The organism is Ginsengibacter hankyongi (assembly GCF_008710285.1).
Lineage (GTDB): Bacteria > Bacteroidota > Bacteroidia > Chitinophagales > Chitinophagaceae > Ginsengibacter > Ginsengibacter hankyongi.
In genome coordinates, this window is the sequence record NZ_VYQF01000008.1 from 115,343 (window position 1) to 172,666 (window position 57,324).

Annotated in this window: 53 protein-coding genes (1 of these 53 running past the window's edge); 49 read left to right on the plus strand and 4 right to left on the minus strand. The window is 39.4% G+C overall.

Going from position 1 to position 57,324, the window contains the following annotated elements:
• From FW778_RS19200 to FW778_RS19215, 4 genes are all read left to right on the plus strand, one after another.
• On the plus strand, positions 1-292 hold the final stretch of the coding sequence (locus FW778_RS19200; RefSeq protein ID WP_150416477.1) for a tetratricopeptide repeat protein. It extends 422 nt beyond the left edge of the window; the window shows 292 of its 714 coding nt (coding positions 423-714); the start codon falls outside the window, past its left edge; its stop codon occupies positions 290-292.
• A 16-nt stretch (positions 293-308) separates the two neighbouring features.
• Positions 309-797, plus strand: coding sequence for a 6,7-dimethyl-8-ribityllumazine synthase (ribH, locus tag FW778_RS19205; protein ID WP_150416478.1), 489 nt, complete (start codon positions 309-311; stop codon positions 795-797).
• Between the two features lie 76 nt (positions 798-873).
• Positions 874-1,596, plus strand: a complete 723-nt coding sequence (locus FW778_RS19210; RefSeq protein WP_150416479.1) for a (Fe-S)-binding protein — start codon at positions 874-876, stop codon at positions 1,594-1,596.
• A gap of 42 nt (positions 1,597-1,638) precedes the next feature.
• Positions 1,639-2,931 (plus strand): tetratricopeptide repeat protein, encoded by a 1,293-nt coding sequence (locus tag FW778_RS19215; protein WP_150416480.1) that lies wholly within the window; start codon positions 1,639-1,641, stop codon positions 2,929-2,931.
• Here FW778_RS19215 and FW778_RS19220 read toward each other — a convergent pair.
• The 3 genes from FW778_RS19220 to FW778_RS23620 all read right to left on the minus strand — a co-directional run bounded on the left by FW778_RS19220 (position 2,920) and on the right by FW778_RS23620 (position 5,118).
• Positions 2,920-3,606 carry a HupE/UreJ family protein gene (locus FW778_RS19220; protein ID WP_202552357.1) on the minus strand — a complete coding sequence of 229 codons (687 nt, stop codon included), beginning with the start codon at positions 3,604-3,606 and terminating at the stop codon, positions 2,920-2,922. The two genes, FW778_RS19215 and FW778_RS19220, sit on opposite strands and share 12 nt — an antisense overlap.
• 280 nt (positions 3,607-3,886) lie before the next feature.
• The gene (locus tag FW778_RS23615; RefSeq protein ID WP_150416481.1) at positions 3,887-4,417 is read right to left on the minus strand and encodes a DUF4331 family protein; all 531 of its coding nucleotides are present in this window, start codon (positions 4,415-4,417) and stop codon (positions 3,887-3,889) included.
• Positions 4,418-4,455: 38 nt separating this feature from the next.
• Entirely contained in the window at positions 4,456-5,118 is a 663-nt protein-coding gene (locus tag FW778_RS23620; protein WP_150416482.1) for a DUF4331 family protein, read from the minus strand.
• A 243-nt stretch (positions 5,119-5,361) separates the two neighbouring features.
• Here FW778_RS23620 and FW778_RS19235 point away from each other — a divergent pair, with 243 nt between their 5' ends.
• Positions 5,362-5,769: an EVE domain-containing protein gene (locus FW778_RS19235; RefSeq protein ID WP_150416483.1), complete on the plus strand. Its 408-nt coding sequence runs from the start codon at positions 5,362-5,364 to the stop codon at positions 5,767-5,769.
• Between the two features lie 40 nt (positions 5,770-5,809).
• On the plus strand, positions 5,810-6,493 hold the full coding sequence (locus FW778_RS19240; RefSeq protein WP_150416484.1) for an SIR2 family NAD-dependent protein deacylase: 684 nt from the start codon (positions 5,810-5,812) through the stop codon (positions 6,491-6,493).
• 267 nt (positions 6,494-6,760) lie between these two features.
• Here the strand turns inward: FW778_RS19240 and FW778_RS23625 are convergent, their stop codons facing one another.
• Entirely contained in the window at positions 6,761-6,889 is a 129-nt protein-coding gene (locus FW778_RS23625) for a hypothetical protein (protein ID WP_262714421.1), read from the minus strand.
• A 43-nt stretch (positions 6,890-6,932) separates the two neighbouring features.
• On the opposite strand from FW778_RS23625, the gene FW778_RS19245 reads away from it, so the two are divergent.
• From FW778_RS19245 to FW778_RS19455, 43 genes are all read left to right on the plus strand, one after another.
• Positions 6,933-7,412 (plus strand): response regulator, encoded by a 480-nt coding sequence (locus FW778_RS19245; RefSeq protein ID WP_150416485.1) that lies wholly within the window; start codon positions 6,933-6,935, stop codon positions 7,410-7,412.
• 128 nt (positions 7,413-7,540) lie between these two features.
• Positions 7,541-9,658, plus strand: coding sequence for a TonB-dependent receptor plug domain-containing protein (locus FW778_RS19250; RefSeq protein WP_150416486.1), 2,118 nt, complete (start codon positions 7,541-7,543; stop codon positions 9,656-9,658).
• Positions 9,659-9,696: 38 nt separating this feature from the next.
• The gene (locus FW778_RS19255) at positions 9,697-10,212 is read left to right on the plus strand and encodes a YfiR family protein (RefSeq protein WP_150416487.1); all 516 of its coding nucleotides are present in this window, start codon (positions 9,697-9,699) and stop codon (positions 10,210-10,212) included.
• 81 nt (positions 10,213-10,293) lie between these two features.
• Positions 10,294-11,628, plus strand: coding sequence for an ATP-binding protein (locus FW778_RS19260; protein WP_150416488.1), 1,335 nt, complete (start codon positions 10,294-10,296; stop codon positions 11,626-11,628).
• A gap of 349 nt (positions 11,629-11,977) precedes the next feature.
• Entirely contained in the window at positions 11,978-15,673 is a 3,696-nt protein-coding gene (locus tag FW778_RS19265; RefSeq protein WP_150416489.1) for a beta strand repeat-containing protein, read from the plus strand.
• Positions 15,674-16,196: 523 nt separating this feature from the next.
• On the plus strand, positions 16,197-17,006 hold the full coding sequence (locus tag FW778_RS19270; protein WP_150416490.1) for a polysaccharide biosynthesis/export family protein: 810 nt from the start codon (positions 16,197-16,199) through the stop codon (positions 17,004-17,006).
• 20 nt (positions 17,007-17,026) lie between these two features.
• Positions 17,027-19,423: a GumC family protein gene (locus tag FW778_RS19275; protein ID WP_150416491.1), complete on the plus strand. Its 2,397-nt coding sequence runs from the start codon at positions 17,027-17,029 to the stop codon at positions 19,421-19,423.
• A 140-nt stretch (positions 19,424-19,563) separates the two neighbouring features.
• Positions 19,564-20,085 carry a transcription termination/antitermination protein NusG gene (gene nusG / locus FW778_RS19280; protein ID WP_150416492.1) on the plus strand — a complete coding sequence of 174 codons (522 nt, stop codon included), beginning with the start codon at positions 19,564-19,566 and terminating at the stop codon, positions 20,083-20,085.
• 115 nt (positions 20,086-20,200) lie between these two features.
• The gene (locus FW778_RS19285) at positions 20,201-21,313 is read left to right on the plus strand and encodes a glycosyltransferase family 4 protein (RefSeq protein WP_150416493.1); all 1,113 of its coding nucleotides are present in this window, start codon (positions 20,201-20,203) and stop codon (positions 21,311-21,313) included.
• A 133-nt stretch (positions 21,314-21,446) separates the two neighbouring features.
• Positions 21,447-23,237: an asparagine synthase (glutamine-hydrolyzing) gene (gene asnB, locus FW778_RS19290; protein WP_202552358.1), complete on the plus strand. Its 1,791-nt coding sequence runs from the start codon at positions 21,447-21,449 to the stop codon at positions 23,235-23,237.
• Between the two features lie 121 nt (positions 23,238-23,358).
• Positions 23,359-24,567, plus strand: coding sequence for a glycosyltransferase family 4 protein (locus FW778_RS19295; RefSeq protein ID WP_150416495.1), 1,209 nt, complete (start codon positions 23,359-23,361; stop codon positions 24,565-24,567).
• Between the two features lie 9 nt (positions 24,568-24,576).
• Positions 24,577-24,885: a DUF6922 domain-containing protein gene (locus FW778_RS19300; protein ID WP_150416496.1), complete on the plus strand. Its 309-nt coding sequence runs from the start codon at positions 24,577-24,579 to the stop codon at positions 24,883-24,885.
• Positions 24,840-25,460, plus strand: coding sequence for a nucleotidyl transferase AbiEii/AbiGii toxin family protein (locus FW778_RS19305; RefSeq protein WP_150416497.1), 621 nt, complete (start codon positions 24,840-24,842; stop codon positions 25,458-25,460). The genes FW778_RS19300 and FW778_RS19305 overlap by 46 nt, the downstream gene beginning before the upstream one ends.
• Before the next feature lie 278 nt (positions 25,461-25,738).
• Positions 25,739-26,452, plus strand: a complete 714-nt coding sequence (locus FW778_RS19310) for a hypothetical protein (protein WP_150416498.1) — start codon at positions 25,739-25,741, stop codon at positions 26,450-26,452.
• A gap of 91 nt (positions 26,453-26,543) precedes the next feature.
• The gene (locus tag FW778_RS19315) at positions 26,544-26,792 is read left to right on the plus strand and encodes a hypothetical protein (protein ID WP_150416499.1); all 249 of its coding nucleotides are present in this window, start codon (positions 26,544-26,546) and stop codon (positions 26,790-26,792) included.
• Positions 26,783-27,160 (plus strand): PIN domain-containing protein, encoded by a 378-nt coding sequence (locus FW778_RS19320; protein WP_150416500.1) that lies wholly within the window; start codon positions 26,783-26,785, stop codon positions 27,158-27,160. Before FW778_RS19315 ends, FW778_RS19320 begins: the two co-directional genes overlap by 10 nt.
• An 86-nt stretch (positions 27,161-27,246) precedes the next feature.
• Positions 27,247-28,011: a PIG-L deacetylase family protein gene (locus FW778_RS19325; RefSeq protein WP_150416501.1), complete on the plus strand. Its 765-nt coding sequence runs from the start codon at positions 27,247-27,249 to the stop codon at positions 28,009-28,011.
• A gap of 93 nt (positions 28,012-28,104) precedes the next feature.
• On the plus strand, positions 28,105-28,959 hold the full coding sequence (locus FW778_RS19330) for an ABC transporter permease (RefSeq protein WP_150416502.1): 855 nt from the start codon (positions 28,105-28,107) through the stop codon (positions 28,957-28,959).
• 55 nt (positions 28,960-29,014) lie between these two features.
• On the plus strand, positions 29,015-30,298 hold the full coding sequence (locus FW778_RS19335) for an ABC transporter ATP-binding protein (RefSeq protein WP_150416503.1): 1,284 nt from the start codon (positions 29,015-29,017) through the stop codon (positions 30,296-30,298).
• 10 nt (positions 30,299-30,308) lie between these two features.
• Positions 30,309-31,064 carry a class I SAM-dependent methyltransferase gene (locus tag FW778_RS19340; RefSeq protein WP_202552359.1) on the plus strand — a complete coding sequence of 252 codons (756 nt, stop codon included), beginning with the start codon at positions 30,309-30,311 and terminating at the stop codon, positions 31,062-31,064.
• Positions 31,065-31,088: 24 nt separating this feature from the next.
• Positions 31,089-32,198 carry a glycosyltransferase family protein gene (locus FW778_RS19345; RefSeq protein ID WP_150416505.1) on the plus strand — a complete coding sequence of 370 codons (1,110 nt, stop codon included), beginning with the start codon at positions 31,089-31,091 and terminating at the stop codon, positions 32,196-32,198.
• The gene (locus FW778_RS19350) at positions 32,195-33,064 is read left to right on the plus strand and encodes a TIGR04325 family methyltransferase (protein WP_150416506.1); all 870 of its coding nucleotides are present in this window, start codon (positions 32,195-32,197) and stop codon (positions 33,062-33,064) included. The genes FW778_RS19345 and FW778_RS19350 overlap by 4 nt, the downstream gene beginning before the upstream one ends.
• Before the next feature lie 4 nt (positions 33,065-33,068).
• Positions 33,069-33,911, plus strand: coding sequence for a class I SAM-dependent methyltransferase (locus FW778_RS19355; protein ID WP_150416507.1), 843 nt, complete (start codon positions 33,069-33,071; stop codon positions 33,909-33,911).
• Positions 33,912-33,915: 4 nt separating this feature from the next.
• Complete coding sequence (locus tag FW778_RS19360; protein ID WP_150416508.1) at positions 33,916-34,947, plus strand: hypothetical protein; 1,032 nt, start codon at positions 33,916-33,918, stop codon at positions 34,945-34,947.
• 53 nt (positions 34,948-35,000) lie between these two features.
• Complete coding sequence (locus tag FW778_RS19365; protein ID WP_202552360.1) at positions 35,001-35,795, plus strand: glycosyltransferase family 2 protein; 795 nt, start codon at positions 35,001-35,003, stop codon at positions 35,793-35,795.
• An 81-nt stretch (positions 35,796-35,876) separates the two neighbouring features.
• Positions 35,877-37,508, plus strand: a complete 1,632-nt coding sequence (locus FW778_RS19370) for a methyltransferase domain-containing protein (RefSeq protein ID WP_150416509.1) — start codon at positions 35,877-35,879, stop codon at positions 37,506-37,508.
• Between the two features lie 28 nt (positions 37,509-37,536).
• Positions 37,537-38,670 carry a glycosyltransferase family 4 protein gene (locus tag FW778_RS19375; protein WP_150416510.1) on the plus strand — a complete coding sequence of 378 codons (1,134 nt, stop codon included), beginning with the start codon at positions 37,537-37,539 and terminating at the stop codon, positions 38,668-38,670.
• 98 nt (positions 38,671-38,768) lie between these two features.
• Positions 38,769-38,945 (plus strand): glycosyltransferase family A protein, encoded by a 177-nt coding sequence (locus FW778_RS23795; RefSeq protein ID WP_150416537.1) that lies wholly within the window; start codon positions 38,769-38,771, stop codon positions 38,943-38,945.
• A 242-nt stretch (positions 38,946-39,187) separates the two neighbouring features.
• On the plus strand, positions 39,188-40,048 hold the full coding sequence (locus FW778_RS19385) for an FkbM family methyltransferase (protein ID WP_202552362.1): 861 nt from the start codon (positions 39,188-39,190) through the stop codon (positions 40,046-40,048).
• Entirely contained in the window at positions 40,045-40,878 is an 834-nt protein-coding gene (locus FW778_RS19390) for an O-fucosyltransferase family protein (RefSeq protein WP_150416512.1), read from the plus strand. Before FW778_RS19385 ends, FW778_RS19390 begins: the two co-directional genes overlap by 4 nt.
• A gap of 105 nt (positions 40,879-40,983) precedes the next feature.
• Positions 40,984-42,090: a glycosyltransferase WbsX family protein gene (locus FW778_RS19395; protein WP_150416513.1), complete on the plus strand. Its 1,107-nt coding sequence runs from the start codon at positions 40,984-40,986 to the stop codon at positions 42,088-42,090.
• A 66-nt stretch (positions 42,091-42,156) separates the two neighbouring features.
• Entirely contained in the window at positions 42,157-43,212 is a 1,056-nt protein-coding gene (locus tag FW778_RS19400; protein WP_150416514.1) for a glycosyltransferase family 2 protein, read from the plus strand.
• Between the two features lie 76 nt (positions 43,213-43,288).
• The gene (locus FW778_RS19405; RefSeq protein WP_150416515.1) at positions 43,289-44,122 is read left to right on the plus strand and encodes a glycosyltransferase family 2 protein; all 834 of its coding nucleotides are present in this window, start codon (positions 43,289-43,291) and stop codon (positions 44,120-44,122) included.
• Between the two features lies 1 nt (position 44,123).
• A complete protein-coding gene (locus FW778_RS19410) occupies positions 44,124-45,056 on the plus strand; it encodes a glycosyltransferase family 2 protein (protein WP_150416516.1) in 933 nt (310 codons plus the stop codon).
• A gap of 35 nt (positions 45,057-45,091) precedes the next feature.
• A complete protein-coding gene (locus FW778_RS19415) occupies positions 45,092-45,856 on the plus strand; it encodes an FkbM family methyltransferase (protein WP_150416517.1) in 765 nt (254 codons plus the stop codon).
• 44 nt (positions 45,857-45,900) lie between these two features.
• Positions 45,901-46,935 (plus strand): hypothetical protein, encoded by a 1,035-nt coding sequence (locus tag FW778_RS19420; RefSeq protein ID WP_150416518.1) that lies wholly within the window; start codon positions 45,901-45,903, stop codon positions 46,933-46,935.
• Complete coding sequence (locus FW778_RS19425; RefSeq protein WP_150416519.1) at positions 46,932-48,173, plus strand: glycosyltransferase family 4 protein; 1,242 nt, start codon at positions 46,932-46,934, stop codon at positions 48,171-48,173. The genes FW778_RS19420 and FW778_RS19425 overlap by 4 nt, the downstream gene beginning before the upstream one ends.
• Before the next feature lie 64 nt (positions 48,174-48,237).
• Complete coding sequence (locus FW778_RS19430) at positions 48,238-49,215, plus strand: hypothetical protein (protein ID WP_150416520.1); 978 nt, start codon at positions 48,238-48,240, stop codon at positions 49,213-49,215.
• A 48-nt stretch (positions 49,216-49,263) separates the two neighbouring features.
• Positions 49,264-50,184, plus strand: coding sequence for a glycosyltransferase family 2 protein (locus FW778_RS19435; protein ID WP_150416521.1), 921 nt, complete (start codon positions 49,264-49,266; stop codon positions 50,182-50,184).
• Between the two features lie 48 nt (positions 50,185-50,232).
• Positions 50,233-51,456 (plus strand): glycosyltransferase, encoded by a 1,224-nt coding sequence (locus FW778_RS19440; RefSeq protein WP_150416522.1) that lies wholly within the window; start codon positions 50,233-50,235, stop codon positions 51,454-51,456.
• A 26-nt stretch (positions 51,457-51,482) separates the two neighbouring features.
• Entirely contained in the window at positions 51,483-52,310 is an 828-nt protein-coding gene (locus FW778_RS19445) for a hypothetical protein (RefSeq protein WP_150416523.1), read from the plus strand.
• The gene (locus FW778_RS19450) at positions 52,307-53,473 is read left to right on the plus strand and encodes a glycosyltransferase family 4 protein (RefSeq protein ID WP_150416524.1); all 1,167 of its coding nucleotides are present in this window, start codon (positions 52,307-52,309) and stop codon (positions 53,471-53,473) included. Before FW778_RS19445 ends, FW778_RS19450 begins: the two co-directional genes overlap by 4 nt.
• A gap of 1,445 nt (positions 53,474-54,918) precedes the next feature.
• The gene (locus tag FW778_RS19455; RefSeq protein WP_150416525.1) at positions 54,919-55,944 is read left to right on the plus strand and encodes a CgeB family protein; all 1,026 of its coding nucleotides are present in this window, start codon (positions 54,919-54,921) and stop codon (positions 55,942-55,944) included.
• Positions 55,945-57,324: the final 1,380 nt, after the last annotated feature.

A 57,324-nucleotide genomic window follows, 5' to 3' on the forward strand; every position in this document is an offset into this window, starting at 1 on the left:
TGGTGCCACCCAAATAAAAAGCAGGGCTTATGGAATGATTGGTGATGCAAGCGCTGAGCTTAATAAAAATGATGATGCGCTTGATTATTATAAAAAGGCAGCTAATGTGGATGATAAAGATGAATATACTTCTTCAGAATATTTGTTCAGGGCGGCGCTCTTTGCGCAATCAATCGGTAAAACAAAAGATGCTATTGATCTTTTTAAAAAGATAAAAGAAGAATATCCTTTATCAGAGAAGGCAGCAGATGTTGACCGCTATTTAGCAAAACTGGGAGAATTTTCAGAATAATTTTATTGCAAACCTGATGGGATCAGTAAACGAAAATCTATATAATTTTAATGCAGGCATTCTTTCAAAGGATGCCTGTATTGTTATTGTGCATACTGAGTGGAATGCTGAAATAGTGAATAAGCTGCTTGAGGGTTGTAAAAAGATCCTTAAGCAATATGGTATGAATAATTATAAGATTATTACCGTTCCCGGTGCATTTGAAATTCCATTTGCGGTAAAGAATTTTTGGGATACCTATCAGAATAAGTTTGAAAAACCGCAGGCATTTATTGCATTGGGTTGCGTACTGCGTGGTGACACACCACATTTTGAGTATGTATGCAAAGCCGTGACGGATGGAGTGTTGCACCTTAATTTAATATTGCCCGTACCTACAATTTTTGGCGTGCTTACGGTAGATAACCAGCAACAGGCAGACGAACGTACTGGTGGGGTACATGGCAATAAAGGAGAAGAAGCCGCATTATCAGCATTGAAGATGATGGCACTTAAATATTCATAGTTCATTTTTCGTGTTGGCTTACCTGTTAGCAACAGCCATTATATAATTGAACACCCTTAATGAAGAAATTTTATAAATGAAAGTACAATTATTCATACCCTGTTTTGTTGACCAGTTATATCCTCAAACGGCCTTTAATATGGTGAAGGTGCTGGAGAAAGCCTGTTGCGATGTTGAATACAATACCAACCAAACCTGTTGCGGCCAGCCTGCTTATAATGCGGGTTTTTGGGAAGATGCAAAAAAGGTAGCTACCAAATTTTTAAAAGATTTTGAGGGAACGGATTATATCGTGGCACCATCCGCATCGTGCGTAGGTTTTGTAAGAAATTACTATAATACACTGTTTGAAAATTCTTCTTTGCATAACAATGTAAAAGATGTTTCTAAGAGAATATTTGAGTTCACTGAGTTTCTTACTAACATTTTGCGCATCGAAAACTTTGGCGCAACATTAAATGCCAAAGCTACCTATCACGATAGTTGCGCAGGCCTGCGTGAATGTAAAATAAAAGAAGGCCCGAGAAAATTGCTCGATAAAGTAAGAGGGCTTGAACTGATTGAAATGGCTGACAACGAAACCTGCTGCGGTTTTGGAGGTTCGTTCGCTGTTAAGTTTGAAGCCATATCAATTGCAATGGCCGATCAAAAAGTAAATAATGCCCTGAATACAGGCGCCGAATATATCATCTCTACAGACCTGAGCTGCCTTATGCATCTTGATGGATACATCACCAAAAAAGAATTGCCAATAAAAACAATGCACATTGCCGACGTGTTGGCGAGTGGATGGGAATAAAGAACCACGGTAGCATAAAATTCGTACATAATTAAAAATTTTATGTTGAAAAATCTCTTCCCCCTTATGGCGATTATTGCTATCCTTTCTTCATGCAATCATGATAAGAAAATAATTGTTGAATCTGCTTATATTGATAGCTTAATTAATAATTACACAGAACCAGCTGTAGCTGCGAATGCGGCAGACATCAAATTCTGGGGCAGCAGGATAGATACTGCCCATCCCGGCTTTACCAACGAATTGAAATACTCGTCTATGCTGGCGGCAAGATTTGCATTGAAAGGGGATATTCATGATTTGAAGTCTTCTGACAGTATTTTAAAGGCTATCGCCAAAACGTTTAATTATAAAGAAACTGCTCCTTATACTGCTTTGGTACCTCGTTCCATTTCGCAACATAAATTTAACGAGGCGGATACCTTTTTAACCAAAGCCAAACAAATAGGAATAAAGCCATATGATGATGGCGCTTATTCTTTTGATGTAAATTTTGAATTGGGAAGGTACCTGCCAGCGACGCAATATTTAAATAAAATAAAATCGAATACGGATTACGGTTATGAATTCAGGTTATCGAAACTGGAACACTACAAGGGCAATCTCGATTCTGCTATAAAGGCTATGCTGAATGCTTCATTGCTCGCAGGTAACAATCCCACGTTAATTGCTGCTGCTTTATCAAATGCCGCTGATTTATATGTTCACGAAGGAAAACTGGATGAAGCATATCAGTTATATAAAAAATCTGTTGCTGCTTACTCAAGCGATTTGCATAGCATCATGGGTATTGGATGGATTGCATTGGTTCATGACAGAAATGATTCTCTTGCAAGAAAAATATTTCTTTTTGTATCCACTAAAACACAGGCGCCCGATCCGATTTTAAAACTTTCTCAGGCTGCTGAATTAAATAATGATTCTGCAGCTGTGAAAAAATATGCACAACAATTTGCTGACATTACTGGTAATCCGCTCTATGGGACTATGTATAACAAATACCTGGTTGAATTGTACACCGGTATATTAAATGATCCTGCAAAAGCAGAAGCAGTTGCACAAAGTGAAATTGCTAACAGGCAAACGCCACAAACTTATGCATGGTATGTTTGGTGTTTGTATTTCAATAATAAGAAAGACGAGGCTTATAAACTATATGAAGCACATGTTTCCGGCAAACCTCTTGAGGGTATTGAATTGTATTGGATGGGTAAATTTATGAAGGGATTGGGCAAAGGATATAATGCTCATGAATTTTTTAAAGCCGCAGCTAAAAACAAATATGATCTCAGTCCTTCAATGATGAAAGACCTGCAAGATAATTTAGAAGAATAATCTTTGAATAGTCCAGAAGGCGGCAACCATTGCAATAATTACCGATAAGGGAATAACAATTCCTTTGCGGTACCAGGGTTTATTTCCAAACCATTTTCCAAATAATAAATAAGCTGAAATAATAACGGTCATTTGTCCGAGTTCCACACCCAGGTTAAACATTAAGATAGAAGTCAGGTAAGATTTTGCAGGCAGCCCTAACTGTCCTAAAGCGCTCGCAAAGCCCATTCCATGTACAAGTCCGAATAAAAACACAATCCCGATTCTTGATTTTTTTAATTTAGGTGAAAAGATATTTTCAAGGGCTACATACATAATGGAGAGTGCAATCACAGGTTCCACGATGCTGGCCGGTGGTTTAATTATATGGTACATGGAAAGTCCTAACGTTACAGAGTGTGCAACCGTAAACGCAGTTGCCTGCCATAATACCGGCTTTAATTTCGGGCTTAATAAATAGAGGCTTAATACAAATAAAATATGGTCAAGGCCCAAAGGAAGTATGTGGGTATATCCTAATTGCAGGTAAAGGAAAGCCGCATCTTTGCCGGACATTTTTTCAAGTTCGCCAACTACAGTATGAGCAAATAATGTGTTGCTGATAACCAAACTTAAAATGAAGATGCCAATAATTTTTCTATAATGGCCTCTGCTATATGAATTCGTGTCTTTCATTATCTTTTATTCAAAGCGGAAAATTTATTTATCCTGTTACTATTGATCATAAGTACTATTTATTAATCTGCATTTATGCTTCCCTGTTAGTCCTGCTCCGTTTATCAATTTGGCAGTATTGCCTTTTAATATCACTATTTTTTTGTCTTCCTTCTGTAGATACGTTATTATTAAAAACCCAGTTTTAGCTTTTATCATACAGCAGTCAAAATTTGTTGTATTGAGTTTATAAAAAAACCGGGAATTTCTTCCCGGTCTTTTTTATAAATGGATGAATTTATTAATGAGGAGTTGCTAAATAGGGAAATGTAGTTGAAAATGCCACATCATTTGCGTTAACATGATCACTTGTTAATCCCGGGTTACCCGTACCTGTAGGCCCTCCGAAGATCAATAACAATTCAACATCAATTACATCATCATTTAGCGCACGGCCGGTTAAAACATTGGTGCCATCGAAAAATGTTGTTTTGCCGGTCGTTGATACATTTAGCACATCGGTGGCCAGTAACGTGGTAAAAGCTTTTGCATCAAGAGTTAATGCATTAGTGGTATACGCTGAGTTTAATGCTAACAACCTTGCCTGGAATTTTGATTGAAAGGCGGCTCCCATCGCGGAGGGTACTGTAACATTGAATGCTTCTTTATCTGTGGCGTTTGCATTAAATACGGTATTGATAGCGGGCCTGGCCATTTGATCCTGTTGCTCATAATATACGGTAGGACCATTTCCTGGATTTTTATCTTTACACGCTGTGAAAATCATGCTGCCGGTAATAAGGAGCGTTAATAATTTTATTGTTGTTTTCATTGTAATAATATTTTTATTGTAATTAATAAGTTAACAGGTTATACTTTTTTCTTTGTTTCAAGCCAAACATTTATTTTTCCTGATCCGCCTAGGGCTACTTTTGGAACTTCTACAACTACGCTCATGACGTTAGTACCTGCAAAAGCATCTACACCTGGGTTCCTGAAGCCTTCTGCCGTTCCGGCTAAAATTGCATGAAATTGATCCAGGTCAAAAAAGAAAGGATCATCCCTGGGGCCTGCAAAAACAGAAATCCCGTTTTTAGTGGCTACTATTGGAGCTGAAGCACCATAAGGAGTTACTTTTACAGATGCCGTTGCGGTTCCTTCAATCTTACTGCGGGTACCGGTTACTGAAGGCGCTATTGGCCCGTAAACCTTCATCATATTTGATGCAGCATCATACTTGCATTGAATAACCAGATCTTCAATATTGTCATTGTTGTTGTCAATATTAAATTCAATAAGCGTGTTCTCGTCAAATTTTGCTGCGCCGGTAGTTGCAGGGGTTAAGAGGCCTTGTGTGTTTGCTACAAAAACCATGTTGTCAGTATTCGCACCCTGGAATACATACAAATCTGTAATGTCTGTAGTCTGGTTGGTTACTGATGGTGCATCAATATGGTCGGCTGCATAAATGATGCCTCCGGTAACCAGTGCAATGGCAGCGATAGCCGCGAAAAGAATTTTTTTACGTTTCATTTTTTTATATTTTTTAGATTAATAATCAGTTCGGCGAATTAAACTTTCAGGAAGATTAATAAACTGAACAAATAATTTGATGCCACATACAGTTACGAGAAAGAGATAATTATGGTTTTATTAAGAAAAAAAATATTAATCAATGAGAATAATGTGATAAATAATAATTGCGCTTAAAATTTTAAGTGGTTACATTTTCTCATAATCGTTTTATCTTTCCCGAAATATTTAAAAAATTATTTTATGAATTATTGGCTCGTCAAATCCGAACCCTCCGTTTATAGCTGGGAGCAACTGGTAAAAGATAAAAAGACAACGTGGGACGGCGTAAGAAATTATGCAGCAAGGATCCACCTGCGTGCAATGAAGAAGGGAGATGAAGTTTTATATTATCACAGCAACGAAGGAATGGAAATCGTTGGCATTGCAAAGGTTGATAAAGAAGCATACCAGGATCCCACAACAAAAGATGAATGGGTTGCTGTTGATTTGAAGCCTTTTAAAAAATTGAAAAAACCCGTAAGCCTTATAACGGTAAAGAATGATAAACGTCTAACGGACATGGCGCTCGTTCGGCTTGGCAGATTATCTGTTCAGCCTGTTGCAGAAAAAGAATGGAAGATTATTATGGAGATGGCAGGAGAGAAATGAATTTTAATCTGATTTTTCATTATTGATAATAATTATTTTAATGAAAAAAAATCTTGTGGTACTAACGGGCGCAGGCATAAGCGCAGAAAGTGGTTTAAAGACTTTCCGCGATAGTGATGGGCTTTGGATGGGCTACAACGTGTATGAAGTGGCAACACCTGAAGGCTATAAAAAGAATCCTAAACTCGTTCTTGATTTTTATAACATGAGAAGGAGAGAAGTGGCCGCGGCGCAGCCCAATGCAGCACATAAAGGAATTGCTGATTTACAAAATCATTACAACGTAACCGTTATTACACAAAATATAGATGACCTGCATGAACGGGCAGGATCAAAAAATGTGTTGCATTTGCATGGAGAGATTTTTAAAATGCGCGGAGAAAAAGACCGCAACACATTGTATGAAATTACCAGAGATATTAATGTGGGCGACCTGGCTCCTGATCAAACACAATTTCGCCCGCACGTGGTATGGTTTAATGAGCCGGTGCCCATGATCGAAAAAGCGAGCATTATAATGTCAGAAGCAGATATTTTTATTTTAGCAGGTACATCGTTGCAGGTATACCCAGCCGCCGGCTTAATAGATTACCTGCCCGCAGACGTTCCTAAATATATTATAGATATTCATCCGCCATACCTACAGCCCCATCACAATTTTTATGTAATTAAAAAGTCGGCTACCGAAGGAATTGCTGAACTGTTGAATATTTTAACCAGTTAAAAGCGTTTGAATATCTTATTACTTTCGATAATTGAAGTGATATGATCTGTTAGTTATATATTTATATTCTTACGATAGTATTCAATTTCTTCCCCGTAAAAAAATACCCATGTTGCAAAATCATGAGAAAAATTAATAAACCGGTTTCCATCTTTGCAGGAACAAAAATTATATCACCCTGTTGGCACGTTATCGTTTCTTCATTTCTTGAATTCAGCAATTCCCGATGCAATGATATAGAGTTCATCTTTCTTGTGAGGTTGTTGTTCATCCTTGTTTTGGTGCAAAGTATTTAACCGTCATGGTCCCGTCTTTCATTACTTCATTAAAGAATTTCTTCTCTTTATTTAAGAGTGTAGAAGCTTCGTCTATGCTTATATGATAGTCATGCTTCATTTGATGATATAAAATATGGGCCTTTTATTTAAAGGCAAATTTTATGCGTCATTTTTGCCGGCATACACAAAAGCTACTGTGTAATGGGATGGCTGAATGGGGACCTGTTTTCTTTGGTGTGATTGTTGTGGATGAAATTCCTTTTATTATCCTATTTCCTATTCAAATGAGTAAAATTCTCGTAGTTGACGACGACACTGATATACTAACTGTAGTTGAAATCGTACTAAGTATGAATAACTATAGTGTGAAAGCAATTTCCAGGTGGGAAGACATTCCCCATAGTATTGAAAGTTTTTCCCCCGATTTGATTTTGCTCGATGTGGCGCTGGGGGGCGCCGATGGACGTGAAATATGCAGGCAATTAAAAAATTCAGGTGAGACGCAGCACATCCCCGTTATCTTGTTCTCAGCTCATTACGACCTGGTGAACAATATTAAAGGCTGCATGGCAAATGGTTTGGTTACCAAACCGTTTGAAACTTCGTATTTATTAGAAACGATCAGGAAAAATATAGCCTGACGGTGTAAAGACCACCTTTTTCAACGGGCTGAATGTTGAGGTGCCTTTATAGGATCACGTGAACAAGTGGGCCATGCGAAAGGCATGATGCCCGATTATCAAACTATCAGGCAATAAAAAAGTTCTGTATGAGAATAAGCACTTTTCTTGTATTTGTTTTTTTAACTTCTGCTTCTGTTGTAACGGCGCAGCAGGATTCCGTGAACAATGTCACCCAGCTCGCCAATCTTTCCCTCGAAGAGTTAATGAATATTAAAGTGGTCACCGCTTCCGGCTATTTGCAAACAACTTCTGAAGCGCCTTCAACCATTACGGTAATTACTGCAAAGCAAATTGCCGAAAGAGGATACGAGCAGTTGGAAGATGCGCTTCGCGATATTCCCGGAATTGACATGATTCACATTAACGGTTATGCCCCCACACTCATTTACTTCAGGGGAATGTATGGAGCGGAAAACCTCCGGGCATTGTTAATGATCGACGGTGTGGTTGAAAACAACATCCTTGGAACCAATGATATGGCCGGTCCCGCTTATAGCCTTCACAATGTGGATCATATTGAGATTATCTGGGGGCCCGCATCTGCATTGTATGGGGCCAATGCTTTGGGTGGCGTTATTAACGTCATTACCAAAAAGGGAGCCGACATCAATGGATTGCATGCGGAACAGGGATTTGGCAGCTTTAATACTACCTTCGAAAAGGTAAGCCTTGGGGTAAGGAAGTCAAATTTAGAGTTCGCTGTCGCCGGCACATTATATAGCAGCGATGGCCCGAAATTCAGCAACAGGGACTCTCAATATTCAAATTCGTATGTTGACAAGGCAAATTCATTTAATGGAACGGTAAGTTATTATGCAAAAAAATCAAAAACTACCATGGGGTTTAGGTCTTACAACACACCTATGGGTTATGGAACGTTTTTTAACAGCGCCACGGTTATATTTGGCCTTCCGGCACCGGGCTACGATAACAACGGCAGAGTAGGGTTCGTCTCAAGAAACATCAGGGGAGAAAAAGGAGGACTGGCCAACTATTATTTACGGACCTACTATTTAGAAAATGAATGGAAGCCTAATAACAAATTCAGCTTGCTTAGCCGGGTTGTTTATCGAGAAACGGGTACGGCTGATGACTCTTATGTGTATATTACCTTTGATGGAAGAAAGCTTATCCGTGGTATTTTTTCAAGTTATTCCAATCGCATTCAGGGAGAGTTAAAGGCAAATTACGCTCCTGCTCAAAATCAAAATTTTTCTGCCGGTATTCAGTATTATAGCGACAATGTGGAACGGGGGCAGAGAAAATCAACATTAAACCTTACCACGCCCTATCTGCTTGATGGCAGAGATACGTTATATAACCTGAATGCCACTTTTTTGCCGAGGGTATATGACATACGAAATAATTTCGGCACTTATCTGCAATATGTATTAAATACCCGCCTGTTTGGTAAAACCAACTTCACGCTGGGCACGCGTTATGATTATAACAGCTATTTTGGAAGTGCATTTAATCCGAGAGCGGTTATTGTAAACCAGCCCAATGAGAAGCTGACCTTTAAATTACAGTTTGGTACTGCCTTCCGGGCGCCCACTGAAAACGAAATACAGCAGGCACCGCCTACGCTCGACCTTAAAACGGAAAAGATAAAAACCTTCGAGGTAAATGCTATTTACTCGCCATCAAAAGCGGTAAGAGTTCAGTTAAACTTTTTCCGTAATGTACTTAGCGATGTAATTGTCATCGGCAATCTTTCCGGGCTGAACCCAAACAAGAATCCGGGTGCGGAAAAAATTAACGGAATAGAATTCACTTCTGACATGATGATTACAAAAAATATTTCGGCCTTTACCAATTTTACTTACCAGGATGCCACCGGCCGGAATTTTGTAACCCATTTTTCGGGTGAATTACCGGGAGTTGCGAAATTTAAAGGAAATGCGGGCCTGGCCATCCATATACAACCACTGCTCACGATAAGCCTGGTAGAAAACTGGGTAGGCCAGAGGCGGGTACCCACGACGGATCCGTATGGCCCCGTTCCGGGTCATTTTCTTACCAACTGTGTTATCAGCACGGGAAAGTTATTTAATAAAGGCATAAGTGCCAGTTTAAATGTTCGTAATATTTTTAATGCCAAATGGCTGGATCCAGGCTTCCGCACCGCTGATGGGCTTTTATTTTCAACGGTAATGGAACAGCCAGGTGTTAATGGTTTATTTAAGATCGGGATAGATTTATAAGGTTTTCAACCCAAAAAAGCAATCGAATCGGAAGCTGTATGTTTAAAAAAATTGTATATCTCATCACCCTCTGTTCTGCTTACAGCCTTTGTGGTGTGGCGCAGCGCGGAGAAGAAGATTACAAACTGAAGGCAGCTTTCATTTATAATTTTACCAAATACATCGATTGGGGAAACGCGAATTCCGGCGCCTTCAGCATTGGCGTTATTGGAAACTCGCCCGTCTATAATTCACTACAGGAAATAGCAAAAACAAAAACGGTGAATAACAAAAGAATCGTAGTGTTTCATTTCGACGATCCTGACGATATAATCCCCTGCCATATCCTGTTTATTTCCGCCAATAACAGCTTTTCGCTGTCTTCTGTTTTAGCAAGGGTTAGCAAGGGAACGCTTACTATTAGTGAGGAGCCCGGTTTTGCCGACTTTGGAACCGCTTTTAACTTCTTTGTAGATAATCATAAACTTAAATTTGAGGCCAATATAAATACGCTTAATGAAGAAGGGATGAAAGCAAGTTCCCAGTTATTAAAACTTGCAACCATTGTAAAATAATAAAATGAAAACAGGCGTTACTCTACCACTAAACCATTGGTGAACTTACGGAACATATCGATAAAAAATAAGCTCATTCTCATGCAGGTATTTACCAGCGTGATTGTTTTGGGTCTCTGCTTTGCTGCCTTCGTCCTCTCGCATATCCGCGATTACAAAGAGCGAAAAGTGGCAAGCCTGTCGGGCATCGCCCAGGTTATCGCTACCAACAGTGTTTCAACTCTTCAGTTCCAGGACAATGAGGCTGCAAATGATATTCTTTACGACCTTAAAAAGATCTCTCCTGAAATTATCAATGCCGCGATACTTGATCAGGAGGGAAGAGTTTTCGCATCCTATGTAAAAGCCGGGGCAGATTCTTTTCAATTTTCGCCGCCCAAGTCTGCATCCCAAACGAATGAGTTCAGGAACCGGGAATTGCTCATATTTAACCCCATAACCTACAATAATGAAATGTTGGGTACAGTTTGCCTGCACGCAAGTTTAAGTGAGATGGATGCCTTCGAAAGCTTCCAGTACAGACTTTCTTTTATGCTCCTTATAGTGGGAGTGGCCCTTTCTTTTTTAATTGCGTTTGTGGTACAACGTTATATTTCGAAGCGGATTTTAAACCTGGTGGGTGTCATGAAGGAGGTGAGTGAAACCGGTAATTATAAAATGCAGGTACAGGATGATTATAAGGATGAGATCAATACCCTTACCCGGGTTTTCAACGAAATGATGGACCAGATCAACATCAGCCTCCAGAAAAAGGACGAATTTATAGGTATCGCCAGCCACGAATTAAAAACACCGCTTACGAGTATTAAGGCCTACCTGCAGGTGCTTGATTCCATCGAACAAACTGAACCCAATAGGCAGTACGTAAAAAAAACTTTGGATAATGTAAACCGGCTGCAGCAACTGATATACGATCTCCTCGATGTATCAAAAATTCAAAGTGGCCAGATGCATTTGAATGTCACCAAATTTAACGTGGACGATTTAATTGATGATACAATTGCTTCTTTCCGGTTTGTTGCACGGGATCATACGATCATACGCTCCGGGGAAAAAATCAACCAGCTTATAACTGCCGACCGGCAACGCCTGGAGCAAGTGTTGGTAAACCTGCTGTCTAATGCAACGAAGTATTCGCCTAACGGGAAGAAAATTATTATTTATACCGGAAAAAGGGGCGGTCAATTGATTATTTCCGTGAGGGATTTTGGAATTGGCATACCGAAAGAAGAGCAGGGTAAAGTTTTCGAGCGCTTCTACCGGGCAAAGAAAAATTCGATTCTTATTTCCGGCTTTGGGTTAGGCCTTTATATCTGCAAGGATATTATTAAAAGGCACAAAGGTAAAATATGGATAGAAGGAGAGGACAAAGGAACTTCTTTTTATGTTTCATTGCCTTTGGACAAAGAAGGCTAACCTTTATTATAACTGGTACGGGTACCCGCAATTTTAACGGGTACCGGTTACACGAAAAATGATAAATAATTTTTCCGGTCACATTTCCTATAGTTAAATTTCCTTCCCGATAAAAGTTTGCCTGCTGTTTATATCAAATAAAAAAATATATATAATAACCCTTTGCACTTTTTATAATTTTTTTATAAATTGGCATAGACAATTCTCCTCTAATAGAATTTTTTTAATAGCCACCCAGCTATTTTCATACCCCTGTGAATTATAAGCGCATGCAGCTTGCTTCCGGCATATTCTATTGCCGGAGATGAATGATGTATGCCCTGGCGTAACAACTTTTAAATTAAATTATATGAAGGAAAATTTCACCTTAAAGTTAAAGTGCTTATTATTCTTATTGAATTCTGCCATTGCTTTCGATGGTTTTAACCAGTCCGCTGGTGATTTTCAAACCAAAAACGCAACCGGTAACTGGAGCGACTATACTGCATGGAACAGGCACAACGGCACGTCCTGGGTTCCGGCAACAATAGGCCAGGTTCCCGGCACTACCAATAGTGTATTTGTTCAGGCAGGCCACACGATCGCGGTTGATAATGCCAACGCTGTCTGTAAAGACCTGGACGTAAATGGCGATAATTCGAGTAAAATTGCTTTTTCCGTTTCAACCGCCATCCTGAATGTAAAAGGAAACATGTTACTGGCTTCTGTTACTCATAACTGCTTTGGCATATGGTCTGCCGGTGCCAAAATTGTTTTTTCCGGGAGTACGGGTCAATCATTTACTAACCTATCCGCCTATTCGGCTTTTCTTAATACGGAAGTGAACAAATCTGCGGGCACATTAAGCCTTGCGGGTAATGCCCTGTCAATTGATGGCACCTTAACATTAACTTCGGGCAACTTAAGCATTGGAGCAAACGGGACACTTATCATCAACGGTCCGCTGCTGAGCACATCGGGAACAATATCAGGAACTACAACCAGTGATATAAGTATTACCGGAACAACAGGCAGTTCAGTTGTATTACCGGTATCCGCCAATATCAGTTTGAGAAATATAACAGTATCGGGTACACGCACACTTATTATGGATGGGTCGCATAATATCAACCTCAATGGGACCTTCACCATTGCAAATGGAGCAACGTACGATAACGGGGGAGAAAGCCAGGTTACCAACTCCGGGGGAACTGTTGTAGTTAGCGGCAAATTCCTAAACAGGGATAAAGATAATTTTTGCGGAACCAACGGCGCCCTTTCTTCAAGCTTCAATCCAATACTTAATGCCGGGTGTACTATAGAATTTGCCCGGGTCGGTGACCAGTCCTTTACGGTGAGGAGTGATTTCAAAAATATCACCTTTTCAGGAAGTGGTACAAAAACGCCTTCCAGTTCTTTCACCCCTTCGGGAGCCTTATACATTACCGGGGATGCGATTGTTGACGCTTCCGGTCATAATATCGGTGATGGCACCGCAATCACTGATTTTAAGATGGACGGCGGCCGCCTAATATTAGGCACCGGGGGAACGCAACCCGGGATGGATGGGTCTTACAACCTAACGGGTGGCATAATCGAATTTAGTGGCCCGAGTGGCCAGACGATCCGTCCAAAATCTTATCAAAATATTGAAGTAACCGGGGCCGGGGTGGGCAATTCTAATGGCAATATCACACTGAATGCGAATGGCACCTTTACCGTTAAAAACAGTGGCGTTTTCCTGATAAATGACAACAATATTACCGGCGTTGGCGGAACGCAAACCGTTACAGTGGAAAGTGGCGGTATTTTCCGGTGCGGGAATAACCAGGGCTTCAATGGTTATACAGCAACGCTTTATGATAATTCTTCTGTTGGTTCCTCCATCTCAAAGATCAATTTAAAAACCGGCAGCACCGTTGAATACATGAAGGCAGGAGACCAGCCCATAACAAACGCTAACGGGCTTACATACAGCAATCTTATTATAGCCGGCACAGGGATTAAGAAGGCCACCGGAACCCTTACTATCAAGGGTAATTTAACCAAAGCCGGAACCAGCATATTTGACCATAATAACGGAACAGTGTTGCTTAACGGAACCAATCAAACATTTGCCGGCCTTACTTACAATAATCTTATACTAACGGGCGGCACCAAGTCCGCTTCAGGTAGTAGCACCATTATTGACAGTATTAAAATAATTGACGGCACCAATCTTTCTATAAGCACCAATGATGTAATTACGCTCCATTCTGATGCTATCAAAACGGCAAGGGTAGGACAAATCGGTACCGGAACAATTACCTACACCGGTGCTGCGAAATTTATGGTGGAACGTTATATCCCCGCAAGGAGAGCGTGGCGGTTTTTGTCAGTTCCAACCATCTCTTCCACGCAAACAATAAAACAGGCCTGGCAGGAAGGGGCCACCTCCTCTTCATCCGATCCTAAAACGGGGTATGGCATCCAAATTACCAGCGACAGGGCTTCCTGGGCTGCCGATGGTTTCGATGCATTATCTTTTTCTCCTTCAGTGAAAACATACAACCCGGTTACCGATACCTATTCAGGAATAACCTCAACGAACAGCCCGTTTGACCCCGCGAAAGGAGGCTTTATGACCTTTATAAGAGGGGACAGAAGCGCTACTACACTCGGGTCAGCAGTTACCGGCACCACCTTACGAACAGCCGGTGCACTTTTTACCGGTGACCAGCCACCCGTTAACTTAATTCCCGGGCAGTTTATTCCCGTTAACAATCCTTACGCCTCTGCGCTTGACCTGCGTAATATCTCACGTTCCAACAGTATATCTTATTATGTTTGGGACCCTAAACGTGGCGGCGGCTATGGCTTTGGAGGCTTCACCACTTTATCGTGGGACGGCTCGGGCGATTACGACGCCGTGCCTGCCAATACGGGAAGCTACGGAGCCACCAATAATTATATTGCCAGCGGGCAGGCATTTTTTGTATCCGGAACCAGCGGATCTATTCGAATAACCGAAAATGCAAAAACTGCCGCCACACTTCCAGCCATTCCGTTTACCCCAGTGGGTGTTCCTTTACAAAAATTGCGTGCTAATCTCCATAGTATAAATGCAAATGGCACTTTCCTTGCAGATGGAGTACTCATTAGCTTTGGTAATAACTACAGCAATGCCGTAGATGGAATGGATGCAAGAAAAATAATGAATGCTTCCGAAAACCTTTCAATCAAAAGAGAAAACATACACCTGGTAGTAGAGAGAAGGAATCCATTGCTGGCAGGGGATACTATTTTCTTCCATCTTACCGGCCTCCGTCAACAACCATACTATTTTGAATTTATTCCTGCTCAATTGAGCCCAAAGGGCCTGGATGCCTACCTCGAAGACTGCTACCTTGCAAAACGTACCCTTTTAAACTTAAATGATACAGCCCGCATAAATTTCGCAGTAGATAATAATCCAGCCTCTGCGGCGCCTGGCCGTTTCCGCATTGTTTTTGATGCGGCAGGGGCAGCCCTCCCTGTTACCTTTACTAACGTGAAAGCCTACCCTGAAAATGACAACATCGCCGTGGAATGGAAGGTGGCAAATGAAACAGGTATTATAAATTATGAAGTAGAAAGATCACCCGGTGGAACTATGTTTATACCTGCCGCTGTTATTACGGCACAGCACACCGCGGTGAGCAATTACAAATGGACAGATGAACAGCCGGTAACCGGGTATAATTATTACCGTATAAAAAGCACGGGCAGCGCGGGGGAAGTGCAATACAGCAAAACCATAAAGGCATGGGCAGGCAATAGCAACAATGGGATCACTGTATATTCCAATCCTTCAAATAATGGCATCATCCACCTTCAGTTCAATAGCCAGCCCGCAGGAAGGTACCAGCTTGGCGTGGTGGATAACGCAGGGCAGGTCATTCAATCCGCCATAGTTCAGCGCACAAACAGCAGCGGTAGTATTGAGACAATTCAATTGGAAAAATCGATTGCAAGCGGCCGTTACCTGCTGCACATCATCCGGCCCGACAACACGGAAGTGAATATTGCTATAATTTATGAACCATGAGTATCGGAACCATGATCAAAGGATTTTCCTGATTGCCCTGATTGAAATGCACAACCTACAAAGCGGTAATTCTATAATCCTTTAATCATGCAAATCAAGGTTCAGACAATTCTGAACCATGATTAAAGGATTTTCCTGATTTATCATGATTGAAATGCACATCTTACGAAGGTGGTAATCCTATAATCATTTAATCATGCAAATCATGGTTCAGACAAATCGTGAACCATGATGAAAGGATTTCTCTGATGGCCATGATTGAAATCCACATCTTACGAAGCCGCTAATCCTTTAATCCTTTAATCATGCAAATCAGGGTTCAGACTACTAATCCTTCAATCATGTAAATCATGATTCAGACAATGTAAATTTCAACCCCTCTTTGCAACAGATAATTGAATCTGAAAATAAAGCAGGCAAGGAAAACAGCCCTCTTATAGAAAGTATTTATTGAATATTTTCGGCTAAATTTGTTTCTGCCAAATAAAAGTGCCGGCAATTCGTTATTGCCAATGTATCCATTATGCAAAATTCAAAGAAAACTTTTTCCCACAGGAAGAAATATATCGTGCTGTCAACAGAAAATTCATTATCCATTCCCAAAGGACGGCTCATAGAATGGCTGCTTTCTTTACTTATTTTATTTTCTGTTACCTCCTGCAGTAGTACCATCAAGAACCGGATCTATTTTAACGATCTGCAAAAAGATACCACTCTCCGCAATATCGTCACCGAGAATTATGACCTTAAGATACAGAAGAATGACTTGCTTGGCATAACTGTGGCAAGTCTTAGCCCGGATGTTGCTTATTACAATGCTCCTCAAAATTCTGAAGCCGGGACAAATGGCTTCCTCGTAGATGAAAAGGGGGATATTAATTTTGTAAAATTAGGTACCTTACATGTGGAAGGATTAACGAGAAAACAGTTAAAAGATACATTGGAAACCCAACTCATCCCCTGGCTAAAGGATGCCGTAGTTTCTGTGGGGTTTTTAAACCGGCACGTTACCATGCTTGGTGCTGTAAAATCCCAGATTATTTCGTTGCCGGGTAATATGACTATACTGGACGCGATCGCCTCCTCCGGTGATATCGGAGCAGGAGGAAAGATAGATAACGTTCTGGTTATAAGGGATACCGCTGGAACAAAAGAATTCAAAAGATTGAGCCTGAAAGATCATTCAATATTCTATTCTCCTTATTATTACCTTCAGCCAAATGATATCGTATATGTTGAGCCCGTTAAAATTAAAACCCAGCTAACAATTCCGCAGGTAATTTCATATATCACCACGGGAATATCCCTTATTATTTTGTTATCACGGTTGTAATTCAAAAGTGTTATTGACTAATGGAAGAAGAAGAATTTTTTAAGGAACGAGGCAGTACTAATATCTTTAAACAGGTAATTTATAAATATTTACCTTTCTGGCCATTATTTGTCATAACCACTTCAGTTGCCCTTGCCGTTGCTTTTATTGATCTTCGCTCCCAGATACCCATTTATGTGGCATCAGCCAGGGTTTTGCTCAAAGACCCCCAGAAAGGTGGCGGAGATTCCAAGGTGCTGGATGCATTGAATATTTTTAGTGAAAAGAAAATTGTGGACAACGAAATCGTCGTCTTGAGATCTGCCGATGTAATGCAGGAAGTAGTAAAGCAACTTGACTTATATGCAACTGTATTTAATAAAGGGAATGTCCGTACAGAAGAGTTATACAAAGAAAATTCTCCTGTCTGGTTCACTGCTGCTAATAGGGAAAATTTTAACCTGTGGGGTACCTATTTTTTTTCAGTTAACTGGGCAAAACGGCTGGTTCTGATTGATAACCGTTCAGTCCCGTTTAACGATACGTTGATCCTGAATAATGTGCCGGTTATCATAAGGCCGAACAATGATTATAACCAACATCTTCAGGGTAAAAATTACTTCGTGCGGTTTTCTGCTCCGGGCGCTGTTGCGGGCGGATTAATAGGTGGCCTGAAAATTTCGCCGTATTCTTATTCGTCCACCATTTTAAATGTTACGCTTGAAAATGCTGTTCCTCAAAAGGCAATGGATGTGCTTACCAAATTATTCGAGATTTATAATTACGATGCAATAGACGACAAGAACCAGATCGCCGATAAAACCATGCATTTTATTGACGACCGCCTTGCATTTGTGACCGCCCAACTGGACAGCGTCGAAAAAAATATTGCCACCTATAAATCAAGGAATTCGATTGTTGACCTGGGTTCACAGGCTACCAATTATCTCAGTAATGTAAAAAGTCTTGATGATCAGAATTCAGCAATCGAATTAAAACTGGCCGCTTTGGATAATCTTAATGATTATGTAAAGGCAAAGGGAAAAAAGACCGGTACAGTACCTTCGCTGTTGTTATTATCTGATCCTACCCTTTCAGATCTCTTAAGTAAACTATACGGCGCAGAAACAAAAGCGGCATCCCTGCAAAATATTACCGGTGAAAAAAATGATGCACTACTGTTGGCAAATACGGAAGTGACGCAGATTAAGAATGATATTCTTGAAAATATGGCCAATATAAGAACGAACCTGGAAATGATGAAAAAGCAGGTTAGTGACAAGTTAGCCGAAAATAACAGCTTACTGAAGGCAGTTCCCGAAAAGGAAAGAGCGTTCCTGGATATCAGCCGCCAGCAATCCATAAAAAATGATATCTATACTTTCCTGCTGCAAAAACGGGAAGAAACAGCGATCTCTTCGGCGTCCACATCGGCGGACCTGCGGGTAGTTGAGGCCCCCGGCTCTTACGGCCCCATCAGGCCTGTGGCCAATAATTTTTATATGGCCGGTCTTGTTATCGGGCTGTTGGCAGGCGCATTCCTGGTGCTGCTTAAAGAAATGTTCAGTCGAAACGTGTTGTTCCGGTCAGAAATCGAAGATAAAATTAAAGTGCCCATTATGGGGGAACTGCTGCAAGTAAAAGATAAGGATCCTATCGTGATTCTCGATGGAAAACGTACCGTCATCGCGGAACAGTTCCGTTCGGTAAGAACCAACCTGAACTTCATGGGGCTTAATGAACAACACAATACCCTGATGATTACTTCGAGCATTTCCGGTGAAGGCAAAAGCTTTGTGGCCATTAATCTTGCAATAAGCCTCACCCTTACCGGTAAAAAGGTTGCCATAATGGAGATGGACCTCCGAAAACCAAAATTAAGCAGGGTTTTGAATGTAAAGAGAACGCCCGGCATCTCCAGTTACCTGGTAAATAAAGCGCCCCTTGACGAGATCGTTAAAACAACGGAAATACCCGGTTTGTTTGTTGTGTCTGCCGGCCCCATACCGCCCAATCCAACAGAGCTTATACAAAGCGAAAAATTCAGGGAGTTAATGACTGAATTGAAGAAAAGGTTTGACTTTGTCATCATGGACACGGCACCGGTTTCCCCGGTTACTGATGCACAGTTGCTGCAGGAATTTGCCGACATTAATTTATTTGTAATAAGGCATGGCATTACTCCCCGTAACTTTCTCTCGATGATCGATGCGCTGCATAAGCAAAAGAAATATAAAAATATGTGTATTGTCTTTAATGGCTTAAAACCACGGGGGTTCCAGATTTACGGGTACGGGTTTGGCGGTTACGGCAATGGCTATGGTTACGGGTATGGCTATGGTTATGGTTATGGTGGCGAATATGGAGGAGGCTATTACCTGGAAGAGAGAATAGGTATCCGCTCAATATTCAAAGCATTTTTTAAAAGAAATAAATAGTTACCTGTATAAAAAAGCGATTTTTACTTCGGCTACCAGGAATGTAACTGAGGAATAGCGAAGCTTTGCCAAGAAGGGTACGGGTTTTGCAGGGGCACATGAACAATTACATACAATCGTTGGTTAAAGAGATGATTCAAATGGAACAAGTTAAAAAAGCTATAGACGAAACCTATGCGTGGTACGCGGTATATACCAAGCCAAGATGGGAGAAAAAGGTGGCGGAACACCTGCAGGAAAAAGGAATTGAACATTATTGCCCGCTTAACAAAGTTACCCGCCAGTGGAGCGACCGGAAGAAAGTGGTCCTGGAACCTATATTTAAAGGATATGTTTTTGTAAAGCCCCGCATTGAAAATAAATGGGAGCTTAGAAAGATTCCCGGCATTTTAAACTTTGTATTCTGGCTGGGCCGCCCTGCACAAATCAAGGAAGAAGAGATACTCACTATTAAAAAGTTTTTAAACGAATTCAGCAATGTGGAAGTAGAAAAAAAGACGCTTGTGCCAAACACGCCCGTGCGCATTACACAAGGCATATTGATGAATTACGAGGGCATGGTTATAGAAGTATTTGGCAACCGGGCCGTGGTTAAAATAGACAGCCTCGATATCCAGCTCAGCGCCCATTTCGATAAAAAGAACCTGGAATTGATTGGCTAACCAATTAACGGTTTTCCCTGAGCCCTTCGTAGAGCAATGGGTGCGGCGATCACCCGGCCTGATGAAATCAAATGAGGCTCCTGCCATTTAATACGTACCCAACACAACCACTTACTTGAAAATCCTCTTCCTTGCCGAAAAAACCTTCTCCGCTTCCGGCGGCATAGAAAAGGTTTGCCGTATAGCCGGGAGAACCATGTACGAATATGCCATAGCATCCCGCGGCCAGTTCAATATGTACGCCCGCAAAGATCCACCAGGCATCAACACACAGCCTTACCTGCCGTCAACGGTGTACAGGGGCTTTAAGAGTTCAGGGTTGTCTTTCATTTCGAAAGGTGTACGGGACGGTATGAAAAGCAATGTGGTGGTGCTATGCAGCATCCGCATGCTATTGCCCGGTTATCTTATTAAATTATTGTCGCCCAACACGAAACTGCTACTTTTTACGCATGGAATAGAAGCCTGGGAAACGCTGTCATCCTATAAGCAAAAAATGCTCAGGCAAATGGATAACATTCTTGTGGTAAGCAATTACACGAAAGAAAGAATAAGTGAATTATTGGATATACCCGCTGAAAAATTTGCAGTGCTCAACCATTGCTTTGATCCGTTTCTGCCTGAATTTACCAACAGCAAAAGACGAAACGATTTCAGGAGCAGTTATGGCCTGGCCGAAAATGATATAGTGCTCATGACCATCAGCCGCCTTTCTTTAAAGGAGAAAATGAAGGGATATGAAAAAGTGATGGTGGCCATCAAGAAGCTGCATAATACCTATCCACATTTGAAATATGTATTTGTAGGCAAATATGACGATGATGAAAAAAAACAGTTGGACAGGCTTGTGTATGCCCTCGGGATTGAATATGATGTAACCTTTACCGGCTTCGTGCCCGACAGTGTTATAGGGGATTATTACAATATGGCGGACGCATTTATTGTGCCGGGTGAAAAGGAAGGTTTCGGCATCTCCCTCATTGAGGCCTTATATTATAACAAGCCCGTGATTGCCGAACGCAGCAATGACGTTACGGTGAGCCCGGAGAGCACCAGCCTGGGCATACAGGTTGATTTTCAAAGCCAGGAAGAGGTGACCAATGCCATCCAAAAAGTAATTGGCAATATAAAAGCATTTATGCCAGACCGTAAGCTGGTGCTGGAAAAGTTCAGCTACCCTGTTTACAAAAATACCCTCGGGCAATTACTCGACCGTTGTATAACGTAAATGGATACGCGAAAAAATGCTACCATGTTCTTGGCGGTGTACCGTCAAAGTCAATTCAGCGCGAATGCGGTGACTAACTCGTAAATAAACGGTCTTTGAATTATCAATTATCCATTATCAATTTTCAATTATTTTGTGTCGCATCGCCGGAATAGCTAACAAATCACTGTCGTTACCATCTTTGGAAGCAATGGTAACGCAGATGTGTAACCTCCAGCAACATGGGGGGCCCGATGATGCCGGCGTCTATAGCTGTCCGGAAAGCAACCTCGTACTTGGGCACCGCCGCCTCGCATTGCTCGATCTTTCACCGGCCGGTCACCAGCCAATGGTATACGGGGACCGCTATATCATTTCTTTCAACGGCGAAATCTATAATTTTCCGGAGCTTAAAAAAGAATTGATGCAGGCAGGAATGATCTTTCACACCCAGTGCGATACAGAAGTGATACTGGCAGCATTTGCCAGGTGGAACACCCAGGGCTTCGCACGCCTCAAGGGGATGTTTGCCTTCGCGTTGTACGATACCATTGAAAAAGACCTTTACCTGGTTCGCGACCCTTCAGGTATTAAACCATTGTATTATTCAGTGAGTGATACTTCCATAGAATTTGCATCCGAAATGAGGGCATTTGCTGCGTCAGGCAATAAAAGTGAAAACCAGCACTGGCCGGTATTCCAACTCGCTTACGGCCACGTGCCGGAGCCGGTAACTACTTTGCTGGGGGTAAAACCTCTGCACAAGGGATGTTTTTATAAATACAACCTTTCTACCGGTGTTTCCAGCTACCAGTCGTTTACGCATTATAGTTATAGCAATAGTATCACCGATGTTTCAGCCGCAAGGCTTGCTATCAAAAATGCACTGCATAATGCCGTTGGCAGGCATTTATTGTCTGATGCACCTATCGGTGTTTTCTTAAGCGGGGGAATCGATTCAGGTATTATAACAACCCTTGCGTCTGGTTTCCAGCACCGGCATTTAAAAACTTTGTCCCTCTATTTTAAAGAAGAACAGTTTTCCGAAAAAAAATACCAGGACAGCATCATTGACCAAATACATTGTAAGCATTACCAGCATTTACTAACAGAAACGGAATTCAATGCATGTTTCCCGGCAATATTACAGGACATGGATATGCCCAGTTGCGATGGCATCAACACCTGGTTTATCAGTAAATATGCAAAGCAGCAGGGATTAAAAGCAGTTCTTTCAGGCATAGGCGGCGATGAATTGTTCGGCGGCTATCCTTCTTTCAACAGAATATCGATCGCAGGCCGTCTTCAGCGCATACCCTCACGTGTATTACTTCAGGCTAAACAAAACGCCGATAAAAGAATGAACCGCCTCACGTACCTGTCGCTTGAAGGTATAAAAGGGAAATACCTTTTTTTACGGGGCCAGTATATTCCACGCCAAATAGCCCGGCAATTGGGTGCCACAGAGAAACAGGTATGGTCGATATTGGAGGAACATCCTGCACTTCCATCCTTATCCCGGTTGCTGCCCAAGAACCAGGCAAGCTGGATGGAGCTGAACATGTACATGCAGAACCAGTTATTGCGGGATGCAGATGTAATGAGCATGGCGCATGGGGTGGAAATAAGGGTGCCTTTCCTGGACGAGGAGGTAATTAAAACCGCCTTGTCGGTTACCCCCGCAGTAAAATATAGTGGGCGTATCCCCAAGCAATTGCTGATAGACGCCTTTAAAAACAAATTGCCTGAAGTGGTCTGGAACCGGCAAAAGATGGGGTTCAGCCTTCCCTTCACCCAATGGCTGCATAAAAGTGCCTTTGTAAAAGATACCATGGAAAGCGGCAATGCCGCCGCCCGTAACAATTATAAAGACTTCAAAGAAGGAAAGCTCCACTGGATTCACTTAATGTCATTGATCATCCTGCAAACGCGGGGAGTAAGTTAGTCAATCGTCAATCGTCAATGGTCAATGGTCGCCGGCCCATTATCAATTCGCCATTCACTGTTATCAATTCACGATTCACGATTCACGATTCACCATTCACGATTCACCATTCACCATTAACTTGAAAATCCTCTTCCTCACCCTGCGCACTTTCTCCGCCACCGGCGGTATTGAAAAAGTGTGCCGCATCATGGGGAAAGCATTATACGAGGAAAGCCTGGAGAACAATGGTTTGGTAAAGATTTGCAGCATGTACGACAAACAGGAGGATGCCTTCGATAACCCTTATTTCCCGGCTGAAAACTTCAGGGGATTTGGCATCAATAAACTGAGGTTCATAAAGGAAACGGTACACTCAGGGTTTAAATACGACCAGGTAATATTGAGCCACATTAACCTGCTGCCCGTTGGATGGCTCATTAAAAAGCTGTCACCCGGTACTACAATAATCCTGCTGGCGCACGGAATAGAAATCTGGTACCCGCTTAATCCCTACAAAAAAAGAATGCTGCGTACATGCGACAAGGTTATAGCGGTTAGTAACTACACCAGGGAGCAGATCAGTACGGTCCATGGCATTCCGCGCAGCAAAATTGCAGTGCTTAATAATTGCCTGGATCCTTTTTTACCACTGCCCTCCGGGCGTAAAAAAGATAAGGAACTGTTGCGTAAATATGGCTTCAGCGAATCGGATACCATCCTGATGTCATTAACGAGGCTGGCTTCACGGGAGCGGTATAAAGGCTACGATAAAGTGATCGAAGCAATAGCAACTATGCAGGCCCGCTATCCCGGTATTAAATATTTTATTGCCGGCCGCTACGACAGCCGTGAGAAAGCATTTGTAGAAGACCTGGTAAAAAAGGCGGGAATGGAAAACAGGGTAGTGATGCCCGGGTTTATACCGGAAGAAGAGCTCAAAGCGCATTTTGCCATGAGTGATATCTATGTAATGCCGAGCCGTAAAGAAGGTTTCGGTATTGTATTTATCGAAGCGATGTATTATGGGCTTCCTGTAATAGCCGGCAATATAGATGGCTCGGTGGATGCTTTACTCAACGGACAATTAGGCCAGTTAGTGGATCCTGATAGTGTAGAAGACATTAAGGATGCCATAGCCAATATTATGGAGGACAAAACTTCGTTTACCCCTTCCCGTAAGGTATTAACAGATCATTTCAGTTATGAAGCTTATAAGTGGAAACTGGAAGGAATACTAAGCCTCACCCCTAACCCCTCTCCTGAAGGAGAGGGGGACAGAAAACCCTATCGAGGTGTTTATTCTGATCCCGGCGAAGCAAGCCTGTCGAAGGGAAATTTAAATCGTTAACATCTAAAAATGGAAAGTAATCCTGGCTTTATTTCCCAATTCTCCCCCCATTTGTTTTGGGATGTTGACCCCGTAAACCTGGATGCAGATCGCAGCAAAACTTACATTATAAAACGGGTACTCGAATACGGACTATGGGAAGACTGGCTATTACTCAAGAAACAATACAGCCTGGAAACAATCGCTAATGAAACAACAGGTTTCAGGGAACTGGATCCTAAAAGCCTGGCATTTATTTCCGTTCTTTCCGGAATCCCTAAAGAAAATTTTCGATGTTACACTACCAATCAGTTGACTCCGAAACACTGGAACTTTTAAAACAATTACTGGCCATTAATTTGTTCAGGAGTTTGCGTTTGGCGGGTGGAACTTCACTGGCGTTGCAATTAGGCCATCGAAGATCTATTGACCTGGATTTGTTTGGTGACATTGATGCAGATGTACTGGAGATAAATAAGGCACTTTCCACCCTAGGAACTGTGACCCAGTTAAAAGACAGTAAAAACATTCACATTTACCTGGTGAATGGAATTAAAGTGGATATTGTAAATTTTACCTATCCCTGGTTAAGTGATTGTATACAGGAAGATGGGCTCCGGCTTGCAGGGTTTAATGATATAGCTGCCATGAAGCTGTCAGCTATTACCGGGAGGGGCACTAAAAAGGATTTTGTTGACCTTTGGTTTTTATTGCAACAATTTACACTTTCTGAAATGCTGCAATTTCATTTAAGCAAATATCACGATAGCTCCTTATTTATGGTACTAAAAAGCCTGGTTTATTTTGAAGATGCTGAAGCTGACGAAATGCCTTATATGATGATCCCGGTTAAATGGGAGAAAATAAAGTCAACAATCATTGCAGCACATAATGATTATGTTAACCGGTCATGATTTTCAACTGTAAGCTGCAGACCTTTGTCGCCTAGAGCCTGTCGAAGGGAGCCTGTCGAAGGGCATTGTTATATCCAAAAGTTGTAATGGGTGCTCTCTTTTGTGTGAAATTCCAACGCAAAAGAATAAACCAGCCCGTCCATTCGTTGATAAAAATGAACCAATGAATTGTAACCTAAAAATGGTTTGCAGGCTATCTTCTCTATACCTTCTTCGCCCCAACTCCGTCAATGACGTACTTGGGGCGAAGGAAACAGCTCCCAGACAGCTGGAAAACTATGGGAATACAAACAAATATTAAACTCAGGGGTACGGTAGAGAACATTATCTACTACCAATGGAAAGGTATCCATTGTATACGTACGGTGCCTGCTAAAGTAAGGCAGACAAAACCCACAAAAAAGGCGGCTAAAGATTTTGGCCTTGCAGTAAAAAGCTCCGCTGTGGTGAGATACCTGTTGCGACCCCTGATGCCGAAGGATGGTGACCGCTCTGTTATTTACAAGGTGGATGGCGCCTTCCGGAAATGGCTAAAGGAAAATCCATTGGATAATACAGAACCGGCGGATGGCATCCCTGACTTTGAGGGGCTTGCTTTTAATGACGACTGTGACCTGCAAAAGATTGTCCAGTTTCAAATTACTTTTAGCCGGGGCGCTTCGGGGGAAGTTTTGTTGCAATGGCCGGCATGTAATCCTGTTAGTGCAATCAAGGCACCCACAGGCACCTGCCAGCTCGTGGTACAATGCATTGCCGCAACCGTTGATGTAAAAGCGCCTGGCCGGCAGCAATCCACCGCTATCAATTTTACTATACCTTATAGGGATGAGATGATGCCTGGCCGCGAAATTGTTTTTGCGAATGCTACATCACCTCAATGCCTGGCATTGGTAGGCATGTCAATCCGTTATTATAAAGATGAACTGCAAAGCAAACCCATCAATATTATGCGTTGGAAACCGGCAGGGATAGCAGCCAGCTTTTTTAACTAAACCACAAAAAACGTTATCTTTTATAACCTTCAACCTGACTTTATCTTATTAATTTTGCAGATTACCTGAATTGAATTAAATTAATTGAAGTATGATCACTATAAATTTAAAACAAAAAACCAAAAAAAACGGGCACCTGGTTATAGATGTTCCCACTACGCTAATTGACAAAAACGTAGATATAGTATTAGTTATACAGGAAAAAGAAGAAAAACCGCTCAATAATATTGAAGGAAGAAAAGCAAAAAAGAAATACGATTTTTCCCATCTGTATGGAAAATTGGAGTGGAAGGGAGATGCCTTAGCTGAACAAAAAAAAATCAGATCTGAATGGCAATAAGGTTACTGCTCGATACTAATTCAATTATTGCTCTGTTAAATGAAAATGCGGGAGTGATAGAAGCAACGAATAACGCTGATGACATTTTTATTTCAGTTATTAATGAATTAGAGTTCAAATCTTTTTCAAACTTGTCTTTACAGGATATGGAATTATTTGATGCTTTTGTTTCCATGGTCAAGGTGGTGGATTTAGTGGCTTCAAATATTACTCTTAAAAATAAAATTATAGAAATCAGGAATACTTATAAGTTGAAACTACCCGATGCAATCATAGCAGCATCTGCAATTATTAATAACGCTATATTGATAACCGCTGATAAAGGATTTAAAAAAGTTGAAGAACTTCAATTGAGGATTATCCAATAACCAGAAAGCATCCCGGGAATACATTCCTCTTCGTGCCCTTCGTGCCTTTGTGGTATAAATATCCTTAGTGGTATATAAAAAAAGAAATGTCCTCCTCCCACACCCGCCGCGACTTTATGAAGAACACCGGTGCCCTCGGCCTGGGCCTGGTTACACTTCCTTCATTAGTGTTGGAGAAAAGGAACAACCCTGGCGATGCCAATAAAAAAATAGTTTGTATAGGCGGCCATCCTGACGATCCGGAAAGCGGGTGCGGCGGCACATTGGCAAAACTGCGAAACGCAGGCCATGAGGTAACCATTATTTATTTAACCACCGGCGAAGCAGGCATCCCCGGTAAAAGCCACGATGAAGCGGCTTCTATCCGCCGGCAGGAAGCCATCAACGCCTGTAAGGTGTTGGATGCAAAGCCCGTCTTTGCGGGACAAATTGATGGTGACACCGTTTGCAACAATGAGTGGGTAACAAAAATGCGGCAACTCATTATGAACGAAAAACCCGACATTGTATTTACACACTGGCCACTGGATGCGCACAAAGACCACCAGGTAGCCAGCCTGTTAACGATACAAACATGGCTCAGGGAGCCTCAACAATTTGCCCTTTATTTTTTTGAAGTATGCACCGGTGAGCAAAGCCTTATTTTTCATCCAACCGATTATGTGGACATTACCGGTACACAGGAACAAAAGAAAAAGGCGGTATACTGCCATGTAAGCCAGGACCCTCCCAGCATTTATGCATGCGGCCATGCGGCGATGGAAGATTTTCGTGGGCGTGAATTGGGGGTGAAAGCAGGGGAAGGATTTACCAGGATGTCTGGGAAACTGCAAGGCGGAATGGTGATATAATATTGCGGGTGGCAGATGGGTCTACAAGTGGGAGATAAAGCCGCTAAAACAGCAAATAAAAATTATTACCAAATTTCCGTTTAAAAATTATAATTGAAACAAAACGAAGAACACTGGGACCTTGTTATAGTACCAAAAACGCCGTGGCTCGACCTGAAGCTTAAGGAGCTATGGAAGTACCGTGACCTTTTGTGGCTGTGGGTGAGGCGCACTTATGTGGGCACTTATAAGCAGACCATTATGGGGCCGCTGTGGCATTTTATAACCCCCATCTTTGGCACGGTTACTTACATGCTGGTATTCGGCAAGATTGCAAACCTCCCGACAGATGGGGTACCCATGTTTTTGTTTTATAACCTGGGCATTACCGCATGGAATTTTTTCAGCGGTTGTTTCTCAAGTTCCTCCTCAGCATTTACGGCTAACGCCGGCATCTTTGGCAAAGTGTATTTTCCGCGACTTATCATGCCGCTGGCCAGCATTATTTCGAGCCTTATAAAATTGGGCATACAGATGTCCTTGTTCATCCTGGTATATTTTTATTTCATATTCTCAAAAGGATTTCACCCCCATGTAGGTACAGGATTATTGCTTATTCCTGTATCATTGCTGCTGTATGCCGGAATTGGTTTTGGATTTGGTATTATGGTTTCTTCCATCACTACCAAATACCGCGACATAAATATATTCGTAGGCTTCATTATGCAATTGCTGATGTATGCAACACCGGTCATCTATTCTTTTACCACGGTGAATGCCCGGCTAAAACCCTACCTGGCCTTTAACCCGCTGGTAGCGCCAACGGAGGCTTTTAAATATGCTTTTTTTGGCGTGGGAGAATTTTCTTTATCATCGCTTATGTACAGTTTCGCATGGATGATAGTATTAATGCTCGGCGGCATTATTTTATTCAACCGAACGGAAAAGAATTTCATGGACAATGTTTAATAATTCCCGCATCTTAATATTATGAATTATCAACTATCAATTATCAATTATTACAATGGGTAACACCGTAATAAAAGTAGAAAACCTTTCCAAACAATACCGGCTGGGCGAAGTAGGTACCGGCGCTATGAAAGATGATATTAAGCGCTGGCGGTATAAGATGATGGGCAAGGAAGACCCGTTTTTAAAAATAGGGGAGGAAAATGACCGCACGGTTAAAAGCAACAGTAAGTATGTGTGGGCATTACGGGATATAAACTTTGAAGTACGGCAAGGCGAAGTTCTTGGAATAATTGGCAGGAACGGCGCGGGAAAATCTACCTTATTAAAAATATTATCACGTACCACGGGGCCTACTATTGGTTCTGTAAAAATGAAAGGCCGTATTGCAAGCCTGTTGGAAGTAGGTACGGGCTTTCATGGGGAGTTATCGGGGCGTGAAAATATCTTTTTGAACGGGGCCATTATGGGTATGACCAAGGCCGAAATTAAAAGCAAATTAGATGAGATCATAGATTTTGCAGGGGTTGAAAAATATATTGACACCCCTGTAAAAAGATATTCCTCGGGCATGTATGTGCGTTTAGCCTTTGGCGTAGCTGCACACCTGGACCCGGATATTATGATCGTGGATGAAGTGCTGGCAGTTGGTGATGCTGACTTTCAAAAGAAAGCATTGGGAAAAATGAAAGACGTTAGTACAAAGGATGGCAGAACTGTCTTATTTGTGAGCCATAATATGGCTTCAATACAAACCCTGTGCAGCAAAGCAGTCGTTCTAAAAAATGGAAGAATTGACTCACCCGTAGGAGATGTTCAAAATGCTATAAAAGAATATTTGTTTTCAGCGCAGAAAAATTCAATAATCGAATTAAATGCAAGAAATGACAGGCAGGGAAGAGGAAATATAAAGTTTGTCAATATAGAATTTTTGAACGAGGATGACCAACCACAAATAGACTTGATTACCGGGCAATATGTGAAAATAAAACTTGATTATGAGAGCGGTAAAAACGCAATTTTGTCGAATATAACCGTTGCTGCAGCGATTTACGGTGATGATGGACTTCTATATACGATGGTAGGAAATGAATTCTCTTCAGGCTCATTTGCAAAAATTAATTCTAATGGCTCTTTTATTTGCGAATTAAAAAAGTTGCCCATTGTTGCTGGAAATTATTTACTGAACATAATTGTGAGTCAAGACGGAGTAATGGAAGATTGGGTTCAGGAAGCGATTAGTTTTAATGTCGAAAACGGTGATTTTTATGGCACAGGTAAAATCATACCAATCTCTCATAGAAGTTTGCTCATTGAAAATCGATGGAATATTATCTAAACCACCTTTGATGAAAAAGACTATCAAAAGAATATTTTCCATTTTCGGTTTAGAACTACGCAGAGTACCTAAACATGTCAAAATTGAAGATAACGAACAACGTCCAATCACACATAGAGAAACGAGCAAAACAAGTATTGATGAATACAAAGTCTTTGAAATTAATTCGCCAATTGAGCACAATACCGAAAATCGAATGAACGATTTTTTTTCAGATGCCAAAATCATTGAACAATATCTTGTTCCCTCTCGCCTTGAATTTTATAGATCAGTTATCGCAACTGCCCAACAAAATGATGTTACGTTTTATAGAAAATCTATCGTTGATGTTGGCTGTGGCACAGGCCATTTACTTTCCTTTTTAAGTGAGAATTTTCCTGAATCCAATTATTCGGGCATTGACTTTTCAGAAGCGGCCCTTCTAATAGCCAAAAAGACATTGCCAACAGCTGTGTTTAAAAAGGCAAATATCTATGAAAAATTAAATGAGAAATTCGATATCGTCATTTGTACAGAAGTATTGGAGCATTTAACTAATCCGGATTCCGCGCTGCTAAATCTACTCGAAGGTTTGAAGCCTGGAGGAGTGTGTATTTTGTCCGTTCCAAATGGAAGAATAGATAATTATGATGGACATATAAATTTTTGGAGCCCGGAAAGTTGGAAAATATATATAGAACGTCATGCTCCTGAAGGAAGCATAGCGATTTCCGGTGAATTAGGTAACCAGACTGATTTATTCGCGATAGTGAAAACTTGGCTTTAAGTAAGCTTTGTAATTTGTTCAGGAATGCGCATAGTTTTCTTAACTACATACTATCACCCCTTCTTAAAATCATTTTATGACAAGCATACTGGCCTGTCCAGACTTTCCTATCAAGAAATACTGGCACTGTTATTAAATGAATACTTTGCTGATACAGGTGCACTTTACCACTATGCCACTAAACACCAAAACCAGTGTTTTCTTATCATTGATAATTGTGAACCTTTGCAAAAAAAATGGGCGGAAGAGAATAATGTGAATTATTCCGAAGCTAACTGGGCAAAAGAAATTGCATTTGCCCAGGTTAAAGCTTTTCGACCAGATGTGTTTTACCTAGAAAGTGTCTTTAGTTATTTCGGTCATTTTATCAAAGAGGTTAAAACATTTTGCAGGTCCGTCGTGTCGTGGATATCAAGTCCTGTAAACAGCAGTTTGGATATTGCTTGTATTGACCTAATCATTTCCTCGACGCCTGATTTTGTTGAGAAATTCAGAATGCAAGGAATAAAGTCGGAGTACATGCTACCGGCTTTTGATACCAGGATAGCTGAATTGCTAAACTCTTCCGAGCCAAAAGATATTTCATTCTCTTTTGTTGGAGGCTTAAGTGATGTTCATGTTAACAGGAAACGGGCTTTAGAAAAGCTGGCAGATGAAACCTGCATTCAATTATGGGGCTATGGATATTCGAAAAAAGATTATAAAAAATACACGCTAAGATATTATCGTAATTTAATTGTGCCTTATTCTGACCCTATAATGGATGCGTATAGAGGCGAGGTTTGGGGTTTGGAAATGTATAAGGTCCTCCAGAGGTCTTTGATAACTTTTAATATACATGAATCTCTATTAAAAGGCTTTGTTGGCAATATGCGAATGTTTGAAGCAACAGGTGTAGCATCGATGATCTTGAACGACAATGGTAAAAATCTGCCCCAACTTTTTGTTCCGGGAAAGGAAATTGAAACTTATGACTCAATTGACGAGGCGATAGAGAAGGTTAATTATTTTAGCAATCACCAGGATGAAGCTATCGCTATAGGGAAAATGGCGCAACAGCGAACGATCAGGGATTATAATTACGATAATTTTATTTTGCAACTTTCAAGTTATTTGAAAAAGCACCTGTCTTGAATCAAGTTAAATTGAGGGGAAAAATTAAAAATATTATTAACGGGTGGGTGCCTCCAATTGTAGTATCAGCTTTTAAGAAGCCTGAAATAAGAATACAAGTCCAACATAAAATTGAACCCCAAATTTGGTCTGGAAATTACGAAACGTGGTCAGATGCCAAGGCTCGTTCAACAGGATACGATGGTGTAACTATTTTAGAAAAATGTAAAACAGCTTTATTAAAAGTAAAAAATGGCGAAGCAGTTTACGAACGGGATAGCGTACTGTTTGATGAAATTGAATATAGCTGGGGGCTACTCGCCGGGCTGCAAAGAGCCGCACTCGAAAGCAATGGAAAGCTATGTGTCATGGATTTTGGTGGTAGCCTGGGTTCTACCTACTATCAAAATAAAGATTTCCTGCAGGCCCTCGATCACCTGCAATGGTGCATAGTTGAGCAAAGTAATTTTGTTGATTGTGGCAAGCAGTACTTTGAAAATGAAGAATTGAAATTTTACTACACGGTTGATGAATGTATCTTGAAGCATAAGCCCAACGTTTTATTATTAAGTAGTGTACTGCAATACCTGGAAAGGCCGTATGAATGGATTGCAAAATTTGTTGCGTTAAAAATCCCCTATATTATTATTGATCGCACTGCATTTGTAGATTCGGAAAGAGACATCTTATCGGTACAAAATGTTCCTGAAGAAATTTATAAGGCAAGCTATCCTGCATGGTTTTTTGGAGAAAAGTTTGTTCGGGCATTTACCGGTAAATATCGCAGTATCGCAAAATTTGATAGTGGCTTTACCAATCCGGTTCAATTAGATAAAGGCATTAGGGGGTATTGGGAAGGAATGATACTTCACAAAATTGACACCTGAAAAAATGAAATATCTTAACCTCGGTTGTGGAGTGCATTATTCAGCAGAGAAGGAATGGACAAATATTGATTTTCACAAGACAGGAGAATCCGTAATTGCCTATAACCTTTTAAAGGGAATTCCATTTGAAGATAGAAGTTTTGACCTGGTGTATCATTCACATGTGCTGGAACATTTTTCGAAAGATGACGGGGAAAAAATGATAACAGAATGTTTAAGGGTTTTAAAGCCGGGAGGGACCATAAGAGTGGTAGTGCCGGATTTAGAAAGAATCGCAGCAGATTATTTAAAAAGCCTAAATGAAGCACTTACTAATTCCACAGATGAAGTATGTAAGGCAAATCACGAATGGATGATAATCGAGATGTATGACCAATTTACGAGAAGTCAATCCGGCGGAAACATGGGTAAATACCTTTACCAGGATGTGATAATAAATGAGGACTTCGTTTTCAACAGGATTGGAGAAGAAGGAAAGTCTATAAGGACACAATTCATAGCTTCTAAAAAGATGCAAGCTATAGAGGAACCCGGAAACGTAAAAAAAGGCAAGTCACAAAGTATACGTGCAAGATTAAAAGATAAAATAAACAAATACCTGATAAAGAAATTGGAAATTGATGAAACTGCATTGAGATTGGGTAAATTTAGATTGGGTGGCGAAGTACATCAATGGATGTATGACCGGTATTCCATCAGCAATTTATTGCTAAGTAAGGGAGGAAAGAATATAAAAATCCGTGATGCTTTCACAAGCTACATTGATAACTGGGCTGATTATAATATCGATGGCAGTCAAAATATAGTTCGTAAACCTGACTCGCTTTTTATCGAAGCTGTTAAATAATTTAATGTTTTTCTTCACTACATATTTCGATAAAAATTATCTTACAAGAGGCCTTGTATTATACGATTCACTAAGAGAACATTACAGCCAATTTGAATTATACATTTTATGTCTCGATGAATTTACTTTGGAATTTTTTCAAAAGAACGGCACACGCTACCCCGAAATAAAAACACTTTCGCTGGCGGAGATAGAGGCTTCAGATACTGAGTTAAAAGCTTGTAAAACAAACAGGAGTTTAATAGAGTACTACTTTACCCTAAGCCCCTGTCTTCCGTTATTTATATTAAATAAATATAAACTGGCCCATATTTGTTCTCTAGATGCTGATATCCTGTTTCTCGATTCGCCAAAAAGTTTATTTGACAATTTAGAACAACATTCAATTGTGATAACGCCGCACAAATTCTCTAAGCAAATTGAGCATTTTAAAACATTTGGTATTTACAATGTAAGTTTCCAAATATTTAAGAATAATGAAACGGGAATTAGATGTTTGCAATTTTGGCGAAGTCAATGTATTGAATGGTGTGGCGACTCTTTCGATGAAAAAAACAACCGCTATGCAGACCAGAAATACCTCGATAATTGGACCGAGTTATATCCCGGTGAAGTAAAGGTATTGGATGACAACGTGAGCGGTTTGGCTCCCTGGAATTTGAATAATTTTCAACTAACCAAAAGAGGAAATAAGTTTTATTCCAATAATGAGAGAATCATATTTTATCATTTTCATCATTTTAAGTTCTTTAATAATTACTGGGCATCTAATGGGCTGAATAAATACGGTGCAACAGCCAGTCCTGTAATTGCAAAACTTTATTTGAAGTATTGGAAGAAGCTGGAAAGATATAATGCCAGTTTATCGTTATCTATGGATCACTCGGTAAGATTTGCCCAGGCAAATAATTTATGGATAAAGTTGATGAATGAAAACTACGTTTATCTTAAGCTGGTAAACAATTATATTTTCTCTGTTCAGGTTAATACTTTACCTGGAATATTAAAAAAGCAATTAGCCAAGAGATATGCCTGATTTAATTTTGCTGCCCACCTTCACGGAGGCCAGGGGTTGCTTAACTGTAACTTTTGAAATTGCCTAAACTCTCCATCATAACAGTAAATCTTAATAACAAAGCGGGTTTGCAAAAAACTATGGAAAGTGTATTTGAACAAACATTTAAAGATTACGAATATATAATTATTGATGGCGGTAGTGAGGATGGAAGTAAAGAGTTAATTGAAACTCATTCAGATAAATTGTCATATTGGATTAGTGAGAACGATAACGGCATTTATAACGCAATGAATAAAGGGATAGTGAGGGCACAAGGTGATCTAATCATATTTCTTAACTCAGGTGATTACTATGTGTCAAATAATTTACTACTTTATGCATCAAAAAGAATTGACCCTGGTAAGGCAGATGTTTTTTTTTGCCGCTTTATATTTGACAACCCTGTAAGTAATATAATTGTGGTCTCTGACGATTCTGGTAATACCTATGATTGGGATTTACAAAATTCAAATTTCCCGCATCCGGGCACGTTCTATAAAAGAAGCGTTTTTTTAACAATTGGAGTGTTCGATGAGAACTATAAAATTTTGGGAGATTTTGATTGGAATGCAAAGGCATTGATTAATCATAGAGTTGCCTTTCAGTACGTCAATTTAATAACTGCGTTTTTTAGAGCGGATGGTGTTTCCAATGCAGCACATCACATGAATACATTTGAACACGAAAAGAATAAAATACTCAGTACTTATTTCCGACCCGCATGGTTATTTAAGTATATAAATAATCATAAGGATAAAATCTATGGCGCTTTGTTGGAGAAAGCCCTCGGTAAAATGTATAAAAAGAAATTAAATAGAGTTTATTAACTGGGAAATAGGATAGTCCGGTTTTTATTTATATAAATTTAGACATACAGCATACCGGGCTTTTCTTATAAATATTACATAATGGATTTTGCCTTTTGCACAATTATTACCTCTGACTATATTCATTACGCATTAGCACTTCATAAATCACTATTAGATTTTGGTAAGAATGTTAAACTTTATATTCTAATCTCCGATAGAAAGGAAATTGTACGTACAAAGATCGAAGAAAAATATCCAGGCATTTTTATACTTTATTCAGAAGACCTGTGTAATTCCGGTCTCGGTAAAAACATTTATGATAAATATCACGATACGGATATAACTGCTTTCAGGTGGAGTATGAAGCCGGTGTTGATCAATTATTTGCTGGAAGTAAAAGACTACCAAAAAGTAATTTACCTGGATGCAGATATTTACTTTTATAATGATTATAATTTTCTATTAAATGAGTTGGACAGTTATGATATATTGCTGACACCACATTGGCGCTCACGGGATCCACATACGGATTTAATTAATTTCAGATCCTTATATAAAGAGGGGATATTTAACGGCGGGTTTATTGGCGTAAACAAAAAGGGTATTGCCGCAATGGATTGGTTCGCAAAAGTCTGCGAATTCATCTGTATAAATGATCCGTCACAGGTAATGTACTATGATCAGCTTCACCTTAATATGTTGCCGGTTTATTTTGATAAAGTAGGTATTATAAAACATAAGGGATGTAATGTGGCTAACTGGAACATGATTGAATGCAAACGCTTACTCGATATAGACAAAAAAACAGTTTTAATAGCCAATGAATACCCGGTAGTATTCATTCATTTTTCAACAAGTACCGTTAATGGCATTATCAATGGGGAAGACCCTCTATTGTTGCCTTATCTCGATCAATATTATCTCGCGCTCAATCAATATTCGTCAGAAATAGAATTGATGGGAATAGAACTTCCTGGAATGGAAAATTCAAAAACCAGCAACAACAAGCCTGTTAAGGTCATTATTGAATCGGTAAGGGCTGAGCATCAGAAAAGCCTTTCTAAAGAGTTTACCCTTGATTACTATTCCAACATCGCTATTTTAAATGCTATGAAAAGATTTTCCAACTATTTCAAAGGAAATCTTTTAAACATGGGTCCGGGTGATGAAAACCGAAAAGCACATATCCTTCAAAATTGTTGGGTTACCGGATTTAATGAACTGGATGTAGAGAAAGCCTGGCAATTTAACGCGTCAACAAAGTCCAAAACCTTATGGAGCGGCATTCAAATACCTTATGGGGATAACTTATTTGATACAGTGCTGGGAGTAGATATCTTACAAAATTGTGCGAGGCCCGAAATATTTTTTAAAGAAGCAAACCGGGTGATGACGCAGAAAGGCGTTTTCTTTTTTACGATTCCTTACTTATATCCGTTAGATGAAAGCGATAAGAACAGGTATACTATATTTTCTCTAAAAAGACAATTGCAGGAAGCTGGTTTTGTAAATACAGATATCAGTGCAACCGGGGGATGGCATGCATCAATGGCCCAGATGCTGGCCTTATGGGTTACAAGATCATCGATAAGTGATAAACGAAAAAAAATATTGTCGGCTATATTAAAGCCACTCATTAAATACCTGGTGAAACTTGAGAAGTATACTAAAGTGGATTTAGACAAGCGCCCTATGGTAACCGGATTATGTGGAGTTGCATTTAAGCCCTGATACTTACCAGTAATTATATAACTATTTCTTGAAAATACTTTTTATTTCGCATGATGCTTCATTAACCGGAGGATCTGTTCTATTGTTGAATTTAATAAAATTATTAAACGAGCCAGGTATTTATGAATCAACGGTTTTATTCAGGAAAGGAGGGCCGATGGAACCTGATTTTGCAAAAGTTGCGAGGACATTTTTATGGGATCAACCTGTAGTACCCGAAACAACAAAAAGAAAGAAAATTATCAGAAGACTTCGGAATAGACACATAGGCAATGATGAGCATAATAGTGAAATATTAGAAGAGGTGAGAAAAGCCGATGTGATCATCAACAATACGATTACTAATGGGGAATTATTAGAAACCATTTTAAAAGATTTTAACGGTAAAGTATTTAGTTACATTCATGAACTTGAAATGGCTTCTGTTCGCTTCGCTACTCCGCGGGGAATTAAGCTGACACTTGATTTATCTGATAAATTAATCGTTCCCTCTGAAGCAGTTAAACATCATTTGCATAGCAAGTATGCAATAGATGTCAAAAAAATCGTGCCTTTGTCTTATTATATACACAATAAAGGAACGGGTAAAAATGAGGTGCCGCATAAAAAGCAAAACGAATTAATTGTTGGCGGTTGCGGTACGCTTGATTGGAGAAAGGGCATAGATATATTCATAGGTGTTGCCCGTCGTTTATTGTCCGCAGATTTACTTCAGCATTTTGTTTTCAGATGGAAAGGAGCTAATATTAATAGTAGTGAGTATGCTCAATGCCTTTATGATATTGAAAAAGCAGGATTAAGTAACAGCATTACATTAATGAGCGCAGACACTGAAATGGATTCATTTTATAACAACATTGATATTTTCTTTCTATCATCCAGGGAAGACCCTTATCCTTTAGTTGTTTTGGAGGCAGCTTCTTTTGGTAAGCCTACGGTTTGTTTCAGCAATGCGGGTGGAGCACCGGAATTTGTACAGGAAGATGCGGGAAGTGTAGTTCCCTACCTCGATATATCTGCAGTCGTAGCTATTTTATTGGAATATAAAAGTAATCCGGAAATGGTTTTGGAAAAGGGGCAAAAGGCAAAATGCCGGGTGCAGGAGATGCATCAAACCCAATCGGCAATACTTCAACAATTTGATCAGATAGTAAATAATTAGTTCTTTTTTTATGTCAATTCGCCCCCCTTGCATTTTATCTTCCGCAATTTCATCCAAATAACGTAAACAAACGAGCTGGCCTTTAAAGAAATTCAGGTATTGAAAATGCAAGCTCTGATTATTTGGCATTCTTAGATGCTGATAATTATTTTCTTCCTGATCGCTTCAGGGCAGAAAGGGAGTTATTCAGGACGAAGCCAAATATTGATGGCGTTTATGGAATGATAGGACAGATTAAGGCAAACCCTTTTCAAAGTTGTTTCAGGCCTTTTTAATGATTGAAAAGTTACAAGTATGTGGCAAAGGTTTTTTTAAATTATTTTGGTTTAGTTTAACCAATAGGTTGTTCCTTAGTAAAGCCATCTCTTTTCGTCCGGAATGCTTACATGTATTGAACAAGAAATTAGTTTGGTATTGTATCAATTTTAAGGAGCAAATTCAGCAAAGACTATATAATAGTGATACAAATTCCTTAATCTTTGATGACTTTTTTTATAAGACTTAAATGCAAACATCTTTGAAGAAATTAATTAAAAAAGCATTTAACCTAGTTGGGCTTGAAATAGTAAACCTGAATGCATTTACTAACTACCAAAAAGTACAAGCATTAAAGCTGAATGAAAATACTGAATTAAAATATGCTCTTGACAGGCTTACATTTATAGTTAGAAATATCAGGTATAAAAAATCAAACAATCTGGATTCGTATGATTTCTTTAAATATGCAATTGATAAATTAATAGTATCTAAGTCTCAATTATTCCAGGACCTTTTTGTTCTTTACTGTTTAAATAATAAAAAGAATGGATTTTTTATTGAATTTGGTGCAGCAGATGGAATTGTTTATAGTAATTCATTCTTACTCGAAAATGAATACCAATGGAACGGAATCCTTGCGGAACCTGCCGTTATCTGGAACACAAAATTAAAAGAAAATAGAAATTGTTTTATTGACAACAGGTGTGTTTGGTCAAAATCAGGTGAAGTTCTAAACTTTAATGAAACAAGTATCGCCGAATATTCGACAGTCGATATATTTACTAATTCTGATTCTAATTATGGCTCCCGAAAAAATAAGCAAACTTATAAAGTCAAAAGTATAACATTAAATGATTTGCTTAAGGAGCATAATGCACCATTTGACATAGATTATTTATCAATTGATACGGAAGGGTCGGAGTTTAACATACTCGATGCTTTTGATTTTTCCCGGTACAAAATAAAAATAATTACAGTTGAACACAATTACACTCCAAACCGGGAAAGCGTATTTAAGTTATTAACTGAAAAAGGCTATACACGGGTATTTACTTCAATAAGTTTATTCGATGATTGGTATGTTATGGATTCAATAAATGATGTTTTAAAAAATAGATGATAATAGTAAAGCCATTAGCTGGTTTATGTAATCGGATGAGGGTGATCAATTCATGTATCTCTTTACAAAACAGAAATTCGAATGCAGGAGAAATCCAAATGATATGGGAAAAAAATGAACTGTTGAACTGTGATTTCAGTGATATCTTTCAACCAATTAAAAATATTAAAATAATAAGATCACATCCGGCTCTTACTCATTTTTTGCACTATCATAATAACCGTACATTACCCTTAAAATCAAGGATTAAGAAAAATATACTGTATTATAGTTTGCTAAATTATAAACTCTATGATAACGATATTATTTTGCCATTCAGATTTCAGGAAGAATACTGGGATACGGCTAAACATAATTTTGTAATAAATACTTATTCTGAATTTTATGATTCGCAAAAGTTTAATAATTATCAGGCATTTAAACCAGTTGATCAATTACAATCCTTAATCAACAGCCAGGTAAAAAAATTTACTAAAACAACAATTGGTGTACATATTCGCAGAACCGACAATATCGAATCTATTAAAAAAAGTACCACAAAATTATTTATAAATGCGCTTGCTGACATTTTAGAAAAAGATAGTAATCAATTATTTTATTTGGCTACTGATGATTTGGAAGTTGAAAATCTACTTAGAAAAAGATTTGAAAAATATATAATTACACAGGAAAATAAAGATTTTAGGAGAGGAACAAAAAAAGGGATACAAGATGCTTTAGTAGATTTATATACATTGAGTAGAACGAAAAAAATAATTGGATCTTATTATAGTTCTTTTAGCTGGACAGCATCATTTCTAAATCGGATACCAATGCAAATCATTGAATAAATATTATTGCATTAGTAAACCTCCAGCTTTAAATAATGGCGTGAACTCCATTTTAAAAAAGATTACCAAAGCATTCCAAACTGATTAAAACCTGAGAATTATTTCATGCAATCTATCCGCCCTTTAGCAGTCTATCTTCCGCAATTTCATCCTATACCGGAGAACGATCAATGGTGGGGGAAAGGTTTTACTGAATGGACGAATGTAACAAAGGCAAAGCCATTATTCAAAAAACACTGGCAGCCACGATTGCCTGCTGATCTGGGTTTTTATGATTTGAGAGTAGCTGAAGTAAGGGAGGCCCAGGCCATGCTGGCTAAGGAGTACGGGATTTATGGATTTTGCTATTGGCATTATTGGTTTGCTGGAAAACGTATCATTGAAAGGCCTTTCACGGAAGTAGTGAAGAGTGGAAAACCTGACTTTCCATTTTGCGTAGCATGGGCCAACCAAACATGGGCAGGTACCTGGCATGGATTATCAAATAACCAAACCCTTATTGAACAAACATACCCCGGAGTGGAAGATTATACTGCACATTTCTATTCATTATTAGAAGCTTTCGCAGACAAAAGATATATAGAAGTAAATGGAAAAAAACTCGTGTTTATTTTCAGCCCGATGGAAATACCTGATTCACGTAAATTTATTGAAACCTGGCAAGAACTTGCTATTAAAGAAAACCTTGGAGGGATTCATTTTGTAGGGATGCATATGGGGAAAGAATGGGTGCCCGAACTTATGGGGTATGATGCAATGTTACATGGCTTTCTTGAAATAATGAAATACAAGAATTATACATTCAAAGAAAAAATACAAAGATATTTCCATGGAACGAATACATTAAAGTTGATTGACAAAAAAAGGCCTGACCTTATTTCCTATCCAAAATACGTAGAAAGATATCCGGATCACCAGCTAAAAGCAAATGAATACCCTTGGATTTATAGTGACTGGGACAATACACCCCGGACAGGAACAAATGGTTGGCTCTTTGAAGGTTCGACTCCTGAGCTTTTTGGAGAGCTTTGTACAAAAGCCTTCGAAGCTACCGCAAATAAGGTGAAGGACGAAAAAATCGTGATTTTAAGATCATGGAATGAATGGGCAGAAGGTAATTACCTCGAGCCGGATCATAAATTTGGGACCGCTTACCTCGAAGCTTTTAGGACAAGCCTTATCAATTATGATAATGAAGTATCTATAATTTAATTCGAGCAAAAAGTCTTTCGAATATCAATTTGATAGTACTGGTAGGGAATTATAGGGCTACTTTTTATGAATACGGATTTAGATAATAATATTTCAATCATTATTCCCGTTTATAACGCTGGATCTTTTGTTTCAAAAGCTGTTGAGTCTGCACTGATTCAACCTGAAGTTAAGGAGGTAATTTTAATCGAAGATGGCAGTCGGGATAACTCGCTGGATATATGTACTCAATTAGCAGCCAACTATGAAAAAGTAAGGCTGTTTAAACATCCCGGTAATGCAAATAAAGGAGCGGGTCTATCCCGTAATTTGGGCATTGAGGGTGCAACAGGAGATTATATAGCATTTTTAGACGCGGATGATTATTTTCTTCCGGATCGATTCATGGCTGAAAGGGAACTATTTAAAAATAAGCCAAATATTGATGGTGTGTATGGAGCTTTAGGGTTTCACTTTTATTCGGAGCAGGATAAAAACAGATTTCCCGAGCTGCAAACCGGCAACCTCACAACTATGCCAGGCAAAGTTCCTCCGGAAGAATTATTTTTATCGCTGCTTTGGCTTCACCCAAAAGTGAATGGTTATTTTTCAGTTGACGCGCTTACAGTAAAGAGAAACATTTTTCTTGGAAAAACCCCACTGTTCAATGATTTGAAATTACATGAAGACACCGTTTTTCTTTTGCAGCTTGTATCGAATTGTATGATCGAGCCCGGGATTTTAGATAGGCCCGTTGGCATAAGAGGAGTTCATGGCCATAACAGGATAACTAAAAATCCCGAAAATTCACAAAGCAGGCTTTTAATGTGGAAATACCTGTATGACTGGTCGGCTAAGGCGTCAAAAAATAAATATCTCCAAAAGTGTTTTGAAGCCTATGTGGTATCAGAAAAAATAAAACATGTGAAGCGGATACCGGCCCTCAAGCTTTTTATTACTCATAGCTTTTCAAACAGGTATTTTCTAACGATGGGTGTTTGTTTTAATCCATCCTGCCGAATAGCCTTAGGTAATTTTTTTGCAGGGGGGATACTATTTCTAAAAGTCAGGATACAGGCTCGTTTTTTTAAAAACAATTCTTTTATAAGAAACTATAGAAGTTATCTGATCCAAAAACATTAACATTAGCCACTGGCACGTAGTAAAAAATTAATGACTGCTTTCAATATCTTGCTGGGCATAAAATCAATAACTTTTTATGCCACCATCTGAAGCGAGCCTTGTTTCAGTTATAGTACCCTGTTATAATTATGCCCATTTTTTACGTGAAGCGTTGGACAGTGTTATGGCACAAGGCTACCAAAATTGGGAATGTATTATTGTGAATGATGGTTCCCCAGACAATACTGAAGAGGTTGCCCTGGAATATTGTAAAAAAGACCAGAGAATCAAATATTTCTGCAAAGAAAATGGAGGACATTCATCTGCGAGAAATTTTGGTATTAAAAACTCCCTGGGGAAATATATTCTTCCGTTAGACCCTGATGATAAGATCGCCAATTATTTTTTAGAGCAAGCAGCTAACGTTCTAGATAACAATCCAACTGTAAAAATTGTCTGTTTCGAAACACAGTTATTCGGTGAATCAAATCAGATAATTAAAATGCCCGATTATGATTTACGTTCTCTGCTAATAGTAAATTATTTAGTGAATACCTGCATGTATCGTAAAAAGGACTTTGAACAGACTAAAGGTTACGATGAATCAATGCTCGGTTTTGAGGATTGGAATCTATGGATTAATATTTTAAAATCAGGTGGGTCAGTTATTGAACTTCCATCGATTGGTTACTACTATAGGAAAAAAGACGTTTCCGTTTTCAATCTATTTTTAAAAGATAAAAAAAGGGTATTCAGAGATCTATTGACGTTATATAATAACCATGTAGATGTTTATGAAAAATATTTTGATTCGCCTATAACACTAATCCAGGAAAATGAAAAGATGAGAAGAGTCATTAATGCCTACCACCAAACGAGAACATATAAATGGGGAAAGAAATTTTATAAATTAAAATCTTTGTTTAAATAAGATGAACTGCAGGACTGGACCTTTGGTATCAATAATTATACCCTGTTATAACGTTGCCGGTTTTGTTGAGAAAGCCATCAATTCAATACTATCACAAACATATTACGAGCTTGAAATCTGGATTATTGACGATGGTTCCACTGACGATACTTTGGAAAAAATAAAAGCATTTAAAGATGACAGAATTAAAGTGGTATCATTTAAAAAGAATACAAAAAAAGTAGGAGCTGTAAATGAAGTTTTGAAAAAAGTGAATGGACAATATATTGCCTTCCAGGATGCAGATGATTGGTCAGAACCCGAAAGAATAGAAGTGCAACTAAAAGAATTTACCAAAGATGCTGCTTTAGGTATCTGTTTTACTAACTATCGATATGTAGGAAAAAAAACGATTGCCTCATGCAAAATTGCATTAACTAATGAAGAGTTAAGAAATGAATTTCTACACTATACTTATAAAAGACAACCTGGAACAGCTCCAACTATTTGCGCCACTATGATGATTTCTAAAGCATCATTGGATAAAACGGGTGGCTATAATCCCTATTTTGCCGGTAGGGTAGCGGAAGATATTCAGTGGATATACCGGATATTGAAAGAGTTTAAAGGAATTACAATTGATAAGGTCTTATATAATTATTCTGTGAGAGCGGGGTCATTAACAGAAATATCCTCGACCGGGAGAAATGTAAAATCCTCTTATTCCGTTCAATTATTATCTAAGATTATAAAAAAGGACATACAAGAAGGTATTGATATACTTAGCCCGGAAAACGCATCGGAACTAAAATTATTGGAACTGGAGGCTTGTGAAGACGCACTCGCAGAAAGTATACATGCATTAAATGAAACAAAGGCGCTTTATAAAGGCAGTATGAGCTTTAAATTGGGGCAATTTATTTTACGTCCACTACAATTATTAAAAAGAAGGTAATATTAAATAATGATAACGCCGAATAGAATAATTGTATGAGAAGTTTCTTCTCAAAAAAATATGATGGGCTATTGATGCGTTTAAAATATTCTACTTTAGGGATATTTTATCTTAAAAGCTCTGACATCCGGATTCCAAATGAACTTAAGATCAACGGACGCTTTAAAAGAATGAATTTCCTGGATCGAACCCATAAATTCTTTTCCTATGAATTCAGGGAAATTTGCATTAACGATTGTTATCAGCTGCATCTTTTAAAGCGCCAATTGAATAAAGTAGAAAATATTATTGATATTGGCGCGAACCAAGGGCTGTTTACAATTGCTGCAAGACAACAATTTCCAAAAGCAAACATCTCGTGTTATGAACCGAATAAGGAACTTCAAAATGTATTGGATTATAATTTAAAACAACTAAATGCGGAAGTTTGGTATGAGGCCGTAACAAAAGAAGATTGTAAGGTGGAACTGGAATTTGGAGAGACGGACTTGCAGAACAAGACTAAAGTTTCTTTAAATGGTGAGATACCGGGGACTGCTTTCAGGAGAGTAATAAAAAAAGCCGGTGGAAGCGTTGATCTTTTAAAACTGGATTGCGAAGGTGCAGAATGGGCATTATTTGAAGATGAAGATAGCTGGCAAAAAATCAGGGGGTTGACTATGGAATATCATCTTTGGGCAAGGGATGGCAGTTCCTTTAATGACATTAAGACAATATTGGAAAAATTGAATTTTAAAATACTCAGTCATAACCCTCTTTCAGATTCTTTTGGAATTATAGCCGCTATTAAAAAGAGCTAAGTATTGTATTTGATGGTACCTGCAAAAAAAAGTACTCCTTACGAATGAAAATTGCCATTCTAACAAGACCCGACTATAGAAGTCCACGCGTATTGGCAGAAACACTCAAGCCTCAATTACAACAAACGAGCGTTTCTATCGAGATATTTTATGATATAAACTTTCTAAACCGCCTCGTGAGTTACCGGGACAGCAAGCTCAGTTTACATTTTTGGTTGAAAGAAAAATTGTTCAATTACATCAGTGATAAAATAGTAATTAAAAAACTGGGGAAGTTCGACGCAGTCGTTATTAGTGAATGCAGCCCGAATGGATTTGTAAAAAGTCTGTATAATGTTGAGCGGTTTAAGAAGATCTATAGGAATCCGGTTCTGTATTATGAAGTGTACTACCTGGGGAATGCTCCCTCTCAAATTAACAAATTAAGGAAGTCAGGTGATGCTGTGATGAACAGGTATGACCTGCATCTATCCGTATCAGAAATAACGGAGATCCGGCAACAGCCTTCAGGTAATTGGTTTAATATCGGGCTGTATGCAAAATCATGGAATTTAACACCAGTGCCCAAAAAGGAAATGATTGCCATAATAGATTTTGAACATCCGGGTTACGAAACATATAGGCAAATGCAGATTAGCGCTTTGCAAAAGGTGGGCATTAAATATATTTCTTTAGAAAAATCTTATTCTATAGAAGAGATAAGAAGCATTTACCAGCAGGGTTCTATTTACTTTATGCAATCCCCTGAAGCTTTCGGGCTGCCGATATTGGAATGCCTTTGTTGCGGTAATCAAATATTTACACATTCACACACCTGGCCTATGTCCTGGAGATTACATAGCAATCCTGGGTTCCCTGAAAATGATGTTTTGCCGGAATGTTTTACTGTTTGCAGCGATGAAGAGGAACTGGTAGAGAACTTAAGCAAGTTTAAAAAAAACTATCATCCCTCGGAAACACCTCAAAAAGTATTTCAAAACTTTATCCGGCATTATCCCTCTTTTTATCATGGTAATGAACATGAATTGCAAAGGCTCTTGAATGTTTTAAAAGCAGGAAGAATGGGGGATAATTCATGAAAAGAGTATTAATAATTGTTCCCTTTGAAAAAATTTACCCGCCCATCAATGGTGGGATGCAAAGGTTTTTTCATATCATTCACCAGTTGGCGATACATGCTGAATTGACGCTTATTACCAAACAGGAAAAGGCTGAATTTTTACTGGCAAAAGATGAATATCCGGCTATTGAAAATGTAAACATTCTCAGCACGAAAGATGCTCCAAAGCCAAAAGATATTTTCAATCTGTTACCGGAGAAACTACAGAAAGCATTGAGATACCGATGGTATAAAAAAAATATAAAAGGGCCTGCAGATGGCGACTATCTTGACTATTACCCTATCGTAAAAGAATTGCTTCAGAAAGAAAAATTCTACACGGTTATTTTAGAAAGCCCTGCGACCCTGAATGCGGCCAGCCTTATCAGGAAGTATGATAAAAAAGCGAAGATCATTTTTGATGCCCATAATGTGAATACCAATTTAGACGCCGCTTTCCTGGAAAAAAAAGAAATCAGTTCAGCAAGATACCTGAATACCAGGAGAGTGGAGAGTGAGTTATATAAAACAGTGGATGGCGTGCTGGCCTGCAGTAAAAAAGATAAGGATGATTTTGACAGTTTAAACGACGGAAAACTGGCCATATCGGTAATTCCTAACGGAGTTACCGTAAACGATAAATTGTGCGATGCAGGGGTAAGATCAGAAAATCCGGAACATATTCTCTTTTGCGGTTATTTAAGTAGCAGGCCAAACAGTGAAGGCCTTTACTGGTTTTACCGTTCAATATGGCCCATGGTGCAAAAAGCGTATCCTCAATTGAAATTACTGGTTGTTGGAAGCGGTAAGCTGCCCGCGGAAATGAATGATTTATTAAATGACGAGGGTTTGATCTTTACGGGAAGCGTGGAGGATGTGAAGCCCTATTATAGCCAGTCGGCAATTTCAATAGTTCCGTTAAAAACAGGTAGTGGTACCAGGTTGAAAATACTGGAAGCAATGAGTTTTGGTGTGCCGGTGGTATCTACCTCTCAAGGCGCCGAGGGAATAGATTATACGAACGGATTTGATATTATAATAGCCGATGAGGAGCAGTTGTTCGCAGAGCAAATCATTCACTTATTAAAAGATAACGAACAAAGATTAATGATACAAAAAAATGCCAGGGCCCTGGTAGAGAGAAAATATGATTGGAATATAATTGGCCACGAATTATTGGAAGTGATAAATTTAATTGATATAAAACGGGCGGTTTAAGAAATAATTAGTCAATAGTTTCCAGGACTTACATAAATTTAGAATTATTAACGACGCTTTTCTTATGGGGAAGGAAATTGATTCGAATGAGATGGAACCAGGTAGTAAGGATATTTCAATTGTAGTTTTTGCTAACAGGAAGGATTTTTTCCTTACAAAATTGTGCATTACCAGTATCCGGTTATATTACCCGGATGTTCAAATTTTACTTGTGAAGGACAAACTAAACGGAGACTTTAATACAAGGCGTTTACGAAAAGTTCATAATGTGGAAATTTTGGATTTAGGTAAAAAATATTATGGTTGGGGAGCTGCAAAAATTCATTTCTTATTAAAAGATAATTTACCTAAAAGGCGTTATTTATGTTTGGATTCTGATATTGTTTTTGTCGGCAGGGTATTAACGAAAATCCAAAATACTAAAGGTGATTTTGTTTTTAATCCACACTATTTAAGTCAGCCGTTTTCAAGAGACGCCATAGACATTTATTTTGACCCTGACACTGCAAAAGAAAGCTACCCGGGTTATGAATATCCCGGGTATTTTTTCAATGCAGGTCAAACGGTCGTTACACCAGGTTTACTTAAAGAATGCATGCTAAGTACGACTTTTCAAACCAGGAGGTATCCTTATTATTTAAAAACGTTTCGATGTGCTGACCAGCCCATTCTGAATATGGTAATGCCTGTTCTGAAGAAAGAGCAAAATGTAGAAATGAATGCTGTCACCTATATGATTTTAAGTCCCCAGTTTTTTTTGGACAGCACGAATAATGACTTCGAAAAGTTCATAAATGGCGAAACGGAGATTATGGTTCATTATGCGGGCGATACCCGAAACAATGATCTTGACAAAATGAGAGGGAATATGTTGCTTAAAGGAATAAAAAAAGAGTATCACTTAAAATTATCCCGTTTTTCCAGGCTGCTTGATACCTGGCAGGATAAGATATGTGCTCATCAAAAAATTAATAGAATTCTTTACCTGCGTAACAGGATTTGGATAGAATTGATGAATAAAATTAAATACTACAATTATTGATTTCGCTTTTTATTGGCAGGTTTTATTCTTGTAGGAATTACTGAGCAGATGAAAATTGCCGCACAACCGGGTATAAGTGTTTTAATGACCGCGTTCAACCGGGAGAAATTTATAGCAGAAGCAATAGAGAGTGTGCTGGCATCCGGGTACGAAAATTTTGAATTGATTATTGTAGATGATAAATCCTCTGACAACACTGTTTCCATTGCGAGGAGATATGAATTAACGGATGACCGTGTGAAGGTGTATACGAATGAAACTAATCTGTCTCAGTTCCCAAATCGCAATAAAGCGGCATCACTCGCAAGGGGAAAATATATTAAATATGTTGACTCTGATGATATGATTTATCCGTGGAGCCTTGAATATTGTGTTGAAATGATGGAGAAGTATCCCGGGGCAGGAATGGGTATTTTATATACGAAAAATAAAATTGATAGGGAATATCTCAATCCGGCAGAAACGATTCAAAAAAATTTCTTCGAGAGCAGCATTCTGAATATTGGCCCGGTGGGAACTATTTTGAATAGGGAACTGTTTGAAAAGGCGGGCTATTTCAATTCAAATTATGGTGTGCCGTCTGACATGTATTGTAACCTTAAGATGGCCTCTCTTTACCCGACTGTGCTGCTTAACAAAGATTTCTTCTTTTACCGGGTACATGAAGGACAGGAGTTTAATAACAGGTACAGCTACTTATGTTATAACTATAAATACTTATCGGATGCAATTAACCTGCCTGGATTTCCATTGAGCACTAAGCAGAAAAGATTTTTACTTCATAAGGCGGAATGTTATTACGTAAAGGATCTCCTGGTGTATTTAAAAAATACAAAGAAATTAAAAAGTACAATAGCGGCATTTTCTGTATCCGGGATGAATACGTTTAAGTTACTTAGGGGACTCTCAAATCTCGTCCTGGCAAAATGTGGTTTTCAAAAATTTAAACCCGTTGACAGCGGGATATAAATGGTTCAACCGAACTATTGAGCATATTTAATAGTTGGTAAAGAAATAGTGGGCATAAAAATTTTATTGGTTACAGGAAATTATTTACCGGGTAGAAGCGGGGGAATTGAAAATTATACTCACTGGCTTGCCGGTATTTTGCAGCAACATCATTTTGAAGTGGAAATAGCAGCTTTGAAACTCGTTGAACGGAAAGATTATGTTTATGAAGGAATCAAAGTAAATTATTTGAACAATAGCTTGTCAGTCCTGGAGAGCCTGATAAAAGATGGAGATTTTGATATTTGTCATTTTCATGAATATTCTGAATATGGAGGTATTGAAATTCCATGGTTTGCAATGGCAAAGGAGTATTGTAAAAAAGTATACTTTACATTTCACCTGCCTTATTTAACCTGCTACAAAGGTGATTTCAGGTACATGGGTATAAGAGATTGTAACAACTTTTCTTCAATGGCAAGATGTGTAGAATGCGTGTTTGCAACGAAACTGGGTTATAAGGACACTTCCCGTTTTGATATTTATAACACTGGAATTAAGATGCTCACCCGTTTAATAAAAAAGAGCGGCAGGATCAAACTGGTACAGACTAAATTTCAATCAAAAAAAAATGCCCTGGAAGAATTAATTAAAACCTGCGACACTATCTTTATTTATGGTGCATGGTTTAAAAGAATATTAAATGAAAATGGGTATCATTCTCCCACACTCAGGGAAATTCCACACATAACTAAAATGACTTCTGAAGTTTCGAAAGTAAATGATTGGAGCCTTAAAAAGAAGATATTATTTGTGGGAAGAATAGAGGAAGTAAAAGGCCTTCATTTACTCTGTAATGCCATGGCTTTGATTCCGGAGGCTGCAATTGCGTTAGATGTATTTGGAAATATAGTGGATGAAAGCTACTACAAGAGCTGTAAAGAAAACTTTAATTTCAATTACAGGGGAGCAGTACCACGTGTTGAATTACTAAATAAATACAGGGAGTATGATTTTTTAATTCTACCAAGTGCATTTACCGAAATGTATTCTTTAGCATTAAGGGAGGCCTTTGATGAGGGATTACCTGTTATTGTATCTGCGGCAAAAGGGAATAAAGATGTAGTTGATGAAGGAATGAACGGATTTATTTTTGAGTATGATAATTACAAGGACCTTGCAAATGTTATTGTGAAAGCATATAAGCTAAAAGAAGAGGGGTGGAAGCCGGTATTTAAGACAACTAACCTTCCTGAACAGGATATTGAAGAAATAATTTCTTATTACCGTTGATTTTTATTCTTGCAATTATTTAAAAGATGCTTGGCTTTATAGTACCTATTAAACCAAAACAATATTCCAAAAACTGGAACCTGGACAATGCGATCCTTGAAAGGACGGTGAAGTCGATATGCAACCAGAACTCACAGGATTTTAAATTAATTATTGTTTATACGGATAAGCCTGAGATTAGTTTTTCACATCAGAACCTTAATTATGTACATTTTCCTTATGCGGATGTACCGGTTAATGATATTGAGGACTGGGAAGACCGGAAACAATGGTACACCCCGGTATTCGCGGAAAGGATGATGGACAAATCCCGGAAGATCATCCTGGGATGTAAGACGGCGAAATCTCTTGGTTGTACCTATTTGATGGGGGTAGATAGTGATGACCTGGTATCTTGTAAATTATGCTCCTTTATAAAAGACTACCCGGAAAAAAACTGTGCCGGGTGGAGAATAGCCCGTGGTTATGTTTATGAAGAAGATGCGATGGTTGCCGTTAAAAATAAAAGAATCTGGGAAATGAACGGGAGTGTCCACATCATCAGGGCCGACCTGGTTAATATTCCTGATTTTGACTCCAATTTCAGGTTGTTTGATTACAGCTTATTCCAGAGCCATGTTTATACCTATCAGCGGTTAATAGACTTTCATCAAGAGAAATTAGCGGCGGTTCCATTCTATGGAGTTGTATACCTTATTCATAAAAATAATTACTCAAAAGTGAGGGAAATAATCTCGTCCAACACTTTTAAACTGTTTATAAAAAAAATACTCCGGGGGAAATTAGTAACCAGGAAATTAAGGGATGAGTTTGGTTTATACCCTTTAAAAAATAGTGTTAACCGCGGAAATTGAAACCCAAAATATCTTACTACTTAAGTCATCCGATCCAATATTTTTCTCCACTGCTTAGAGAGATGAGCGAGGAATTTGATCTGCACGTTTATTATTTTTCTGACGCAAGCATCAGGGGAAATGTAGATGTTGGATTTGGACAGCCGGTAAAATGGGATATCCCTTTGTTGGAAGGTTATTCGGCTACCTTTCTTAAAAATATCTCGGGAAGAAAATCACTATCAAACAGGATTTGGGATGTTGTCAATCCTTCCGTGGTAACCTCTTTATTTAAAAGGGACGCGTCCATTGTTATAGTTAATGGCTGGAGTTATTTTTCTAATTTACTCACTATTATAGCGGCGAAGATGCTGGGTAAGAAAGTCTGGCTGAGAGCCGAGAATCCCCTGCACCAGGAATTAAAAAAAAGTAGGAACGCCCTCCGGATTAAAGCAGTAATATTAAAGTACCTGCTTTTCCCTTTTATCGATAAGTTCTTATACATCGGTAAAGAGAGCAAACAATTTTTTGAATATTACGGAGTAAAACCCTCCCGGTTAGTGTACACGCCTTATGCGGTAGACAATGAATTGTTTCAAAAAGAATCCGCTTGTTTAAAAAATAAGGAATTGGTGAAACACCAGCTTGGGCTGCCACGGGAAAAGGATATCATATTGTTTACCGGGAAATATATTGAAAAGAAAAGGCCGCTTGATTTAATAAAAGCATTTCATTTGCTGAATGCATCGTCTGCGGTTTTAGTGATGGCAGGTGAAGGAGAATTGCGCAAAGAAATGGAAGTATACATTCATGAAAATGATATTAAGAACGTTATCCTGGCTGGTTTTATTAACCAATCTGAAATTGCAAGGTATTATGCGGCGGCAGACGTATTTGTGATGTGTTCAGGAATGGGGGAGACGTGGGGCCTCTCTGTAAATGAGGCGATGAACTTTGCTTTACCGGTTATAGTATCTAAAACCTGCGGCTGTGCTGAAGACCTGGTTCACGACAATAGTAATGGATTTTTGTACGAGGAACGGGATATAAAGGCGTTAAGTGACGGGATAAGAACGCTGCTGGAAAATGAAGAGTTACGGGGCAAATTCGGAAATGCTTCGTTGAAGATCATCAATGATTTTTCAATACAGCATATTGTTCAAAATATGAAAGCGGCTATTTGATGTATTGCGGGGAGCCAAATGGAGAAGATTGCCGCGGCGCACCAGGTCTTTTCAAATTGCAACTTTTGTTATGCGCCTCGCAATGACGTAAACAACGGGCTTCAAGTCCTTAAATGAGCAGATTACCATTGGTAGCGTCATTTGCTGTAGAAGCCCCACGGATGCCAATCGCTGCTACGTCATTGCTGTAGAAGCCCCATGGATGCCAATCGTTTAGAGAATTTTAATGGCGACGCGGCAATCTCCTAATTAGAACAAGGATTGTCTTCTTAAGGAGCAGATTGCCATTTGCTACGTCATTGCGAGGAGCTAAGTGGATGTCAAACGTTTAGAGAATTTTAATGGCGACGCGGCAATCTCCTAATTAGAACAAGGATTGTCTTCTTAAGGAGCAGATTGCCATTTGCTACGTCATTGCGAGGAGCTAAGTGGATGTCAAACGTTTAGAGAATTTTAATGGCGACGCGGCAATCTCCTAATTAGAACAAGGATTGTCTTCTTAAGGAGCAGATTGCCATTTGCTACGTCATTGCGAGGAGCTAAGTGGATGTCAATCGTTTAGAGAATTTTAATAGCGACGCGGCAATCTCCTAATTAGAACAGGGATTGTCATCTTAAGGAGAAGATTGCCATTTGCTACGTCATTGCGAGGAGCTAAGTGGATGTCAATCGTTTAGAGAATTTTAATAGCGACGCGGCAATCTCCTAATTAGAACAGGGTTTGCCTTCTTAAGGAGCAGATTGCCGCGGCGCACCCAATCTTTTCAAAATGCAACTTTTGTTATGCGCCTCGCAATGACGTAAACAACGGGCTTCAAGTCCTTAAATGAGCAGATTACCATTGGTAGCGTCATTGCTGTAGAAGCCCGTGGATACCAATCGCTATGACGTCATTGCGAGGAGCTAAGTGGATACCAATCGTTTAGAGAATTTTAATAGCGACGCGGCAATCTCCCGGTTACCGTCATTGCGAGGAGCCAAGTGGATGCTAATCAGTTAGGAAATGTTAATGGCAACGCGGCAATCTTTCAATTACCACAGTCTCCGCCCAACTAACAGATTGCCACGGCGCACCCAATCTTTTCAAAATGCAACTTTTGTTATGCGCTTCGCAATGACGTAAACAAGGGGCTTCAAGTCCTTAAATGAGCAGATTACCATTGGTAGCGTCATTGCTGTAGAAGCCAGGTGGATACCAAGCGCTGTGACGTCATTGCGAGGAGCTAAGTGGATGTCAAACGTTTAGAGAATTTTAATAGCGACGCGGCAAGCTCCTAATTAGAACAGGGTTTGCCTTCTTAAGGAGCAGCTTACCGCGGCGTACCAGATCTTTTCAAAATGCAACTTTTGTTATGCGCCTCGCAATGACGTAAATAACGGGCTTGCCGGTTCTGAAATTTTAAACTATTAATTAGCGCCTGTTTTTCCTTTACGTTCAGAAAGTTTTGGTTAAAACTATTTTATATATCGGGAGTTTAAATGAATCTGGTAATTCATTTGGCAGGTATAAGACATTGAAAGCAATGGGAAACGAGGTGACGGGCATAGATACAGACGCCTATGTTTACGGTGGTTTATTTGATAAGTTTCACCACCACCTGAATGTGGGGCCGGGGATCCTTGCCTTAAATAAGAAGGTATTGCAAACCATTGAAGAGGTTACTCCGGAAATTATATGGGTGGATAATAAACCATTCCTTCAATCCCGGGCATTAAAAAAGATAAGGAGCAAATGGCCCGGAATAAAAATAATTAACCTGGTAACCGATGACCCGACCGGCAAATACAAAAATGCCTGGCGGCTGTGTTTACGCACTGCAAAATATTACGACTTCCATTTTGTTCAACGTGCAGTCAATATTCCTGAATTGAAAAAATACGGCGCCAAACGGGTGGAAATATGTTACCGCTCTTATGATCCTTCCCTACATAGGGTCGTTTCATTAAATGCAGCAGATCTGAAAAAATACAAAACGCCGGTTGGCTTTATAGGAACACACGAAAGCTATCGGGAGGAATATATTGTTCATCTTATAAAAAATAAAATTCCCGTAAGCATCACAGGCAATGACTGGCAACATGCAAAGCAGTGGGATGTTATAAAACCCCATTACAAGGGTCCGTCAGTGTATGGCAATGCCTATATTAAAACGATTAATGGTTTTGATATCGCGTTACATTTTTTAAGGCATACCAACAGGGATGAGCAGGATAGCAGGACGTTCGAGATACCTGCCTGCGGTACTTTTATGCTTGCGGAAAAAAGCGGGGTGCATTTGTCACTTTTTGAAGACGGTAAAGAAGCGGTTTTTTTCGAAACCAAAGAACAGTTGTTAGAAAAAATAAAATATTATTTAGAACACCCGGACGAAAGAAAGACTATTGCAAAAGCAGGGCATGAAAGGTGCACGTCAAGTGGCTACTCTCATGCTGCCAGGTTACAGGAAGTAATTGGTAAAATATTTACTTGAGGCCTGGTTGTTGGGGGCATGGAGCACCATAAACGTCATTGCCAGGAGGTAAGTCGATGCCAATCATGTAGAAATTTTAATAGCGACGCGGCAATCTCATAATTAGAACAGGGATTGTCTTCTTAATGAGCAGATTGCCGCGGCGCACCAGGTCTTTTCAAATTGCAACTTTTGTTATGCGCCTCGCAATGACGTAAACAACGGGCTTCAAGTCCTTAAATGGGCAGATTGCCGCGGCGCACCAGATCTTTTCAAATTGCAACTTTTGTTATGCGCCTCGCAATGACGTAAACAAAGGGCTTCAAGTTCTTAAACGAGCAGATTGCCGCGGCGCACCAGATCTTTTCAAATAGCAACTTTTGTTATGCGCCTCGCAATGACGTAAGCGACGGGCTTCAAGTTCTTAAATGAGCAGATTACCTATTTGCAACGTCATTGCTGTAGAAGCCCCGTGGATACCAATCGCTATGACGTCATTGCGAGGAGCTAAGTGGATGCCAATCGTGTAGGGAATTTTAATAGCGACGCGGCAATCTCATAACAGGGATTGTCTTCTTAAGGAGCAGATTGCCATTTGCTACGTCATTGCGAGGAGCTAAAGAGATGTCAAACGTGTAGGGAATTTTAATAGCGACGCGGCAATCTCATAATTAGAACAGGGATTGTCTTCTTAAGGAGCAGATTGCCGCGGCGCACCAGATCTTTTCAAATTGCAACTTTTGTTATGCGCCTCGCAATGACGTAAACAAGGGGCTTCAGGTCCTTAAATGAGCAGATTACCGCGGCGCACCAGATCTTTTCAAATTGCAACTTTTGCTATGCGCCTCGCAATGACGTAAACAAGGGGCTTCAAGTCCTTAAATTAGCAGATTGCCGCGGCGCATCAGATCTTTTCAAATTGCAACTTTTGTTATGCGCCTCGCAATGACGTAAACAAGGGGCTTCAACTCCTTAAACGAGCAGATTACCTATTTGCAACGTCATTGCTGTAGAAGCCCCGTGGATACCAATCGCTATGACGTCATTGCGAGGAGGTAAGTCGATGCCAATCATGTAGAAATTTTAATAGCGACGCTGCAATGTCCTAATTAGAACAGGGATTGTCTTCTTAGGGAGCAGATTGCCGCGGCGCACCAGGTCTTTTCAAATTGCAACTTTTGTTATGCGCCTCGCAATGACGTAAACAACGGGCTTCAAGTCCTTAAATGGGCAGATTGCCGCGGCGCACCAGATCTTTTCAAATTGCAACTTTTGTTATGCGCCTCGCAATGACGTAAACAAGGGGCTTCAAGTCCTTAAATGAGCAGATTGCCGCGGCGCACCAGATCTTTTCAAATTGCAACTTTTGTTATGCGCCTCGCAATGACGTAAACAAGGGGC

What these genes read in the sequence shown, in the direction of transcription:
- ribH (WP_150416478.1), top strand. Translation starts at nt 309, where the DNA reads ATGGGATCAGTAAACGAAAATCTATATAATTTTAATGCAGGCATTCTT.
- FW778_RS19210 (WP_150416479.1), top strand. Translation starts at nt 874, where the DNA reads ATGAAAGTACAATTATTCATACCCTGTTTTGTTGACCAGTTATATCCT.
- FW778_RS19215 (WP_150416480.1), top strand. Translation starts at nt 1,639, where the DNA reads ATGTTGAAAAATCTCTTCCCCCTTATGGCGATTATTGCTATCCTTTCT.
- FW778_RS19220 (WP_202552357.1), bottom strand. Translation starts at nt 3,606, where the DNA reads ATGAAAGACACGAATTCATATAGCAGAGGCCATTATAGAAAAATTATT.
- FW778_RS23615 (WP_150416481.1), bottom strand. Translation starts at nt 4,417, where the DNA reads ATGAAAACAACAATAAAATTATTAACGCTCCTTATTACCGGCAGCATG.
- FW778_RS23620 (WP_150416482.1), bottom strand. Translation starts at nt 5,118, where the DNA reads ATGAAACGTAAAAAAATTCTTTTCGCGGCTATCGCTGCCATTGCACTG.
- FW778_RS19235 (WP_150416483.1), top strand. Translation starts at nt 5,362, where the DNA reads ATGAATTATTGGCTCGTCAAATCCGAACCCTCCGTTTATAGCTGGGAG.
- FW778_RS19240 (WP_150416484.1), top strand. Translation starts at nt 5,810, where the DNA reads ATGAAAAAAAATCTTGTGGTACTAACGGGCGCAGGCATAAGCGCAGAA.
- FW778_RS23625 (WP_262714421.1), bottom strand. Translation starts at nt 6,889, where the DNA reads ATGAAGCATGACTATCATATAAGCATAGACGAAGCTTCTACACTCTTA.
- FW778_RS19245 (WP_150416485.1), top strand. Translation starts at nt 6,933, where the DNA reads ATGCGTCATTTTTGCCGGCATACACAAAAGCTACTGTGTAATGGGATG.
- FW778_RS19250 (WP_150416486.1), top strand. Translation starts at nt 7,541, where the DNA reads ATGAGAATAAGCACTTTTCTTGTATTTGTTTTTTTAACTTCTGCTTCT.
- FW778_RS19255 (WP_150416487.1), top strand. Translation starts at nt 9,697, where the DNA reads ATGTTTAAAAAAATTGTATATCTCATCACCCTCTGTTCTGCTTACAGC.
- FW778_RS19260 (WP_150416488.1), top strand. Translation starts at nt 10,294, where the DNA reads ATGCAGGTATTTACCAGCGTGATTGTTTTGGGTCTCTGCTTTGCTGCC.
- FW778_RS19265 (WP_150416489.1), top strand. Translation starts at nt 11,978, where the DNA reads ATGAAGGAAAATTTCACCTTAAAGTTAAAGTGCTTATTATTCTTATTG.
- FW778_RS19270 (WP_150416490.1), top strand. Translation starts at nt 16,197, where the DNA reads ATGCAAAATTCAAAGAAAACTTTTTCCCACAGGAAGAAATATATCGTG.
- FW778_RS19275 (WP_150416491.1), top strand. Translation starts at nt 17,027, where the DNA reads ATGGAAGAAGAAGAATTTTTTAAGGAACGAGGCAGTACTAATATCTTT.
- nusG (WP_150416492.1), top strand. Translation starts at nt 19,564, where the DNA reads ATGGAACAAGTTAAAAAAGCTATAGACGAAACCTATGCGTGGTACGCG.
- FW778_RS19300 (WP_150416496.1), top strand. Translation starts at nt 24,577, where the DNA reads ATGGAAAGTAATCCTGGCTTTATTTCCCAATTCTCCCCCCATTTGTTT.
- FW778_RS19305 (WP_150416497.1), top strand. Translation starts at nt 24,840, where the DNA reads ATGTTACACTACCAATCAGTTGACTCCGAAACACTGGAACTTTTAAAA.
- FW778_RS19310 (WP_150416498.1), top strand. Translation starts at nt 25,739, where the DNA reads ATGGGAATACAAACAAATATTAAACTCAGGGGTACGGTAGAGAACATT.
- FW778_RS19315 (WP_150416499.1), top strand. Translation starts at nt 26,544, where the DNA reads ATGATCACTATAAATTTAAAACAAAAAACCAAAAAAAACGGGCACCTG.
- FW778_RS19320 (WP_150416500.1), top strand. Translation starts at nt 26,783, where the DNA reads ATGGCAATAAGGTTACTGCTCGATACTAATTCAATTATTGCTCTGTTA.
- FW778_RS19325 (WP_150416501.1), top strand. Translation starts at nt 27,247, where the DNA reads ATGTCCTCCTCCCACACCCGCCGCGACTTTATGAAGAACACCGGTGCC.
- FW778_RS19335 (WP_150416503.1), top strand. Translation starts at nt 29,015, where the DNA reads ATGGGTAACACCGTAATAAAAGTAGAAAACCTTTCCAAACAATACCGG.
- FW778_RS19340 (WP_202552359.1), top strand. Translation starts at nt 30,309, where the DNA reads ATGAAAAAGACTATCAAAAGAATATTTTCCATTTTCGGTTTAGAACTA.
- FW778_RS19345 (WP_150416505.1), top strand. Translation starts at nt 31,089, where the DNA reads ATGCGCATAGTTTTCTTAACTACATACTATCACCCCTTCTTAAAATCA.
- FW778_RS19355 (WP_150416507.1), top strand. Translation starts at nt 33,069, where the DNA reads ATGAAATATCTTAACCTCGGTTGTGGAGTGCATTATTCAGCAGAGAAG.
- FW778_RS19360 (WP_150416508.1), top strand. Translation starts at nt 33,916, where the DNA reads ATGTTTTTCTTCACTACATATTTCGATAAAAATTATCTTACAAGAGGC.
- FW778_RS19370 (WP_150416509.1), top strand. Translation starts at nt 35,877, where the DNA reads ATGGATTTTGCCTTTTGCACAATTATTACCTCTGACTATATTCATTAC.
- FW778_RS19390 (WP_150416512.1), top strand. Translation starts at nt 40,045, where the DNA reads ATGATAATAGTAAAGCCATTAGCTGGTTTATGTAATCGGATGAGGGTG.
- FW778_RS19395 (WP_150416513.1), top strand. Translation starts at nt 40,984, where the DNA reads ATGCAATCTATCCGCCCTTTAGCAGTCTATCTTCCGCAATTTCATCCT.
- FW778_RS19400 (WP_150416514.1), top strand. Translation starts at nt 42,157, where the DNA reads ATGAATACGGATTTAGATAATAATATTTCAATCATTATTCCCGTTTAT.
- FW778_RS19405 (WP_150416515.1), top strand. Translation starts at nt 43,289, where the DNA reads ATGCCACCATCTGAAGCGAGCCTTGTTTCAGTTATAGTACCCTGTTAT.
- FW778_RS19410 (WP_150416516.1), top strand. Translation starts at nt 44,124, where the DNA reads ATGAACTGCAGGACTGGACCTTTGGTATCAATAATTATACCCTGTTAT.
- FW778_RS19415 (WP_150416517.1), top strand. Translation starts at nt 45,092, where the DNA reads ATGAGAAGTTTCTTCTCAAAAAAATATGATGGGCTATTGATGCGTTTA.
- FW778_RS19420 (WP_150416518.1), top strand. Translation starts at nt 45,901, where the DNA reads ATGAAAATTGCCATTCTAACAAGACCCGACTATAGAAGTCCACGCGTA.
- FW778_RS19425 (WP_150416519.1), top strand. Translation starts at nt 46,932, where the DNA reads ATGAAAAGAGTATTAATAATTGTTCCCTTTGAAAAAATTTACCCGCCC.
- FW778_RS19430 (WP_150416520.1), top strand. Translation starts at nt 48,238, where the DNA reads ATGGGGAAGGAAATTGATTCGAATGAGATGGAACCAGGTAGTAAGGAT.
- FW778_RS19435 (WP_150416521.1), top strand. Translation starts at nt 49,264, where the DNA reads ATGAAAATTGCCGCACAACCGGGTATAAGTGTTTTAATGACCGCGTTC.
- FW778_RS19445 (WP_150416523.1), top strand. Translation starts at nt 51,483, where the DNA reads ATGCTTGGCTTTATAGTACCTATTAAACCAAAACAATATTCCAAAAAC.